General features: G+C 65.7%; 51 protein-coding genes and 1 pseudogene (1 of these 52 only partly in view). 32 read left to right on the top strand and 20 right to left on the bottom strand.

What is annotated here, in order from left to right:
• From HZB49_RS16390 to HZB49_RS16370, 5 genes are all read left to right on the top strand, one after another.
• Nucleotides 1-1,084, top strand: the 3' portion of a protein-coding gene (locus HZB49_RS16390; protein ID WP_291613147.1) for a DegT/DnrJ/EryC1/StrS family aminotransferase. It extends 62 nt beyond the left edge of the window; the window shows 1,084 of its 1,146 coding nt (coding positions 63-1,146); the start codon falls outside the window, past its left edge; its stop codon occupies nucleotides 1,082-1,084.
• 135 nt (nucleotides 1,085-1,219) lie between these two features.
• On the top strand, nucleotides 1,220-2,743 hold the full coding sequence (gene murJ, locus HZB49_RS16385; protein ID WP_291613145.1) for a murein biosynthesis integral membrane protein MurJ: 1,524 nt from the start codon (nucleotides 1,220-1,222) through the stop codon (nucleotides 2,741-2,743).
• A 171-nt stretch (nucleotides 2,744-2,914) separates the two neighbouring features.
• Nucleotides 2,915-3,772, top strand: a complete 858-nt coding sequence (locus tag HZB49_RS16380; protein WP_291613143.1) for an outer membrane beta-barrel protein — start codon at nucleotides 2,915-2,917, stop codon at nucleotides 3,770-3,772.
• Nucleotides 3,773-3,960: 188 nt separating this feature from the next.
• Nucleotides 3,961-6,273, top strand: a complete 2,313-nt coding sequence (locus HZB49_RS16375) for a xanthine dehydrogenase family protein molybdopterin-binding subunit (RefSeq protein ID WP_291613141.1) — start codon at nucleotides 3,961-3,963, stop codon at nucleotides 6,271-6,273.
• A 97-nt stretch (nucleotides 6,274-6,370) separates the two neighbouring features.
• Entirely contained in the window at nucleotides 6,371-6,814 is a 444-nt protein-coding gene (locus HZB49_RS16370) for a cytochrome c (protein ID WP_291613139.1), read from the top strand.
• Nucleotides 6,815-6,895: 81 nt separating this feature from the next.
• On the opposite strand, the gene HZB49_RS16365 is transcribed toward HZB49_RS16370, so the two are convergent.
• Nucleotides 6,896-7,315 carry a CHRD domain-containing protein gene (locus HZB49_RS16365; RefSeq protein ID WP_291613138.1) on the bottom strand — a complete coding sequence of 140 codons (420 nt, stop codon included), beginning with the start codon at nucleotides 7,313-7,315 and terminating at the stop codon, nucleotides 6,896-6,898.
• A 150-nt stretch (nucleotides 7,316-7,465) separates the two neighbouring features.
• Here HZB49_RS16365 and HZB49_RS16360 point away from each other — a divergent pair, with 150 nt between their 5' ends.
• Nucleotides 7,466-8,404 (top strand): cytochrome c, encoded by a 939-nt coding sequence (locus HZB49_RS16360; protein ID WP_291613137.1) that lies wholly within the window; start codon nucleotides 7,466-7,468, stop codon nucleotides 8,402-8,404.
• A 14-nt stretch (nucleotides 8,405-8,418) separates the two neighbouring features.
• On the opposite strand, the gene HZB49_RS16355 is transcribed toward HZB49_RS16360, so the two are convergent.
• From HZB49_RS16355 to HZB49_RS16345, 3 genes are all read right to left on the bottom strand, one after another.
• Nucleotides 8,419-9,330 (bottom strand): DnaJ domain-containing protein, encoded by a 912-nt coding sequence (locus HZB49_RS16355; RefSeq protein WP_291613135.1) that lies wholly within the window; start codon nucleotides 9,328-9,330, stop codon nucleotides 8,419-8,421.
• Between the two features lie 153 nt (nucleotides 9,331-9,483).
• Nucleotides 9,484-9,855, bottom strand: a complete 372-nt coding sequence (locus HZB49_RS16350; protein WP_291613133.1) for a hypothetical protein — start codon at nucleotides 9,853-9,855, stop codon at nucleotides 9,484-9,486.
• Nucleotides 9,856-9,996: 141 nt separating this feature from the next.
• Nucleotides 9,997-10,242: an Lrp/AsnC ligand binding domain-containing protein gene (locus HZB49_RS16345; protein ID WP_291613131.1), complete on the bottom strand. Its 246-nt coding sequence runs from the start codon at nucleotides 10,240-10,242 to the stop codon at nucleotides 9,997-9,999.
• Nucleotides 10,243-10,381: 139 nt separating this feature from the next.
• Here HZB49_RS16345 and thiD point away from each other — a divergent pair, with 139 nt between their 5' ends.
• The 4 genes from thiD to HZB49_RS16325 all read left to right on the top strand — a co-directional run bounded on the left by thiD (nucleotide 10,382) and on the right by HZB49_RS16325 (nucleotide 14,304).
• The gene (thiD, locus tag HZB49_RS16340) at nucleotides 10,382-11,182 is read left to right on the top strand and encodes a bifunctional hydroxymethylpyrimidine kinase/phosphomethylpyrimidine kinase (RefSeq protein ID WP_291613129.1); all 801 of its coding nucleotides are present in this window, start codon (nucleotides 10,382-10,384) and stop codon (nucleotides 11,180-11,182) included.
• A gap of 212 nt (nucleotides 11,183-11,394) precedes the next feature.
• Nucleotides 11,395-12,207, top strand: coding sequence for a UDP-2,3-diacylglucosamine diphosphatase (locus HZB49_RS16335; protein ID WP_291613127.1), 813 nt, complete (start codon nucleotides 11,395-11,397; stop codon nucleotides 12,205-12,207).
• Nucleotides 12,207-13,262 (top strand): glycosyltransferase family 1 protein, encoded by a 1,056-nt coding sequence (locus HZB49_RS16330; protein ID WP_291613339.1) that lies wholly within the window; start codon nucleotides 12,207-12,209, stop codon nucleotides 13,260-13,262. Before HZB49_RS16335 ends, HZB49_RS16330 begins: the two co-directional genes overlap by 1 nt.
• 52 nt (nucleotides 13,263-13,314) lie before the next feature.
• The gene (locus HZB49_RS16325) at nucleotides 13,315-14,304 is read left to right on the top strand and encodes a threonine/serine dehydratase (RefSeq protein WP_291613125.1); all 990 of its coding nucleotides are present in this window, start codon (nucleotides 13,315-13,317) and stop codon (nucleotides 14,302-14,304) included.
• Nucleotides 14,305-14,381: 77 nt separating this feature from the next.
• Here the strand turns inward: HZB49_RS16325 and HZB49_RS16320 are convergent, their stop codons facing one another.
• Nucleotides 14,382-16,208, bottom strand: a complete 1,827-nt coding sequence (locus HZB49_RS16320) for a caspase family protein (RefSeq protein WP_291613123.1) — start codon at nucleotides 16,206-16,208, stop codon at nucleotides 14,382-14,384.
• 154 nt (nucleotides 16,209-16,362) lie between these two features.
• Nucleotides 16,363-17,556 carry a hypothetical protein gene (locus tag HZB49_RS16315; protein WP_291613121.1) on the bottom strand — a complete coding sequence of 398 codons (1,194 nt, stop codon included), beginning with the start codon at nucleotides 17,554-17,556 and terminating at the stop codon, nucleotides 16,363-16,365.
• A 79-nt stretch (nucleotides 17,557-17,635) separates the two neighbouring features.
• Between HZB49_RS16315 and HZB49_RS16310 the strand changes: the two genes are divergently transcribed.
• Entirely contained in the window at nucleotides 17,636-18,835 is a 1,200-nt protein-coding gene (locus HZB49_RS16310; RefSeq protein WP_291613119.1) for an MFS transporter, read from the top strand.
• On the opposite strand, the gene dgcA is transcribed toward HZB49_RS16310, so the two are convergent.
• The gene (gene dgcA / locus HZB49_RS16305) at nucleotides 18,805-19,800 is read right to left on the bottom strand and encodes an N-acetyl-D-Glu racemase DgcA (RefSeq protein ID WP_291613116.1); all 996 of its coding nucleotides are present in this window, start codon (nucleotides 19,798-19,800) and stop codon (nucleotides 18,805-18,807) included. The two genes, HZB49_RS16310 and dgcA, sit on opposite strands and share 31 nt — an antisense overlap.
• A 143-nt stretch (nucleotides 19,801-19,943) precedes the next feature.
• On the opposite strand from dgcA, the gene HZB49_RS16300 reads away from it, so the two are divergent.
• From HZB49_RS16300 to HZB49_RS16290, 3 genes are read left to right on the top strand one after another with little or no spacing between them, the layout of a single operon-like run.
• Nucleotides 19,944-21,080, top strand: a complete 1,137-nt coding sequence (locus tag HZB49_RS16300; protein ID WP_291613114.1) for an ABC transporter permease — start codon at nucleotides 19,944-19,946, stop codon at nucleotides 21,078-21,080.
• Nucleotides 21,081-21,082: 2 nt separating this feature from the next.
• Nucleotides 21,083-21,856 carry an ABC transporter ATP-binding protein gene (locus tag HZB49_RS16295; protein WP_291613112.1) on the top strand — a complete coding sequence of 258 codons (774 nt, stop codon included), beginning with the start codon at nucleotides 21,083-21,085 and terminating at the stop codon, nucleotides 21,854-21,856.
• Between the two features lie 12 nt (nucleotides 21,857-21,868).
• Complete coding sequence (locus HZB49_RS16290; RefSeq protein WP_291613110.1) at nucleotides 21,869-22,753, top strand: MlaD family protein; 885 nt, start codon at nucleotides 21,869-21,871, stop codon at nucleotides 22,751-22,753.
• A 97-nt stretch (nucleotides 22,754-22,850) separates the two neighbouring features.
• Here the strand turns inward: HZB49_RS16290 and HZB49_RS16285 are convergent, their stop codons facing one another.
• Nucleotides 22,851-23,357: a DUF892 family protein gene (locus HZB49_RS16285; protein WP_291613107.1), complete on the bottom strand. Its 507-nt coding sequence runs from the start codon at nucleotides 23,355-23,357 to the stop codon at nucleotides 22,851-22,853.
• A 369-nt stretch (nucleotides 23,358-23,726) separates the two neighbouring features.
• On the opposite strand from HZB49_RS16285, the gene HZB49_RS16280 reads away from it, so the two are divergent.
• The 4 genes from HZB49_RS16280 to HZB49_RS16265 all read left to right on the top strand — a co-directional run bounded on the left by HZB49_RS16280 (nucleotide 23,727) and on the right by HZB49_RS16265 (nucleotide 25,514).
• A complete protein-coding gene (locus HZB49_RS16280; RefSeq protein ID WP_291613105.1) occupies nucleotides 23,727-24,182 on the top strand; it encodes an Hsp20 family protein in 456 nt (151 codons plus the stop codon).
• A gap of 98 nt (nucleotides 24,183-24,280) precedes the next feature.
• Nucleotides 24,281-24,601 (top strand): hypothetical protein, encoded by a 321-nt coding sequence (locus HZB49_RS16275; protein WP_291613104.1) that lies wholly within the window; start codon nucleotides 24,281-24,283, stop codon nucleotides 24,599-24,601.
• Nucleotides 24,602-24,678: 77 nt separating this feature from the next.
• Nucleotides 24,679-24,882 (top strand): CsbD family protein, encoded by a 204-nt coding sequence (locus tag HZB49_RS16270; RefSeq protein ID WP_291613101.1) that lies wholly within the window; start codon nucleotides 24,679-24,681, stop codon nucleotides 24,880-24,882.
• A 197-nt stretch (nucleotides 24,883-25,079) separates the two neighbouring features.
• Nucleotides 25,080-25,514, top strand: a complete 435-nt coding sequence (locus tag HZB49_RS16265) for a hypothetical protein (RefSeq protein WP_291613100.1) — start codon at nucleotides 25,080-25,082, stop codon at nucleotides 25,512-25,514.
• Between the two features lie 468 nt (nucleotides 25,515-25,982).
• Here HZB49_RS16265 and HZB49_RS16260 read toward each other — a convergent pair whose 3' ends face one another.
• Nucleotides 25,983-31,373, bottom strand: coding sequence for a methyl-accepting chemotaxis protein (locus tag HZB49_RS16260; RefSeq protein ID WP_291613336.1), 5,391 nt, complete (start codon nucleotides 31,371-31,373; stop codon nucleotides 25,983-25,985).
• 391 nt (nucleotides 31,374-31,764) lie between these two features.
• Here HZB49_RS16260 and HZB49_RS16255 point away from each other — a divergent pair, with 391 nt between their 5' ends.
• On the top strand, nucleotides 31,765-32,157 hold the full coding sequence (locus tag HZB49_RS16255; RefSeq protein WP_291613098.1) for an Hpt domain-containing protein: 393 nt from the start codon (nucleotides 31,765-31,767) through the stop codon (nucleotides 32,155-32,157).
• A gap of 125 nt (nucleotides 32,158-32,282) precedes the next feature.
• Nucleotides 32,283-32,603 carry a 2Fe-2S iron-sulfur cluster-binding protein gene (locus HZB49_RS16250; protein WP_291613096.1) on the top strand — a complete coding sequence of 107 codons (321 nt, stop codon included), beginning with the start codon at nucleotides 32,283-32,285 and terminating at the stop codon, nucleotides 32,601-32,603.
• A gap of 18 nt (nucleotides 32,604-32,621) precedes the next feature.
• On the opposite strand, the gene HZB49_RS16245 is transcribed toward HZB49_RS16250, so the two are convergent.
• Nucleotides 32,622-33,731, bottom strand: coding sequence for a CocE/NonD family hydrolase (locus HZB49_RS16245; protein ID WP_291613095.1), 1,110 nt, complete (start codon nucleotides 33,729-33,731; stop codon nucleotides 32,622-32,624).
• Nucleotides 33,728-34,183: a thioesterase family protein gene (locus tag HZB49_RS16240; protein ID WP_291613093.1), complete on the bottom strand. Its 456-nt coding sequence runs from the start codon at nucleotides 34,181-34,183 to the stop codon at nucleotides 33,728-33,730. The genes HZB49_RS16245 and HZB49_RS16240 overlap by 4 nt, the downstream gene beginning before the upstream one ends.
• Before the next feature lie 179 nt (nucleotides 34,184-34,362).
• Between HZB49_RS16240 and HZB49_RS16235 the strand changes: the two genes are divergently transcribed.
• From HZB49_RS16235 to HZB49_RS16225, 3 genes are all read left to right on the top strand, one after another.
• Entirely contained in the window at nucleotides 34,363-35,391 is a 1,029-nt protein-coding gene (locus tag HZB49_RS16235; RefSeq protein ID WP_291613091.1) for an NAD(P)/FAD-dependent oxidoreductase, read from the top strand.
• A 122-nt stretch (nucleotides 35,392-35,513) separates the two neighbouring features.
• The gene (locus HZB49_RS16230; protein ID WP_291613088.1) at nucleotides 35,514-36,161 is read left to right on the top strand and encodes a DUF2147 domain-containing protein; all 648 of its coding nucleotides are present in this window, start codon (nucleotides 35,514-35,516) and stop codon (nucleotides 36,159-36,161) included.
• A gap of 36 nt (nucleotides 36,162-36,197) precedes the next feature.
• Complete coding sequence (locus HZB49_RS16225) at nucleotides 36,198-37,352, top strand: acyl-CoA dehydrogenase family protein (RefSeq protein WP_291613086.1); 1,155 nt, start codon at nucleotides 36,198-36,200, stop codon at nucleotides 37,350-37,352.
• 109 nt (nucleotides 37,353-37,461) lie between these two features.
• Here HZB49_RS16225 and HZB49_RS16220 read toward each other — a convergent pair whose 3' ends face one another.
• The 5 genes from HZB49_RS16220 to HZB49_RS16205 all read right to left on the bottom strand — a co-directional run bounded on the left by HZB49_RS16220 (nucleotide 37,462) and on the right by HZB49_RS16205 (nucleotide 42,233).
• Nucleotides 37,462-37,980, bottom strand: coding sequence for a hypothetical protein (locus HZB49_RS16220; RefSeq protein WP_291613085.1), 519 nt, complete (start codon nucleotides 37,978-37,980; stop codon nucleotides 37,462-37,464).
• Nucleotides 37,964-38,203, bottom strand: a complete 240-nt coding sequence (locus tag HZB49_RS30065; protein ID WP_365858119.1) for a DUF4160 domain-containing protein — start codon at nucleotides 38,201-38,203, stop codon at nucleotides 37,964-37,966. The genes HZB49_RS16220 and HZB49_RS30065 overlap by 17 nt, the downstream gene beginning before the upstream one ends.
• Nucleotides 38,204-38,323: 120 nt before the next feature.
• On the bottom strand, nucleotides 38,324-40,273 hold the full coding sequence (locus HZB49_RS16215; RefSeq protein ID WP_291613083.1) for a hypothetical protein: 1,950 nt from the start codon (nucleotides 40,271-40,273) through the stop codon (nucleotides 38,324-38,326).
• An 89-nt stretch (nucleotides 40,274-40,362) separates the two neighbouring features.
• Complete coding sequence (locus HZB49_RS16210; protein WP_291613081.1) at nucleotides 40,363-41,439, bottom strand: YbhN family protein; 1,077 nt, start codon at nucleotides 41,437-41,439, stop codon at nucleotides 40,363-40,365.
• Nucleotides 41,440-41,798: 359 nt separating this feature from the next.
• Nucleotides 41,799-42,233, bottom strand: a complete 435-nt coding sequence (locus HZB49_RS16205; RefSeq protein WP_291613079.1) for a hypothetical protein — start codon at nucleotides 42,231-42,233, stop codon at nucleotides 41,799-41,801.
• 62 nt (nucleotides 42,234-42,295) lie between these two features.
• Between HZB49_RS16205 and HZB49_RS16200 the strand changes: the two genes are divergently transcribed.
• Both HZB49_RS16200 and HZB49_RS16195 read left to right on the top strand, forming a co-directional pair.
• Nucleotides 42,296-42,904 (top strand): hypothetical protein, encoded by a 609-nt coding sequence (locus HZB49_RS16200; protein ID WP_291613077.1) that lies wholly within the window; start codon nucleotides 42,296-42,298, stop codon nucleotides 42,902-42,904.
• Between the two features lie 105 nt (nucleotides 42,905-43,009).
• Entirely contained in the window at nucleotides 43,010-43,576 is a 567-nt protein-coding gene (locus HZB49_RS16195; protein WP_291613334.1) for a YdcF family protein, read from the top strand.
• A 77-nt stretch (nucleotides 43,577-43,653) separates the two neighbouring features.
• Here HZB49_RS16195 and HZB49_RS16190 read toward each other — a convergent pair whose 3' ends face one another.
• Entirely contained in the window at nucleotides 43,654-45,000 is a 1,347-nt protein-coding gene (locus HZB49_RS16190; RefSeq protein WP_291613074.1) for a PLP-dependent aminotransferase family protein, read from the bottom strand.
• 177 nt (nucleotides 45,001-45,177) lie between these two features.
• On the opposite strand from HZB49_RS16190, the gene HZB49_RS16185 reads away from it, so the two are divergent.
• A complete protein-coding gene (locus HZB49_RS16185; protein ID WP_291613073.1) occupies nucleotides 45,178-45,411 on the top strand; it encodes a DUF1127 domain-containing protein in 234 nt (77 codons plus the stop codon).
• A 194-nt stretch (nucleotides 45,412-45,605) separates the two neighbouring features.
• On the opposite strand, the gene HZB49_RS16180 is transcribed toward HZB49_RS16185, so the two are convergent.
• Both HZB49_RS16180 and HZB49_RS16175 read right to left on the bottom strand, forming a co-directional pair.
• The gene (locus HZB49_RS16180; protein ID WP_291613071.1) at nucleotides 45,606-46,031 is read right to left on the bottom strand and encodes a universal stress protein; all 426 of its coding nucleotides are present in this window, start codon (nucleotides 46,029-46,031) and stop codon (nucleotides 45,606-45,608) included.
• 50 nt (nucleotides 46,032-46,081) lie between these two features.
• Complete coding sequence (locus tag HZB49_RS16175) at nucleotides 46,082-46,624, bottom strand: histidine phosphatase family protein (protein ID WP_291613069.1); 543 nt, start codon at nucleotides 46,622-46,624, stop codon at nucleotides 46,082-46,084.
• Between the two features lie 98 nt (nucleotides 46,625-46,722).
• On the opposite strand from HZB49_RS16175, the gene HZB49_RS16170 reads away from it, so the two are divergent.
• From HZB49_RS16170 to HZB49_RS16150, 5 genes are all read left to right on the top strand, one after another.
• The gene (locus HZB49_RS16170; RefSeq protein ID WP_291613067.1) at nucleotides 46,723-48,195 is read left to right on the top strand and encodes an FAD-binding oxidoreductase; all 1,473 of its coding nucleotides are present in this window, start codon (nucleotides 46,723-46,725) and stop codon (nucleotides 48,193-48,195) included.
• An 84-nt stretch (nucleotides 48,196-48,279) separates the two neighbouring features.
• A complete protein-coding gene (gene msrB / locus HZB49_RS16165; RefSeq protein WP_291613065.1) occupies nucleotides 48,280-48,780 on the top strand; it encodes a peptide-methionine (R)-S-oxide reductase MsrB in 501 nt (166 codons plus the stop codon).
• A 180-nt stretch (nucleotides 48,781-48,960) separates the two neighbouring features.
• A complete protein-coding gene (locus HZB49_RS16160) occupies nucleotides 48,961-50,766 on the top strand; it encodes a flagellar hook-basal body complex protein (protein WP_291613064.1) in 1,806 nt (601 codons plus the stop codon).
• A 34-nt stretch (nucleotides 50,767-50,800) separates the two neighbouring features.
• Complete coding sequence (gene flgK / locus HZB49_RS16155) at nucleotides 50,801-52,675, top strand: flagellar hook-associated protein FlgK (protein ID WP_291613063.1); 1,875 nt, start codon at nucleotides 50,801-50,803, stop codon at nucleotides 52,673-52,675.
• 7 nt (nucleotides 52,676-52,682) lie between these two features.
• Nucleotides 52,683-54,563, top strand: a complete 1,881-nt coding sequence (locus tag HZB49_RS16150) for a flagellar protein (RefSeq protein WP_291613062.1) — start codon at nucleotides 52,683-52,685, stop codon at nucleotides 54,561-54,563.
• Nucleotides 54,564-54,637: 74 nt separating this feature from the next.
• On the opposite strand, the gene flbT is transcribed toward HZB49_RS16150, so the two are convergent.
• Nucleotides 54,638-55,069 (bottom strand): flagellar biosynthesis repressor FlbT, encoded by a 432-nt coding sequence (flbT, locus tag HZB49_RS16145; protein WP_291613059.1) that lies wholly within the window; start codon nucleotides 55,067-55,069, stop codon nucleotides 54,638-54,640.
• 346 nt (nucleotides 55,070-55,415) lie between these two features.
• Between flbT and HZB49_RS16140 the strand changes: the two are divergent.
• A pseudogene (locus HZB49_RS16140) lies at nucleotides 55,416-55,800 on the top strand (flagellar protein); the annotation flags it as partial.

Below are 55,800 nucleotides of genomic sequence, written 5' to 3'. Positions count from 1 at the left end.
GCTCGGCAAGTCGATCGACGAGGCGGTCGGCCGCGTGCTCGCCCATTGCCAGTTCGTCAACGGCCCGGAAGTCACCGCGCTGGAGCAGGCGCTGGCACAGTTCTCCGGCGCACGGCATGTGGTGAGCTGCGCCAGCGGCACCGATGCGCTGCTGATGGTGCTGATGGCGGAGAATGTCGGCCGCGGCGACGCCGTGCTGTGTCCCTCCTTCACCTTTTGCGCGACCGGCGAGGCGGTGGCGCTGACCGGCGCCACGCCCGTGTTCGTCGACGTGGACGAAGCGACCTTCAACATGGACGCCGCCTCGCTGAAGCGCGGCATCGTCACTGCGCGCAAGCTCGGCCTGAAGCCCCGCGCGATCATCCCGGTCGACCTGTTCGGGCAGAGCGCCGATCACGATGCGATCGCGGCGGTGGCCGAGGCCGAAGGCCTGTTCGTGCTCGATGACGCGGCGCAAGGCTTTGGCGCCAGCTACAATGGCCGCCGCCTCGGTACGTTCGGCCGCGCCACCGCGACCAGCTTCTTTCCCGCAAAGCCGCTCGGCTGTTACGGCGACGGCGGCGCCATCTTCACTGACGATGCCGCGCTCGCCGAGCGACTGCGCAGCATCCGCGTGCACGGGCAGGGCGCCGACAAGTATGACAATGTCCGCCTCGGACTCACCGGACGGCTCGACACCGTGCAGGCGGCAGTGCTGCTGGAGAAGCTGAAAATCTTCGACGGCGAGATCGCCGCGCGCAATGAAGCCGCCGAGCGCTATTCGCGCGGGCTCGGCAATGTCGTGACGGTGCCGCTTCTCGCCGCCGGTTGCACCTCGGTTTGGGCGCAGTACACCATTCGCCTGCCGAAAGGCGTCGACCGCGACGGCTTTGCGGCGGCGCTGAAGGCCAAGGGCGTGCCGACGGCGATCTACTATCCGAAGTCGATGCACCAGCAGACCGCGTACAGGGATTTCCCCGTCGCGGAGGGGGGGCTTTCGGCCAGCGAGCGGCTGTCGGCCGACGTCATCAGCCTGCCGATGCACGCCTATCTGGACGCGCCGGCGCAGGAGCGCGTCATCGCCGCTGTGCGCAGCGCGCTGTGAGGCCGCTGTGATCCGCCTCTTTCAAGGCGTTTTGAAGCGAAGTCGGAACCGGTTCGCCTAGGGAAAACGCGTCAAAGCAAGATTCGCAATTCGGCTCTGATGCAATCGGAACCGAATTTGCTATAGAGACGGTGGATGCTCGGACGTATTTTCACCGTCGGCGGCTACACGCTGCTCTCCCGGCTGACCGGATTCGCGCGCGACATCATGCTCGCGGCGATTCTCGGCGCGGGTCCCGTGGCCGATGCGTTTTTCGTCGCGTTGCGGCTGCCCAACCATTTTCGCGCGATCTTCGCCGAGGGCGCCTTCAACGCCGCCTTCGTGCCGGCCTATGCCCATGTGCACGGCCAGAGCGAGACGAGCGCGAAAATCTTCGCCAGCCGCATCTTCACCCTGCTGTTCGCGGCGCAGGTGATCCTGCTGGTCGCGGCCTGGCTGTTCATGCCGCAGGTGATCGCGATCCTCGCGCCGGGATTCTCGAACGACCCCGAGCGCGGCCGGCTCGCGATCGATCTGACGCGGATCACCTTCCCCTACCTGCTGCTGGTCACGCTGGTGACGCTCTACGGCGGCATGCTCAACGTGATGCAGCGCTTTGCCAGCGCGGCGGCCGCGCCGATCTTCCTCAATCTGTCGATGATGCTGACGCTGGCGCTGGCGGCATTCTTCCCGGGCGCGGGATATGCTGCGGCCTGGGGCGTGCTGATCGCCGGCATCCTGGAATTCTTCCTGCTCGCGGGCGATGCCTGGCGCAGCGGCATCCTGCCGCGCTTCGCGTGGCCGAAGCTGGACGACGACATCCGCGCCTTCTTCCGCGCGCTCGGGCCCGCCACCATCGGCTCGATGGGAACGCAGGTCGCGCTGTTCGCCGACACCATCATCGCGACGTTTCTGGCCGCCGGCGCGCTGTCGGCGCTCTACTACGCCGACCGTCTCAATCAGCTGCCGATCGGCGTGATCGGCATTGCGGTAGGCACGGTGCTGTTGCCGGAAATGTCGCGGCGCCTGACCGCAGGCGATTTCGAAGGTGCCGCTGTCTCGCAGCGGAAAGCCTTCGATTTCACGCTGCTGCTGTCGGTGCCGTTCGTCGCCGCCTTTCTCGCGGTTCCCGACGTCATCATGCGGGCGATGTTCGCGCGCGGCGCCTTCACCAAGGGCGACGCTGCGGCGGCCGGCGCCACGCTTGCGGCCTATGCCATCGGGCTCGTCCCCTTCGTGCTGATCCGCAGCGCCGTTGCGACCTTCTACGCGCGCAAGGACACCGCCACGCCCGTGAAGGCCGCGCTAACCGGGGTTGCCGTCAACGTGGCGCTGAAGGTCGCTCTCGTCGGATCGCTGGCGCAGATCGGGCTTGCGCTGGCGACCGCGGTCGGCGCCTGGATCAACTTGCTGCTGGTGATCGGCTTTGCGGTGCGGGCGGGCTACCTCGCGCTCGATCGCGCGCTGTTGCAGTCCTTTGCAAAGTTCGCCGTTGCCGGTGCCGTTCTCGGCGCGGCGCTGTGGTTCGCGGCACGATTCGCCGCAACCGGCCTTGCCCAGATCAGCACCTTCCGCGACGAGATCGCGCTTGGCATTCTTGTCGTGGTCGGCACCGTCGTCTATGCGGCTTCGGTCATTGCGTTGTTCGGGCGCCGCTGGTTGATTTCGCTGCTGCGCTAAACGGCTTTATTTTCAATTGTTTGCGCTCGGAAATGCGCTGCCCCGTCGCACTGATGCGTGCATGCAACATCTGCGTGCAAACTGTGCAGGCTGGCTAGAATCGGCGATCGCGGTCGGGGGTTCCGGCGTATGCTGGCGCCAGACATTTTCCATTCTTTGGAGGGGACCGCGATGAAGGTTTCGGCGTTGAAGATTTTGGCGACGGCCGCATTCGCCGCCATCGCGGTTTCACCGGCACTTGCCGCCGACATGCCCGTCAAGGCCCGGCCGGCGATCGTCGAGGTCTGGACCTGGGACAAGTGGTATGTCGGTCTCAACGGCGGATACAGCTGGGGCCGTTCGGACACGTCCGGCACGTTCTACAACAACAATACCGGCGCTCAGCTCAGCCCGACCCAGTACACCAGGTTCGATCTGAATGGCGGCGTCTTCGGCGGCCAGATCGGCAAGAACTGGCAGAACGGCAAGTGGGTCTTTGGTATCGAGGCTGACGGTCAATGGAGCGGCGAGAGGGGCAGCGCGCTCTTTACCTGCGTCACGCCGAACGCCGCCTTTGGTGGTAACGTCTGCAACCCGAATACTGCAAACATCAACACCTTGGGTCTTTCACCAACGACGACCTTCAACCAGGAGATCGCTTGGTTCGCGACGTTCCGTGGCCGCGTGGGCGGTCTCATCACGCCGACCGCGCTGCTCTACGTCACGGGTGGCGCTGCGGTCGCTGGCATCAAGACCAGCGGCGTGCTGACGGGGGTCACAACTCTCGGTGCATTGACGTCTGTTGCGTGGGGCAACGACAGCACCAATTGGGGCTGGGTGGTCGGCGCCGGCCTCGAGGCGCGCTTGGGCGGCAACTGGACCGGCAAGATCGAGGGCCTCTATATGGATCTCGGTAGTGTCTCCGGTGCCCCGGTCCTCCTTCCCAGCACCCCGCCGCTCCGTTTCGGCTACAGCTCTCATGTCACCGACGTGGTGGTCCGGGCTGGCGTGAACTATCACTTCGGCGGCCCGGTGGTCGCGAAGTACTGATATCAGACGATGGTCTAACTCCCGACCCTAGGAAGCCCCGGCCTGGTCCGGGGCTTTTCTTTTGCCGGCATGGCTTCTCGCTGAAATGGCTTCTCGCTGCAATGCGACAAGCCGGCTGGCGCGTTTGCGCCTCGGAGCGAACCGCTGCAATATGCCGGCGGGAATCTGCGACTGCAACCGGAGACAAGATGGCTGCTCCAATCAAATTCGGCGTCGGACAGAGCGTCCGCCGCAAGGAAGACGACGCGCTAATCCGCGGCAAGGGCCGCTACACCGACGACGTGGCGCCGCAGCCGGCGCTGCATGCCCTGATGCTGCGCTCGCCGCATGCGCATGCGAAATACACCATCAATGCAACCAGGGCCCGCAGTCTGCCGGGCGTGTCGCTGATCCTGACCGCTGAGGACGTCAAGGATCTTGGCGACCTGCCGTGCCTGTTCAATCTCGAGACCGACCCCTTCACCGGCACGCCCTATCCGATCCTGCCGAAGGACGAGGTGCGTCACGTCGGCGATGCCGTCGCCTTCGTGGTTGCCGACACCCTTGATCACGCCCGCGATGCCATCGAGGCAATCGAACTGAACTGGTCGCCGCTACCTGCCGTGGTCGGCCTTGCCAATGCGGTCAAGAAGGGCGCGCCGCAGGTCTGGCCGGAAAAACCCGGCAACGTGCTGTTCGACGTTTCGATCGGCGACAAGAAGTCGGCGGAAGCCGCCTTCGCCAAGGCGCATGCGGTCGCCGAAGTGCGCATCGTGAACCCGCGGGTCATCACCAATTTCATGGAGACGCGCGCCGCCGTCTGTGAGTACGACGCCAAACGCGATCACATGACGCTTACCGTCGGCAGCCAGGGCAGCCACCGCTTGCGCGATATCCTGTGCCAGTTCGTGCTGAAGATTCCCGTCGAGAAGATGCGGGTGATCTGCCCCGACGTCGGCGGCGGTTTCGGCACCAAGCTGTTCCCGTACCGGGAATATGCGCTGATGGCGGTGGCCGCGCGCAGGCTGAAGAAGGCGATCAAGTGGACCGCCGACCGTTCCGATCACTTCATGGGCGACGCGCAGGGCCGCGACAACGTCACGGTGGCGCGGATGGCGCTCGCCGAGGACGGCAAGTTCCTCGGCATGGACGTCGACCTGATGGGCGACATGGGCGCGTATCTGTCGACCTTCGGGCCCTACATCCCGCATGGTGGCGCCGGCATGTTGCCGGGCCTCTATGACATCCAGGCCTTCCACTGCCGCGTCCGCACCGTGTTCACCAACACCGTGCCGGTCGACGCCTATCGCGGCGCCGGCCGCCCGGAGGCCGCTTACGTCGTCGAGCGCCTCGCGGACGCCGCCGCGCGAAAGCTCGGCATGACGCCGGATGCGATCCGTCGGAAGAATTTCATCTCGCCGAAGGCGATGCCGTACACGACCGCGACCGGCAAGGTCTACGACTCCGGCGACTTCACCGCGCACATGAAGCGCGCGATGGAGATCGCGGGCTGGAAGGAGTTTCCCAAGCGCGCCAAGGCAGCGAAGAAGCAGGGCCTGGTGCGCGGCATTGGCCTGGCGAGCTATGTCGAGGTTTGCGGCAGCATGGGCGCCGAGGAGACCGCCAAGGTCGCGCTCGACCCCAATGGCGACGTCACCATCCTGATCGGCACGCAGTCGAGCGGGCAGGGGCACCAGACCGCTTATGCACAGCTCGTCGCCGAGCAGTTTGGTCTCGCGCCGGAACGGGTGCACATCTTCCAGGGCGATACCGACCAGATCCCAACCGGGCAGGGTACCGGCGGCTCGTCATCGATTCCGTCCGGCGGCGTCTGCGTCGAGCGCGCCACGCGCGACCTCGGCAACAAGCTGAAGGAGATCGCAGCGCAAGCGCTGGAAGCCGGCGTCGGCGATCTCGAGATCAATGGCGGCACCGTGCGCGTCGCCGGCACCGACCGCTCGATCAGCTTTGCTGATCTGGCGAAACGGCCGGGCGTCGATCCCTCCAAGCTCAACGCCAGCTCGAGCTTCACCAGCGCCGACGGCACCTATCCCAACGGCACGCATCTCGCCGAAGTCGAGATTGATCCCGCGACCGGCATCATCAAGATCGTCAACTATGTGATCGTCGACGATTTCGGCGTGACGCTCAATCCGCTGATGCTGGCCGGACAGGTCCATGGCGGCGCGATGCAGGGCATCGGCCAGGCGCTGATGGAGCAGGCGGTCTACAGCGACAAGGACGGCCAGCTCGTCACCGGCACCTTCATGGATTATGCGCTGCCGCGCGCGTCCGACGGTCCCTCGTTCGTGTTCGAGACCCACAACGTGCCCTGCACGACCAATCCGCTCGGCGTGAAGGGCGCGGGCGAGGCGGGCGCGATCGGGTCGTGTCCGGCGGTGGTCAATGCAATCGTCGAGGGATTGTGGCGGGAATACAAGATCGACCACATCGACATGCCCGCCACCGCCGAGCGGGTCTGGATCGCCATCCGCGAGGCGCAGCGCCGGCACCGGCTCTGACCGCCGGTCCACGGGAATATGTTGCACCTCTGGGGGTTCGACACGTTGATACCGTGTCGAACCCCGTCTCAAGGATTTTCAACGTGAGGAGTTCTCGATGAAACGTGTTCTATTGGCCGCGGCAGTGTTGGCAGTGGGCGCAACCACAGTTGTTGCGCAGCAGGAAGTCGCCATCCAGCAACAGAACCTGATGAAGGCGCAGGCCAGAAGCATGTACGGGGTCCTCGGCAAGATGGTGAAGGGCGATACGCCGTTCGACAAGGCGGCGGCCGATGGGGCGCTGAAGGCGCTGGCGGACGACGTCGCCAAGATACCGACCGTTTTCGCGACAAATCCGAAAGAGGGTGTCAAGGACGCAACGTTCGGCGCGTCGCAGAAAATCTGGCAGAACAAGGCTGATTTCGACGCGAAAGTGCCGGCTGTCACCAAGGCGATTGGCGATGCCAAAGTCACCGATGCCGCCAGCCTAAAGGTGGCTTTCGACGCCGTTCAGGCAAAATGTGACAGCTGCCACGACACTTATCGCGTCAAGTTGAAGTAGGCGTTCCGGGCTCGCGAATTCGCGCAGTAGCGCCCTAGGAAAAACGGGCGGACGCCTGGTTGCGTCCGCCCGTTCTTGTCTCTACTTCGTGACCTGCCCGCGAATTTCGCCGCCGGGGTTCGCTGCCGTGTGGATGTTGATGTAGTACTTGCCGGCGACGAGATCGGCGGCCTGGGCGTCGGTCAGCGTGGCGCTGCCCGAGACCGGGCTGGTGCCGGCATTGGGGATGGCAACCGCAACGCCCGCGTTCTTGCCGGCTTCTGCAGGCCCATGGAAGTGCGCCATCGTGGCCGGTCCGGACAGGCCGGTATAGGTCAGCTTCCAAGTCAGCTTCTTGGAGGCCGGATCGTAGTCGAGTTCGGCGGTGCCGGTGGCTGCGCTGCTGTTGGGGGGCACCTGGGACTTGCCGTCCAGTGTCACCTTCATCTTGTCGGCGAGGGCCGGTCCCGCAAGGGCAACCGCTGCACCGAACGCAAGCGTGGCAAGCGTGGTCTTGGTCATGGGTTCTCTCCCTGTTGTTTCAGCATCAAAACAACGTATTCGCGGGTTTATTCCCGAATGGGCTTCGGTGTTGTGAAATTTCGAGCGAGCGTATGATCGCGAAAATCACCATACTAGGGTGCAACCGGCTAATCGATAACGGGTAGGTGAATGCTGAAGCGTGTTCTTATTGGCTTGATGGCGATCGCCGCAGTCGGTTTTGGCGTCTTCTGGTGGCTCACCATTCCGGCACATGTCGCGGCGGTTGCAATGCCTGCCTACCAGGCGAACGTCGCCAACGGGCAGACGATGTTCAATGCCGGCGGATGTTCCTCATGTCATGCGGTGCCGGACCAGCCTGATCGCTTGAAGCTCGGCGGCGGACTCGCAATCCCGTCACCGTTCGGCACATTCTATGCGCCCAACGTTTCCCCCGATCCCAACGATGGCATAGGGCGATGGAGCGAAGCGGATTTCGTCACCGCTGTCGCGAAGGGTACGTCGCCTTCAGGCGCGCACTATTACCCTGCATTCCCATACACGTCCTATCAGCGCGCGAAGATCGAGGACGTTCGCGATCTCTTCGCCTATCTCAAGACGCTTCCTGCCGTTCAGGGCCGCGCACGCGACCACGATATGCCGTTTCCGTTCAACATCCGCCGCGCTCTTGGGATATGGAAGCTGCTGTTCCTTGACGGCAAACCGTTCACTCCTGATCCCTCGCAGTCGGCATCATGGAATCGCGGTGCCTATCTCGTGAATGGATTCGGCCATTGCGCCGAATGCCACAGTCCGCGGAATTTCCTCGGCGGCATCATCGCTGCGCAGCGCTTTGCCGGCGGGCCGAACCCGGAAGGCGAGGGCTGGGTACCGAACATCACGCAGAAGGGCAGCCTCGCCGAGTGGAGCGTGAAGGATATCGCCTATTTCCTCAAGACCGGCGAACTGCCGGAGGGCGACAAGGCTTCCGGTTCAATGGGGCGCGTGATCAGGAATACGTCGCAGCTGTCTCCGCAAGATCAGCACGCAATGGCCGAATATCTGAAATCGCTGCCGCCGGTCGAAGGCCCGCCGCGTCCCAAGCGGAAAATAGAGCAAGATGGCAAGTAACACTCTGCGAGGATTCAGGGGGTAAAGACTGCCGTCATGCGCCAGCCCGGCGGCTGCCTCTGGCCGATCCTGATCGATGCCGGCGGCTTTTTGGGTATCGCCGCCGCGGCCTTTTCCTTGTCCGTCCTGGCCAAACGCTTGGCCTGTGACATATCGGCAAAGGCGCGCTCGAAGTTGCGCATGCGGTAGAAAACGATGCCTCGATCGATATAAGCGGCGGCAAACCCGGGATCCTGCGCGATCGCCAGGTTGAAGTGCGCCAGCGCGCCGCCGAGGTCGCCGCCGCGATAGGCATAGATGCCGCGGTCGCGCAGCGTCCTGGCGTCGGCCGGGGGCAGCACAGGTGAAGACGCAAGTGCAGGCAGGGCGATCAGGGCGAGCGGCGGATTGATCGCATTTGCGGCGCTTGCGATCGCGCCTGTCGTGGTGGGTTCGCCGGCGCCGGCGCCGCTGTCGCGTTTGTCGGCCGCCATCTCTCGAATGCTCGCGGGCGGCGGCGGGGCCGAGGCGACATCGACCGGGGGGTTCTCGGCGGTTCTTGCCGCGCCCTCCGTCATTGCCGACGTCTTCGAGACGTGACTGAACACGGTATAGCCGCCGATCAGCACGGCAGCGATGAAGGTGGCCGCCATCGTGTTGGTAGCGCCGCGGTGAATCTTCTCGTAGACGGCCACGCGCGCAGGCGGCGCCGGTGGCGGGGCGGGCGGACGCGTCGCGATCGCCAGCAACTGATCGTAGGTCGCACGCTGCTCGGCATCGCTGAGGATGTTGTGCGCGCGGATCAGCTGCCTGAAGCGCAGCGCCGCATCCGGATTGTCAGGATTGGTGTCGGGATGGGTCGCTTTCGCGGCCCGCCGAAAAGCGACTCGCAAGCCCTCCGCATCATCGTTCGGAAGGGCTCCGAGCAAATCGTAGAGCGTCCCCATGGTGGTACTCGCAACTAATTCCCCCTCAGGACTTCCACCGCCACGGAGTTCCTGATCGACGACTCTCCCTAGATAACGGAAAACATCGGGGCTTCCCCATGATCGACATATGGCAAAACCGTGCCTGTGCCGGGGTGCATTTAAGTCACAATGTTACCGGCTGGTGGCCAGCGAAGGCGCTGGCCGGCCCTCGCAGGCGCCGGAAGCCTGCAATTCATGCATGCGCTCGCGCTCGGTCTTCTCGGCATGCCGGATACATCGCCGCTCGTAGGCGAGCTTGAGCCGGGCGAATTCCGCTGGATCGACGGTCCGCAGGCTTGTATTCCTGAACGTGCAATCGGGCGCGGGGCGCGGCTGGCAATAGGCCGGCTGGGGCCGTACCAGCGCGGCATTTGCCTCCTGCTGGCCGTGCTGCTGAGCGCAGCCGGCGACCGCGCCGGCCGCCACGATCAGCGCGGCGAGGCGCGCGCCCGGCTTTCCGCGCGCCACGGTCCGGTTCGTGAGGACTGATCCAGAATGGGACATGTTGGCTTCCCGGAGCATCGCCGTCGTCCGCGCATACCGCGGCTACGGCGCCTGGCCCCCCAGCCAAACGTCGACACGATGAACGCAAAACTTGAATCGAATCTAAACCGGGCGGAATGACGGCCCCGGGGCGCCCCTGTCCTAGCGGGAGCCGAATGCCTTGAAGGTGATGATGGTGTGGGTGTCCTGGATGCCCGGCAGCACCTGTACCTTCTCGTTGATGAAGTGGCCGATGTCGGTGTCCTTGTCGACGTAGAACTTCACCAGCAGGTCGTAGTCGCCCGCGGTGGAATAGATTTCGGACGCGATCTCGGCTTCCGCCAGCGCATTGGCCACCGTGTAGGACTGGCCGAGCTTGCATTTGATCTGGACGAAAAAGGGCACCATCGCCGAGGTCTCCGAAGGGGGGCAGGCCCGGCCAATAGGCCAAATCCGCGCCGGCATTGCAAGCCGGCTTGCTGACCACAGGCCGCCGCGTTAGGACAGTTTTCATGGCCCCGTTCCAACCAGAAGCGCAGGCCCGGCGATGACCACGCCGATCGCGCTCACCATTGCCGGTTCGGATTCCTCCGGCGGCGCCGGGATCCAGGCCGATCTGAAGACCTTTGCAGCGCTCGGCGTGTACGGCGCCTCCGTCATCACGGCGCTGACCGCGCAGAATACGCAAGGCGTCACCGCCATCCATCAGGTGCCGGCGGAGTTCGTCACCGCCGAGATCGACGCCGTCTTTTCCGATCTCGCGGTGGGTGCCGTGAAAATCGGCATGGTGGCGGAGCTTGCGGTGATCGGCGCGGTCGCGGCCGGCCTGGCAAAATGGCAGCCGAAGCACCTCGTGCTCGATCCGGTGATGGTCGCAACGTCGGGCGATCGTCTGCTGAAGGCGGATGCGGTCGAGGCGCTTCGCACGAAACTCATCCCGCTTGCCTCGCTGATCACGCCGAACCTGCCGGAGGCGGCGGCGCTGCTCGACGAGCCGGTCGCGACGTCAGAGAGCGACGTTGCCGGCCAGGGCAAGAAGTTGCTCGCGCTCGGTCCACGCGCCGTGCTGATCAAGGGCGGCCACGGGCAGGGCGCGGAGAGCATCGACTATTTCGTAACGAGCGCAGGAACGATCCCGCTGCCGGCGCCGCGCGTCGCGACGAAGAACACGCACGGCACCGGCTGCTCGCTGTCGTCGGCGATCGCGGCCGGCATCGCCAAGGGCGAGGACATGGCGACCGCCGTGCGCAACGCCAAGGCGTGGGTCACGGCTGCAATTGCCGCGGCGGACCGCTTCAGCGTCGGTCACGGCCACGGGCCGGTGCATCATTTTCACAGGTTCTACTGAACGTCGTTTGGCGATCGCTGGAACCCGGCGCCGTTAACCATTTCCTTTGGGCAACACTCGCTGTCATTCGCCGAGAGACGACTCCCATGTCGCCTGCTTGTCGCATCGCGCTGTTATTCGGCCACTCAGGGGACGAGCGACTGATTCTCATTGAGGCTCTAGGCCGCGCGGACCGTCATCGACCTGTCATGCGGATCTGTTAGGGCACGTCCATGGGAAGTAACTCCTCGAGTGATGAGAGCCCTGAACGGCGCTTCCGCACTCTGTTTATCTCCGATGTCCATCTCGGAGCCCGCGGCTCGCAAGCCGACCGATTGCTGGATTTCCTTCGCAGCCACGACGCCGACACCATCTATCTCGTCGGCGACATCGTCGACGGCTGGGCGCTGAAGTCGGGCTGGTACTGGCCGCAATCGCACAACGACTTCGTGCAGAAGCTGCTGCGCAAGGCGCGCAAGGGCGCCAAGGTCATCTACGTGCCGGGCAATCACGACGAGTTCCTGCGCAACTATTACGGCACGCATTTCGGCGGCATCGACGTGGTGGAAAACATCATCCACGCCGGCGCCGACGGCAAGCGCTACCTCGTGATCCACGGCGACATCTTCGACCTCGTGGTGCAGAACGCGCGCTGGCTCGCCCATCTCGGCGACAAGGCCTACGACTTCGCGATCCAGATGAATCGCCTGGTCAACTTCTTCCGCCGCATGTTCGGCGTGCCCTACTGGTCGCTGTCGCAATGGGCGAAGCTGAAGGTCAAGAACGCCGTCAACTATATCGGCGCGTTCGAGAAGACGCTGGCGGGCGAAGCGCGCCGCCACGGCGCAGACGGCGTGATCTGCGGCCACATTCACTACGCCACCATCCGCGACGAGCACGGCATTCGCTACATGAATTGCGGCGACTGGGTGGAGAGCTGCACGGCGCTGGTCGAGCACGAGGACGGCACCTTCGAGATCATCACCTGGGCCGATCCGGTGCGCCACGCAACTCCGGTTCCCCGCGTCGCGGCGCGCGCGGCGTGATGAAGATTCTGGTCGCAACCGATGCGTGGCATCCCCAGGTCAACGGGGTGGTCCGGACGCTCGCCATGATGGCGGAATCCGCACAGGGGCTGGGGGTCGCGATCGATTTCCTGACCCCGGAATCCTTCCGCACCTTCGCGCTGCCGACCTATCGCGACCTGCGGCTGGCATTGCCGCGGCCGTCCAGGGTTGCCGAACTGATCGAGCGTGCGGCACCCGACAGCATTCACATCGCGACCGAAGGCCCGGTCGGCTTCATGGTCCGCCGCCATTGCCTCAAGCACGGCCTTCCGTTCACGACGGGCTTCCATACCCGCTTTCCCGATTATGTTTCCGCACGTTCCCCGATTCCCGAGAAATGGGTCTGGAGCGTGCTGCGCGCCTTCCACCGGCCGAGCCAGGCGGTGATGGCGGCAACGCCGGCGCTTGCAAGCGAATTGCGCGCGCTCGGCTTCCGCAATGTGGTGCTGTGGTCGCGCGGCGTCGATACAAGACTGTTCCATCCGCGCGACATCGACATCTGCCTGCCGGCGCCGGTATTCCTCTGCGTCGGCCGCGTCGCGGTGGAGAAGAATCTCGAAGCATTTCTCGATCTCGATCTGCCCGGCACCAAGGTCATCGTCGGCGACGGTCCGGCGCGATCGAAACTGGAGCGCAGGTATCCGCAGGCGATTTTCCTCGGCGCGCGCCATGGCGAGGAACTCGCCGAGATATATGCGGCCTGCGATGCGTTCGTGTTCCCGAGCAAGACGGACACTTTCGGACTCGTGCTGCTGGAGGCGCTTGCCAGCGGCTTGCCGATCGCGGCATTTCCAGTGAAGGGGCCGCGTGACGTCATCGGCTCCGCCGCGGTCGGAGTGCTCAGCGACGACCTGCGCTCGGCCTGTCTCGAGGCGCTGAGCATCCCGCGCGAAGCTTGCGTGAAATTTGCCGCCGCGCATAGCTGGGAAGCTTCTGCCCGCGTCTTCATCGAGCATGCGCAACGGGTTTGCTTCGACGATACCGAGACGGTGCCGGCCGAATTCGGGACGGAAGACCCGCATTTCGTGACCTGATTGCCGCTGATCCGGCTTGTCCGCGATGCGGACGGCGCGATAAGCTGCGCGCATGACCGAACAAAGTCCGAGCCTGCCCGTCAGCGCCGCCGATATCGAGGCGGCCGCCAAGGTGGTCGCGCCATTCGCGGTGCGCACGCCGCTGTTGTCCTTCCCCGTGCTCGACGAACGCGCCGGAACGAAGGTGTTCCTGAAGCCGGAGATGCTGCAGCGGACCGGCTCTTTCAAGTTCCGCGGCGCCTTCAACAAGCTCGCCTCGATCCCGCAGGCCAATCGCGGTGGCGGCGTCGTGGCGTTCTCCTCCGGCAATCACGCCCAGGGCGTGGCGGCGGCGGCGAAGATCCTCAACATGCAGGCGACCATCGTGATGCCGGCGGATGCACCGCTGTCCAAGCGCGAGCGCACGAAATCCTACGGCGCCGAGGTCGTGCTGTACGACCGCGACAGGGAAGACCGCGAGGCGATCGCGGGCGGCATTGCGAGCAAGCGCGGCGCCACGCTGGTGCGCCCCTATGACGACCCGTTTGTTATCGCGGGCCAGGGCACCGCCGGCCGCGAGATCGCCGAGGACATGGCCGCGCGCGGGCTCGTTCCCGACATCGTGGTCGCGCCGGCCTCCGGCGGCGGCTTGATCGCGGGCGTCGCCACCGCCGTGAAATCGCGTTTTCCGGATGCGGAGATCGTCGTCGCCGAGCCCAAGGGCTATGACGACCACGCGCTGTCGCTGAAGGCCGGCCATCGCGAGCCGCATCCCGCGGCCGCGCGCACCATTTGCGATGCGCTGATGGCGGCGATGCCGGGCGAACTGACGTTCTCCATCAACAGCAAGCTGTTGGCGCGCGGTGTTTCGGCCTCGGACGAGGAAGTCGCCGCGGCGGTCGCCTTTGCCTATCGCGAGCTGAAGCTCGTGGTCGAGCCGGGCGGTGCCGTTGGCCTGGCCGCGCTGCTCGCCGGCCGCATCGATGCCAGGGGCAAGAACGTCGTCATCGTTCTCTCCGGCGGCAATGTCGATGCCGACCTGTTTGCAAGGCTCGTCGCTTAAGCGAGATCCCCAAAAATAGAGCGGGGCAGAGCATCGCTGCTCTGCCCCGATCTCGTTGATTGGCGAGTGCGGTTCGATCAGAAGCCGCGGCGCATCTGGTTGCCGCCCATGGCCATGCGGGAGCCACCGTTGTTGGCGCCGAAGGTCATCGTGCGGGGCTGCGCATTGCCCTGGTTCAGCTTGGTTCCCATGGACGGGTTGTTGTTGAGCTTCATCGCCGGGCCGTTGTTCAACTGCGGGTGCTGGTTCGACGGCAGGGTGGTGACGCGGTTGACGGGCATGCTCGTCTTGACGTCGACCCTGGTGGTCTGACCGGAGCCGGTCTGGCCGCCATTGTTCACCGGCAGCGTGCCGATCTTGCCGCCATTGATGCCGGTGTTGGCGGGGCCGTTGTTGCCGTTGTTGCCGTTGTTCACCGGCAGCGTACCGATCCTGCCGCCGTTGACGCCGGTGTTCGCGGGGCCGTTGTTGCTGTTGCCGCCGTTGTTGACGGGCAGCGTGACGATCTTGCCGCCGCCGGTATTGCCGTTGCCGGCGTTACCGTTGTTGCCGCCCGGCGCAGGCAGGGTCACGATCTTGCCGCCATTGGTGCCGGTGTTGCCATTGTTGCCCGGCAGGTTGATGCCGAGACCGCCGACCTTCTGGCCGTTGTTCTGGCCGTTGACGTCACCGATCTTGATGCCTTCCTTCGGCAGGCCGAAATTGACCGGCTGCTTCAGTTGCGGCGCAAGCTGCGGCGATACGATCAGCTTCGTGGCCTGCATCAGCGGAACGACCTTCGGAGCGTTCTGCAGGTTCAGCGCCACCTTCGCATACGGGCTGTCACCGAAATTGTCGGCAAACGTCTTGTAGGCGAACGGCGAGTTGGCGATCACGGCCTTGTGCCAGGCCTGCGCCACCACGAGGTTGCGCAGCAGCCAGCGGATGCGGTCGCACAGCGGGTCGTGCGGATACATCGCGATGAACTGTTCGTAGTAGTGCGGCTGGCCTTCCGAGAGCACGAAATCATAGGCCTGCTGCACCGAACGGCTCGGCAGGTTGGAAGCGGCAGCCACGACCGGGCCGCGGGCGGGCGCACGGGTCGCCGCCACGGCGGTGTCGCCGAAGAAGTAGAAGTCCGAGGTCAGCGACGAGCTTTCCCACGGGATCTGTTTGCCCGCGGTCGAGCCGGCCACGTCCAGGCGAACGCGCTTGAACAGCTGCTCGATCGGCAGGTTCGGCTCGTTCGCACGATTGAGGAACGCCTGGAGATACGGGCTGTGCTCGCCGGAACCGTCGAGCGCTTCGGTGCCCGGCGCGGTCGAGTAACCGACGATCGAGCCGTTCGGCGCGTCGACGATGGCCAGACCCCGGCCGGCGTCGTTGACGCCCGGGAACGGATTGTTGCGGCAGGCGTCGAGCAGCACGATGCGCAGCCGGCTCGGGATCGAATCCAGCGTCGCCATCAGGTCGACCAGGCGCAGCGAGTTGCTGGTCAGGTCGTTCGGCGTGGAGACGTTGGCGTCGACCGGGACGAGGTAGTTCTCGCCGGCGAGCTGCACGCCGTGGCCGGCGTAGTAGACCATGGCCACCGAGTTGGGACCGCGGGCGGCGACCTTGGACGAGAAATCCTGCACGACGCGGATCATGTCGTTCTGCGTCAGGTCGATCGCCGAGGTGACCTCGAAGCCGGCCTTGTTCAGGAACTGCGCCATGGCGGTGGCGTCGTTGTCGGGGTTGGCAAGCTGCGGCGCGTTCTTGTAGTTCGCGTTGCCGATCACGAGCGCGACGCGCTGCTCCGGCCCGCGCAGCAATGACGCCGAGGTGCCTTCGGGAGCGGTTTGGGCAAAGGAACCGGTCACGGAAAAGCCGAACAGGCTTCCCAGGAGGCCGGCATACATCAGCAGTGACTTCAAACGGGACATGACGTCCTCCTCAATCGAATCTCGATGCGAGATTGGTTGCGGTGACGCTACGACCCGGTTCAAGCGGAGTGCGTGAGCTGCATCACGAAGGAACTGGCGCGGAAATGAACGCCGGATAAACGCGATAAATACAGTTAATTGCGGGAAAATCCGGTTATGAGAAAAACGCGATCTTTTCAGCCTGACTCATGCGGCGGATTGGCGCGAGGGGATCGTTGGCGGGCCGGTTCGGCTTGCTGAGAATACCGCTGGCGATCACGGCCGAGCCGATCGAGACGTCGGCCTCACCAATTTGTGTAGATGCCGTGACAGCGTCCGTTGCAGTGGCAACGGCAGCCGGCGGCTCCGGCTGAACCGCGGGTGCGACAACCGGCTCCACGCTCGCAGCGATGGCTTCGTCCGCAACGGCGGCGGGCTCCACGGCCTGCGGCTCCGCCATCGCCGTTTCCGCGATTGCGGTCTCGTCGTCCATCGGTGCGGACATTTCGGCCGCGATCAGATCGAGTACCGCTTCGTCATGAGCGTCGGCGGTGGCTTCATCGACGGCTTCGATCGCGCCGACGACGGCGGCGATGGGTGAAGTTGCCTCTGCGACCGGCTCGACAATGGCCGCCGCGGTGGCTTCGGCAATTTCAGGGACGGGTGCCTCGGCAATTTCAGCGACAGCCGTTTCCGCCACGGTCTCAGCGACAGCGGCGCTCGCAGCCTCGGGCTCGGAAGCTTCCTCGGCCGGTGCGGGGAAGGGCACGACATTGGCGTCACCGGCATTGGCGTCCTGGGCATCCCGCCGTGCCTCGACCGGCGCAGCCTCGTCGCGGGAATATTCGCCGATGCGCGCCTCGATGGCCGCAAAGGCCTGGTCGATCGCCGCGCGCGCTTCGGCCACGGAAATCTGGCCGGTGCTGCTCTCGATGGCGGCGACCTGGGAATCCAGGATGTCGCAGATCCGCCCGTCGGCACCCGTTTCGCGCCAGCGCCACGAGATCTCGCGGATGATCCGCACGCCCCTGGCGATGGGCGCCATGCGTTCGTCGAGGGCAAGCCCGTCGATCCCGGCACTGGCGGAGGCCTGTGCCTCGGTGACGGCCGCGCGGATCGCCGCCAGCGCTTCGGTCAGGTCGGCGTCCGCGGTGGCTTGTTTCTGCGCGGCGAGGCTGTCCTCGATGCGGGCGACGGCATCGAGCACGAGGCGGGTGTCGGCGTTGCGGTTGCGCTTGGCGTATTCGCCGAGAAACCAGCGGCCGCGCGAGGTCTCCATGAAGGCTTCATGGATCGCGGCATAATCCTCCTCGCTCGGCTGCGTGGCGCGCGCCGAAATCGGTGAGAGGGCAAATGCTTCGTCAGCCATGTTAAACTCGGCGCGCAAATCACTGCGCGGTTTGCCATATAACGAACAACATGAACGCACGCGAATCGCAACTGACTTGATGTCCACCCAAGCACAAATCCCCATCGCGGGGCACGCTGATTCGCGGCGATTCGCGCTTGCGCTGGCGGCGTTCTACGCCTCGCTGTTCGGCCTCGTGGGAACGCATCTGCCGTTCTTCCCGGTCTGGCTGAAGGCGGTCGGGATCGACGCGGCCTGGATCGGTATCATCACCGCGCTGCCGGCGATCTCCCGCTTCACGGCGCTGCCTTTCGTCACCAGCCTTGCCGAGCGGCGGCAGGCGGTACGCCGGGCCATCACGGTCACGGCCTTTGCGACGGCGATCGGCCTGCTGGTGATCGGCACGCAGCATCAGGCGCCGGTCCTCTTCGTGATCTATGCCGTCACCTGCTGCGTCTGGACGCCGATGACGCCGCTCACCGATGCCTACGCGCTGCGCGGAGTGCGGCGCTACGGCCTCAATTACGGGCCGCTGCGGCTGTGGGGCTCGGCGGCCTTCGTGGCCGGCGCGCTCGCCTGCGGGCTGCTCGTCGAGGTCGTCGCGGCCAGACACCTGATCTGGGTGATCGCCGCGGTCGCGGTCGTGAGCGCGCTGGTCAGCCTCGGCCTCAAGCCGCTCGATGCGCCGAAGGCGCCTGCGGCCGAAGTCCATGGCGACAGCCGGCTGCTGCGCGATGCAGGCTTCCTTGCGATCATCGCGAGCTCGGCGCTGGTGCAGGGCAGCCACGCCGCCTACTACACTTTCGCGTCGATCGCCTGGCAGCAGGCGGGCTATGGCGGACTGACCATTGCGGGCTTGTGGGTGCTCGGCGTGATCGCGGAGATCGTGCTGTTCTATTTCTCGCCGCGCTTTCGGATGCCGTTCGCGCTGCTGATCGTGATCGCAGCGCTCAGTGCGGCCCTGCGCTGGGCGATCATGGCGCAATCGCCGCCGATTGCGATCCTCGCCGTGGTGCAGCTCGCGCACGGCCTGAGCTTCGGCCTGACGCAGGTCGGCACCATGGGCCTGATCGCTCAGCGCGTGCCCGGCCATGTGATGGCGCGCGGGCAGGGCTATCTGGTTGCCTGCGCCGGCATTGTCACCAGCACGACGGCGATCGCCTCGGGCGCGGTTTATTCGCAGTTCGGCGAAAGCGTCTACTACCTGATGACGGCGATGGCGCTTGCCGCCGCGCTGATCATGTGGCTGTCGCGCCACCGCCTCGCGTCTCAGCCCCACAGCGCGGCCTCCGGCGGATAGACGAGGCTGCCGTCGTAGCGCAGGCCGTCGTGCCGGTCGCGTGCCAGCAACAACGGACCGTCGAGGTCGACGATGCGCGCATACGGCGTCAGCAGCATCGCGGGCGCCATCGCCAGCGACGTTCCGACCATGGAGCCGACCATGATCTCCAGGCCGATCGCACGGGCGGCGTCCGCCATCGCCAGCGCCTCCGTCAGGCCGCCGGCCTTGTCGAGCTTGATGTTGACGGCGTCGTAACGCCCGCGCAGCCCCTCGAGCGAGGCGCGGTCGTGCGCACTTTCGTCGGCGCAGACCGTGACCGGCCGCTCGATCCGCGCAAGCGCCTCATCCTTTCCGGCGGGCAGCGGCTGCTCGACCAGCGTTACGCCGGCATCAGCGCAGGCAGCCAGATGAGCGGCGAGGTCGTCGTGGTGCCAGGCCTCGTTGGCATCGACGATCAGCTCCGATTGCGGTGCGGCCCTGCGCACGGCCAGGATGCGCGCGCCATCGCCGTCGCCGCCGAGCTTGATTTTCAGCACCGGCCGGTGCGCGGCCTTGGCCGCGGCCTCCGCCATCGCCTCCGGTGTGCCGAGCGAGATGGTGTAGGCGGTGGTGCAGGCCCCGGGCGCGGGCCGGCCCAGCAGGTCCCAGGCCCGCATCCCGGCCGCCTTGGCCTCGAAGTCGATCAGGGCACAGTCCAGCGCGTTGCGGGCGGCGCCCGGCGGCATGGCCGCCGGCAGGCCCCGCCGGTCCAGCCCGCGGGCAAGCGGCTCCCGCATCGCCGTCAGCGCGGCCAGCGTGGCCTCCGGCGTCTCGTTGTAGTGGAGGTAGGGGACGCATTCGCCGCGGCCGGAAAAGCCGCCCCGGCTGACCTCTGCCACGACCGTCACCGCCTCGGTCTTGGCACCTCGGCTGATGGTGAAACTGCCGGCGATGGGCCAGCGTTCAATTCTCGCGGCCAGATTTGGGGTTTGGCTGGAAGTCATTTTAAAGTCTGACGATTCTGAACCGTGCGCCGGCTGGCCGTAACCGATAATGGCTGGTACATGACAGATTCGACAAGGCGAGGGGCGGCATGCCGCTTGGCCCTGCGGGCAACCCGCGGGGCGGCGGCGCCGGAGATGGCAGCGTGAACGGCGACCCGACACTGGAGCGGATTGCACGGGGCAACGGGCTGGCGCTTTGCGCGGCCGGTCCCTGGATCGCCCGCCATGCCGCCATCCTGGAAGAGATCGTCACCGACGCCGAGAAGCTCGGCGGCAGCCGGCCCAACATCTTCATCGACGTCTCGCAGGTCTCCCGGCTCGACACCTTCGGCGCCTGGCTGATCGAGCGGCTGCGCCGCAGCCTCACCACAAGGGGCGGCGTCGAGGCGCAGATCGCGGGCCTGTCGGCGAACTATTCCAGCCTCGTCAACGAAGTGCGCCGCGTGAAAGCCGTGCCGCCGGCCGACAGCGAGCCGGTGACCATTTCCGGCATGCTGGACGGGGTCGGCCGCAGCGTGGCCGGGATCGGCGCCACCTTCGTCGACCTGATCGACATGCTGGGCGCCGTGCTCGCCGCCGCCGGCAACGTCTTCATTCATCCGCGCAGCTTCAGGCTAACCTCCACCATCCACCATCTGGAGCAGGTGTGCTGGCGCGCGGTGCCGATCATCGTGCTGATCACCTTCCTGATCGGCTGCATCATCTCGCAGCAGGGCATTTTCCATTTCCGGCAGTTCGGCGCCGATATCTTCGTGGTCGACATGCTCGGCGTGCTGGTGCTGCGCGAGATCGGCGTGCTGCTGGTGGCGATCATGGTCGCCGGCCGGTCGGGCAGCGCCTACACTGCCGAGCTCGGCTCGATGAAGATGCGCGAGGAGATCGACGCGCTGCGCACCATGGGCTTCGATCCGATCGAGGTGCTGATCCTGCCGCGCATGCTGGCGCTGGTGCTGGCGCTGCCGATCCTCGCCTTCCTCGGCGCGATGGCCGCGCTCTATGGCGGCGGGCTCGTCGCCTGGCTCTATGGCGGCGTCGATCCCGAAGCCTTCCTGCTGCGCCTGCGCGACGCCATCTCGATCAATCATTTCGTGGTCGGCCTCATCAAGGCGCCGGTCATGGCCGCGGTCATCGGCATCGTCGCCTGCGTCGAGGGGCTCGCCGTGCAGGGCAGCGCGGAATCGCTCGGCCAGCACACCACGTCGTCGGTGGTGAAGGGCATCTTCTTCGTGATCGTGATGGACGGCGTGTTCGCGATCTTCTTCGCTGCGATCGGGATTTGACGATGGCACTCGCACCCCAATCCGATGCCATCATCCGGGTCCGCGACATCACCGTGCAGTTCGGCAACACGCGGATCCTCGACGGGCTCAACCTCGACGTCAAACGCGGCGAGATCCTCGGCTTCGTCGGCCCTTCCGGCGCGGGCAAATCGGTACTGACCCGCACCATCATCGGCCTGGTGCCGAAAGTCGCAGGCCGTATCGAGGTGTTCGGCGTCGATCTGGACGCGGCCGACGCCAACCAGCGCCGCGCGGTGGAGCGCCGCTGGGGCATCCTGTTTCAACAGGGCGCGCTGTTCTCCTCGCTCACGGTGCGGCAGAACATCCAGTTCCCGGTGCGCGAATATCTCGACGTATCGCAGCAGCTGCTCGACGAGATCATGGTGGCGAAGCTCGTGATGGTTGGCCTCAGGCCCGAAGTCGCCGACCGCTACCCTTCCGAACTTTCCGGCGGCATGGTCAAGCGCGTGGCGCTGGCGCGTGCGCTGGCGCTCGATCCGGAACTTGTGTTCCTCGACGAGCCGACCTCGGGGCTCGACCCGATCGGCGCCGGCGATTTCGACGACCTGGTCCGCACCCTGCAGCGCACTTTGGGCCTGACCGTTTTCATGGTAACCCACGACCTCGACAGCCTCTACACGGCGTGCGACCGCATCGCGGTTCTGGGCAACGGCAAGATCGTTGCTGCAGGATCGATCGCGGACATGAAGGCCTCGCAACAGCCCTGGCTGAAGCAGTATTTCAACGGCAAGCGCGCCCGCGCCGTGGTGGTCTAGGAGCAGCATTCGATGGAAACCCGGGCGAACTACGTCCTGATCGGCGCCTTCACGCTGGCGGTGATCGCGGCTGCGTTCGGCTTCGTGCTCTGGTTCCAGAGCCTGCACACCACCAAAGCGAGGAGCCCGCTGCGAGTCGTGTTCGAGGGTCCGGCCTCAGGCCTGCGCAATGGCGGCAGCGTCAATTTCAACGGTATCCGGATAGGGGAAGTGATCTCGGTGAAGCTCGACAATCCGCGTCGCGTTGTCGCGCTGGCCATGGTCGAGAACAAGGCCCCGATCCGCAAGGACACCATGGTCGGCCTCGAGTTCCAGGGCCTGACGGGCGTCGCCGCGATCTCGCTCAAGGGCGGCGAGGAAACGGCACCCGCGGTGCCGCTGGACGAGGACGGCGTGCCGGTGCTGACGGCCGACCCCAACGCATTGCAGGACGTCACCGAGGCGATCCGCGCCACCCTGCAGAACGTCAACCGCCTGGTCGCCGACAACCAGCAGTCGGTGAAGAACTCGCTGCATAATCTGGAAACCTTCACCGGCGCGCTGGCGCGCAATTCCGAAAAGATCGACAACGTGATGGCCCGCGTCGACGGCGTGATGGGCAAGGCCGACAGCCTGATGCTCGGGCTGAACTCGATCGGCGGCGGCGCCACCGGCGGCGAGCTGGCGGCGATGGTGAAGGCGATCAAGGATCTCGCCGAAGATTTCGACAAGCGCTCCGGCGCGCTGATGGCCGACGGCCGCCGCACCCTCGGCGACATCAGCCGCGCCGTGAACAATTTCGACCGCAACCCGAGCCGCGTCATTTTCGGCGGCGGCAGCGCCGCGCCGGAGCAACAGCAGACGCCGCCGCGGGCCGCGCCCACCGCCGGCACCCAGCCGCCGCGGCGCGCGCAGTAGGTACTGCTGTCATGCCCCGCGCATGCGGGGCATCCAGTACGCCGGGCTGTGGAAGCGAGGGCGCAAGCTTCATTTGGGCCCTCGCTTCGGGGGACGGTCAGGCTGCTTCCGCAGTTTCCGCATGAAGATTGACTTCGGTCTCTGCGATTTGCGTGAGGGTGGAATCGGTGTTCTTTTCCTCCTTCAGCGTCGCATCCAGGAGCTTCACGGCATCCCTGTAACCCAGTTCGTCGGCCCAGCACTTCAACGTGCCATAGCGCGAAATCTCGTAGTGCTCGACGGCCTGCGCCGCGGCGAGCAGCCCGGCGTCGAGTGCCGGCATCCCCTTGTATTCCGACATGACTTCCTTGCCCTCTTCGAGGATTCCCATAATGGCATCGCACGTCTTGCCCTTCGGGCTTTCGTCGATAGAGGCGAACACCTGTTCGAGACGGTCGATCTGGCCCTCGGTCTCGACCTGATGCTTTTCGAGCGCGGCGCGAAGCCTGGCGGACTGGGCGGCCTTGGCCATCTTGGGCAACGACGACAGGATCTTCTTTTCGGCGAAGTAGATGTCCTTCAGCGTGTCGAGAAACAGGTCTTTCAGTTCTTTTTCTTTTGCCATTGCGGCCTCCGGTTCGGGGTGATTACGCAGCTAGAACAGCCGCCGGAACTGCTCGTTCCAGAATCAGGAAAAGAAAGTCCCGTGTAATGCTGAGCTGTCATTGCAACCGGCGCGCAGGCAGTCGCGCCGTTGGAATTGGACCCTCCGTCTGGCTGCTATCGGCAAACCATTGTCATGCTGCGGCGCAACGAAGGGTCCGGGAAAAGCAAAAAATTTTTCGATCACCCCTTGAAACCAAAACCGGCTTTTCCAGATTTTTCTTCGCCACCGCCGAGGTGGCGCCGGACGCCTGATGGGTCCGGCCGTGAGACGGGCACCGGTCGTGTCCGGTGCCGCTCGTAACCAACTTGCTCCGTGGAGGATTTGGCTATGCGCAACTACGACTTTGCTCCCTTCTGGCGTTCGACCATCGGCTTCGACCGCCTGTTCGACCTCGTCGAGACCGCCCAGCGGGCCGGCGAGGACAACTATCCCCCCTACAACATCGAACGGCTTGCGGAAGACCGCTACCAGATCGCGCTCGCGGTCGCAGGCTTTGCGCCCGACGAGATTTCGGTCACTGCCGAGCAAAACGTCGTCACCATCGAAGGCGGCAAGAATGACAAGGCCGAGCGTGAATACATCTATCGCGGCATCTCGGCGCGTCCGTTCAGGCGCCAGTTCAATCTCGCCGACTATGTGCAGGTGAAGAACGCGGCCTTCGACAACGGCTTGCTGAAGATCGAACTGGTCAGGGAAGTGCCGGAGGCGATGAAGCCGCGGCGCATTCCGATCGGAGGAGCGCCTGCCGGCAAAGTCCAGCAGATCGAGGCGAAGGCGGCGTAACCGCATGAAGCGGTTTCCGCCTCAACGCCTGCAGCTTCCCGCCCGCCTGTCGCGGGCGGGAAGGGCAATGCTTGTTCATCAAGATACGGGGAAGACCGATGATCGATCATGCCGACAATGTGGTTGATTTGAATGCCATCCTGCATCCTGCTTCCGTCTACGACCATCCGCGCGACGTGGTGGCGGACGCCAGGCTCTCGATTTCGGAGAAGCGTGCCATCCTGGCGTCGTGGGCGTCCGACGCCGCCGCCGTGATGTCCAATCCGGCGCTGCGCGAGATCCCGGGATCGAAGCGCATCGTGACCGTGGACGAGGTGCTCGACGCACTCGCTGCGCTCGACGGCGGCCCGCCGCACGGACCGCCTGGCGGCCGGCCAAATCGCCTGAAGTCCATTTCGCGAATTGCGATGGCGGCGTGACTGCGGCCGATTGACCGCGGTGGAACGTTGCCTCGCTTCGCCGGTTGCACCTGCTGATCTCAACAGGGAGAGCAGCAATGGACTGGAACCGCGTCGAGGGAAACTGGAAGCAGGTCAAGGGCAAGGTCAAGGAGCAGTGGGGCAAGCTGACCGATGACGATCTCGATGTCATCGACGGCAAGCAGGAACAGCTCGAAGGCCGCCTGCAGCAGCGCTACGGCTACGCCAAGGACCAGGCGCAGAAGGAAGTGAACGCCTGGTTCGGCCGCCAGAAATGGTGACCGTTCCGCCGAAGAAAAGCCCCGGTTCGCCGGGGCTTTTCGTTTGTGCCATCCAACACTGCCGCGGTTCCAGATAGCGGCAAATCGCCCCCTATTAATATTACCCCTTAACCGAACATTAAGGATAGATTTGCGGCTGCGAAGGCTGCGGCCTAGCGTGCGACAAGTATTGTAGAGTCAACGAGTTGGTGCGTGCCATGACGCTCAAAATGTTCGGAATTGTTGCCTCGCTGAGCGCCGCTGCGCTCGCGCTTTCAGCGGGCGAGACGTTCGCCAAGGGCAAGGGCGCACCGGCTGCCGTGCCCTTCGTGACGCCCGGTGTCCCGCTCGGCGCAAAACCGTTCGCCCATCATCATCGCCGCGGCTTCGCCGGCGGCCTCTGGCCGGCAGGCGGCTACTACTATGGCGGCGCGCCCTATGGCGAGCCGCTGGCGGCTTCGTCGCTGCCGCTGCCGACCGACATCAATTACAACTACACCTACAAGCAGGACGTGCCGTGGGACTCGGTGCATCGCTTCCCGCCGATGGTCGCACCGGCGGACCGGCCCTATGTGTCGAGTTGTTCGACCGAAGTGGTGACGGTGCCCGGCCGCAGCGGCGAGCAGACGGTCAACGTGATGCGGTGTTATTGACCGCGGCGTCGATTGCCGACGACGGCATTTCCAAGCACGACGAAGCCCCGCCACCGCGGGGCTTTTGTTTTGCAACGTTGCCGTAGGATGGGTTGAGCCTCTTCGCGAAACCCATCGTTCTCGCCGTGCCGTTGATGGGTTTCGCTTGCGCTCAACCCATCCTACGAACTCACCCGCGGCCCATCCTCCGAGACGCCGCTTCGCGGCTCCTCAGGATGAGGTCCTTGGTTGTGGCTCCATCGTCATTGCGAGCGAAGCGAAGCAATCCATGTCGCCGCGAGCGGAGGCGTGGATTGCCTCCGCCTTCGCGCTGAGGGCGCTTCAGCGGACTTGAACCCGGCGTAGCTTGCCAGCAAGCCTAGACGGGTCGTCGTTGTCGCTCCTTACAATGACGCCGATGCAAGCTGCGCGCAAAAAAAAACGGAGGCCGCGAGGCCTCCGTTTTTCATTCGGTATTGGTCGTTCGCCTTACCCCAGCCGGCCCGCGGCGTGGGCGAGCAGGGTATAGACCAGGCCGGTCTCCGAAGTGAGGTGGGCGCGCAGCGCCTGCGGGCCGCGCTCGTCGCGGGCGACTTCGTCGAGCAGCCGCTCGAACTCGGCGATGTAGCGGTCGACCGTCTGCTTGAAGCCGCGGTCGGCGCGGTACTTGCGGGCGACCTCGTCGAACGCCTTCTGGCCGGCCGGCGTGTACAGGCGCTTGGAGAACGCCTTGCTCTCGCCGCGCTGGTAGCGGTCCCACATCTCGGCGGCGAGGTTGCGGTCCATCAGCCGGCCGATGTCGAGCGACAGCGACTCCAGCGGATTGGCCGGACCTTGCGTGCGGCCGCGCTGCGGCTGCTGCTGGCCGCCGCCATCGGTGCGGCTCAGCAGGCCGGAAAGCCAGCCGTCACCGCCTTCGGCGTTGGCGGGCGAGACCGGCGGCGCCTCGGTGCGGCGCGCTGTCTGCTGCATGCCGAGATCCGGCGGAGGAAGCGTGGAGGCACTGCCGCGGCCGCCACCGCCGACGGCGGCGGTTGCCATCACGGGCTCGTCCTGGCGCACGCTGGCGCGGCCCTGCGTCACCACGTCGAGGCCGCGGCCGTGATGGGCCACGATGCGGTTCAGTTCCGCGAGCGCCTCGATCTGGTCGACGATCACCTTGCGCATCTGCGCGGTGCTCTCGGCGGCCTCCTGCGGCATTTCCAGCACGCCGCGGCGCAGCTCGTTGCGGGTGGCCTCGAGCTCGTTGTGCATCTCGGCGGCCATCTGCTTCATCGCGGTTACCATCGTCGAGAACTTCTCGGTCGACTCCTTGAACATGGCGTCGGTCTCGTGCGCGCTCTGCTGATAGAGCTCGCTCATGGCATCGAGCGTATGCTGGCGCTCGTTCTCGGCGGCGGCACGCACCGCCTCGAACTGGCGGCTGATCGCCGCCGAACCTGCGCCGGCGGTTTCCGCCACCACGCGCGCGATATCGCGGGCGCGCTCTTCCGCGGCGGCGAGCGATTCATCGAGCAGGCTCGTGAAGCGCGACAGCCGCTGGTCGAGGTCGGCGGTGCGCAGGTCGATGGTGGTGACCAGCGATTCCAGCGTCGACTTGCGTTCGGCGACCGAGGTGGAGGTCGAGCGGTTGGCCTGCTCGACGACGGCGGCCGCTTCCACCAGGGCCCTGCCGTGGCTGTCGAACTGGCTCGACAGCGAGTTGAGGTCGGCCAGCGCCTTGGCGGTCTTGTCGTTGAACACCGAGAGCTGGTCTTCCAGCGTCTGCGTCGCCACGCCGTTGCGCGTGGTGACGTCGTTCATCGCGGAGACGAAGTCGGCCACGCGGGTGACCAGCGCGCGCTCCAGCGAGTTGAGGTTGTCCTGGGCGCCGGTGAGCACTTCCTGCAGCAGGATGTTGCCCTCGCGCAGCCGCTCGAACAGCGCGACCGTGTCGGTGCGCAGGATCTTGCTGGTCTCCTGCATCTCGGTGACGGCCGCAATCGAGACCTGGCGCGACTGGTCGATCGCCGCACGCGAGGCCTGCTCCAGCTCCTTCAGCGACTTGCCGACGGCGCCGGTGGCGAGCTCGCCGGCCGAGGTGATCGAGCGGGCTACGTCGGAGCCGTGCGCGCTCATGTTCTGCGAGAACGCCTGGCCGCGGGTCTCGATCGCTTTCAGCGAGTCCGCGGTGACGCGGTCGATCTCGGTCGAGAGCTGGTGCGTCCTGGCGGTGAGCGCCTCGACCAGCGCGCCGCGGCGGCTGTCGATCATCTGCGACAGGCGGTCCGAGGTCTGCGTCACATAGGTGACGATCTCGTCGGTCTTGCCGGTCATGGTCGAGCCGAAGCCCGAGGAGGCGGCGAGCACCGAGCGCTCGACGTCCGCGGAGGTCGACTTGATCTTGGCGGCGATTTCGTTCGACGCCGCGACCAGCACGTTCTGCGCGTTGGCGGCGCTGGCCTGGATCGCGCCCTGGGCGGTGCTGGCCGCGCTCTGGATGGTGTCGCTGGAGTTGGCGGCAACGGCCGCGAGCGAGCGCTCGATCTCGGCGGAGATCGACCGGATGTTGCCGGCGTGCTCGGCCGAAGTCGAAGCAAACAGTCCCTGCGCCTCGCGGGCATTGCCGAGGAGCGCGGCTGCGGTGTCGCTGCCGACGGCGGTGAGCGTGCGCTCGACGTCCGCCGCAAGCGACTTGACGTGCTTGGCTGCTTCCGCCGAGGCATTGACCAGGGTGTTCTGTGCCTCGCGGGCACCGGCGGTGACGGATTCCGCGGTGGCGTTGCCGGCCGTCGTCAGTGCGCGCTGCATGTCTGCGGCGAGCGTCTGCACGTGCTCGGCTGCACGCTCGGATGCGTTGATGAGAGCATCCTGCGCCGCGCGGGCGCCGGCGGTGACGGTCTCGGCGGTGGAGCTGCCGGCCGCCGTCAGCGTGCGCTGTACGTCCGCGGAAAGCGACTTGACCTGCTCGGCGGCCGCCGTAGACGCCGTGACGAGGGTGTTTTGCGCCTCGCGTGCGCCGGCTGTGATGGCTTCCGCCGTGGAAGCGCCGGCCATCGAGAGTGAGCGCTGCACATCGGCGGAGAGCGACTTGACCTGGCTCGCCGCGTCGGCCGACGCGCTGACCAGGGTGTTCTGGGCCTCACGGGCACCGGTGGTGATCGCCTCGGCGGTCGAGGTACCGGCCATCGAGAGTGTGCGCTGCACGTCGGCGGAGAGCGCCTTGACCTGGTTGGCGGCTTCGGTCGACGCGTTGACCAGCGTGCTCTGCGCCTCGCGGGCGCCCGACAGCACGGAGGCGGCAGTGGCGCTGCCGGCGGCCGAGAGCGTGCGCTCGACGTCGGCGGCAAGCGACTTGATCTGGGAGGCCGCTTCCGAAGACGAAGAGACCAGCGTGCTCTGTGCCTCGCGCGCGGAGGTGAGGATGGAGCCCGCAGCAGCCGTACCGACCGCGGTCAGCGCGGCCTCGACTTCCGACGAGGTCAGCTTGAGCTGGGCGCCAACGTCGGAGGAGACGCCGAGCAGCGCCTGCTGCGCGGCGCGCGCGCCGGTCTGGATGGTTTCAGATGTGTTGACCACGAGGTTGGTCAGCGAGCGCTCGGCATCCTCGACATGCGACTTGATGCCGGAGGAGAGCATTTCGGCGCGCGACATCAGGTCGTCGCTGGCCTGGCGGCCCGAGCTTTCGATGCGGCCGGCGACCGCCTCGACACGCGAGCCGAGCAGGTCTTCGAACTGCGCGACGCGGGTGTCGATGTCGGTGGCGATGAGGCCGACGCGGGTCTCGATGCCCTGATGGATTTCCTGGAATCGCGCCGAGATGGTGTCGGTCAGGTGTGCGCTGCGGCCGTTGATGGTGTCGGTGACGGCCGAGATGCGCTGGTCGACCGCCTGCACCGCCTGCAGCGTGCCCTGGGTGAGCGAGGAGGAGAGGTGGGAGAGCCGCGAGTCGATCGAATGGATCGTCTGCGCCGCGCCGTCCGTCAGCGTGGTGGCCAGCGAGGCGAGGCGGCCGTCGATGGTCTCGGTCACGGATTTCGCGCGGCTGTCGAAATTCACCTCGAGCGACTTCAGGCGGCTGTCGATCGACTCGTCGAACGACTTGATCTTGCCGTCGAGCGAGGTGTCGAGGGTGGCGACGCGGTTGCCGAGCGTGGTCTCGAACTGCAGCAGGCGCTGGTCGAGCGAGGCGGTGATCTCGCCGCCGTTGGAGGTGAGGCGGGTGTCGAAGTTGTCGACGTAGGTCTTCAAATTGTCGGAGATCTCGGCCGTGCGCTGGCCGAGGCGCTCGACGATGTCGCCGCCAAACGTCTTAACGGTGCGGTCGAACTCGGAGATGTGGCGGGTGATCAGCGCGCCGAGCGTGCCGCTGTCGCGGGCGAATTTCTCCGCGAGCTCCGCGCCCTGGTTCTTCACGAGATCGTCGAACGCGCTCATCTGCAGCGACAGCGTGTCGTGCGCGGTCTCGGTCTGGCTCACCACCTTGGCGACCAGCGAGTTGACGGTGACGTCGAGCGCGTCGCTCGCCTTGTCGCCGGAGGTGAGGATGCGGGTGGCGAGCTTGTTGCCGGCCTCGTCGATCTTGTTGACGAGGTCGCCCGAGCGCAGCTCTAGCTCGAGCAGCAGCGAGTCGGAGGAATTCTTCAGGGAGTCGTGGACCTGTTCGGTGCGGTCGGAGATGCCGTCGACGATGGTCGAGGAACGCTGCTCGAATTCCGCGGTGATGCGGTCGATGCGCTCGTTGAGCATCTCGTGGACGCGGTCGGAGAGATCGACGAACTCGTCGTGGACGTGGCCGGTCTTGAAGTTGAGGCTGGTGGTCAGCCGCTCGGAAGCGTCGAGCACGGCGCGCGTGGTTTCGGCGGAAGCTTCCTCGAGGCGGTCGAGCAGGTCGCCGCCGCGCTCGCCGAGCGCGAGGATCATGTTGTCGCCGGCATGCGACAGTGCGCTCGTGATGTGGGCGCCGCGCTCTTCCAGCGCGCCGGTGATGCTCTTGGCGACTTCGTCGACGCGCGAGGCGATGGCGTCGGAGATCAACGCGATGTCGTGACGCAAATCGATCTGCACGCCGGAAATGGCGCTGCGCACCTGCTCGGCCTGGCCGACCAGGTTGTCGCGCTGATGGGCGATGTCCTGCAGCAGCGCGCGGATGCGCACTTCGTTGTCGGAATAGGCGCGCTCCAGCGCTGCGACTTCGTTGGCGACCAGCGTTTCGAGTTCGCCGGCGCGCGCAATCGCACGCTCGATGCCGTCGCCCATGGCGGCGACCTCGCGGCGGATCGCCTGGCCCACGGTGACCATGGAATCGCTCGCCGCACCTTCCGGCTCGGAGAAGCGGATGGCGACCTGCGCCATCGCCTGCGCGATCATGCGCATTTCCTGGCCGCGCCAGGCGAGGCTGGCGAGGAAGTAGAACAGGAGCACCGGCGCGAAGAACAGCGCGGCGAGGCCGCCGAGCACCAGCACGCCGCCGCTCTGGCCGATCGCCGCCTGCAGCGAGCCGAGGAAGGAGACGGTGAGCAGCGCGCAGCCGGCGATCCAGATGCCGGCGAAAATCGTCGCAAGCGTGTAGACGTTGCGGGCAGGGCGGCCCTTCTGCAGCGATTGCAGCAACTGGCCGATGGTCTCGCGGTCGTCATTGGCGGCGCGGCGCGACGTGCGCGGCTCCTCGATCGGATCGAACATCGGACGATCGGCGGCGCTGGCGCGGGGCTCGAAATCGGGCTCGGAATAGGACGGCGCGGCGGCGGACATCGCCGGCGGGGGCGGCGGCATATCGAGATCGGTGGGCTGCGCGCTCCGGCTCGTGACCGGATTGGGCTCGCTGATGTTGAGGGCCTCCTGAATGGCAGAAAGCGCGACTTCGGTGGGGTCTTTCGCCTTTTTCGGGGTGTTCGCCATGGTCAGCCTGAGCCCTCTTACAATACGCATCCGGTGCGCCTGCAATCGTCCCCTCGCAGGGGCGCGACCGGAAAACATGCCCGTTGAGCGGAGCCAAGCCGCGCAAACTGCGCGCACTTTTCCGCTTCATCCGCCAAACATCCTATTGGTTGAGCGATGCGAATGAAATGGCCGCGATTAAGACAATCTTAATCATCGTTAACAGGTAAGTGGCGTAAGATATTAATAGTCCTCAGAATTCTTGCGGGAACCCGGCGAATGCGGCGGCGAACAGGCCAAAACAGGGCGGATTTGCGGCAGGTCCACCAAACGTTCCGTTAACCAATTTCGTGATTGGCTGACGACCGTGCCCGCAAGCCAGCCCAAGCTGCGGCGAGAAGTGGGTCAAGCCATGCCGCTCCACCTCGAACGGATCAACTGGATGTCTTCGCCGCCGCTCGCACCCGATGACGGCCCGATCGACTTCGAGCATCTTGCGCGCATGACGCTGGGCGATCCGGCGCTGGAATGCGAAGTGCTGACGATGTTCGCGGCGCAATCGGCGAAATTGCTCGACCAGCTCGCGCCACTGCCGCCGGGGGCGGGCGCGCTGGCGCATACGCTCAAGGGTTCGGCCCGGGCGATCGGCGCATTTGCGGTGGCGGAAGCCGCCGCCCGGCTCGAGGCGGCGCTCGGCGGGACCGGGGATGCTGGGCCCGGAGAAGCAAGGGCCGCGCTGGACGGGCTCAACGATGCCGTGGCCGCGGCGCAGGGCGCCATCGAGGCCTTCCTCAGCCGGGGTTGAACCGGGCAATTACCCAGCCGAATTCGAACGGTCTGTCCTGCGGTCAGGCGCTGGCATTGCCGGGATTGACCCGTTATAGGACTGCCGGGACCCCTCCATCCGCACTTGCCTCAGCATGAGAAACCATGGCCAAAATCCACTATGTCGACCACACCGGCACAACCCGGACCGTTGAAGTTGAGAACGGCGCGACCGTGATGGAAGGCGCGATCCGCAACGCCATTCCGGGCATCGAGGCCGAGTGCGGCGGCGCCTGCGCCTGCGCGACCTGCCACGTCTATGTCGACGAAGCCTGGCGCGAGAAGACCGGCTCGCCCTCGCCGATGGAAGAGGACATGCTGGATTTCGGCTTCGACGTGCGGCCGAATTCGCGTCTGTCCTGCCAGATCAAGGTGACGGACGAACTCGACGGCCTCATCGTCTCGACGCCCGAGCGGCAGGCCTAGAACGCCACGACATTTCGGCTAGCGCGCGCTGTCCGCCAGCGCGTCATCGACGGCATAGACCGTGCAGTCCGGCGCGTAGTTGCTGCAGGTCTCCAGCACCTTCGCCCGCGCTTCATCCGCCGATCGCAGCCCGGATCGGGAGGCCCACGATCCCTTCGGCGACACCGCAAAGGCCTTGTGCGGCCCGGCGGACAGGTAATTCGCAAATCCTGCGCGGCCATCGGCACCGAGGCGCGGCGGAGACGGCAGCTGTGCCGGCGCCGGCGGCGGCAGCAATTCGCGACGGCCGAGATTGCGCTCGCGCAGGAAATCATCGACCAGTGGAGTCCAGGTCGGAATCCCCCGCGAAAACAGGTAATGCCCGTCGTCGCCGAAGGCGGGCAGGCTGATCAGTTGCGCGCGGCCGCCGCCTGCGGTGAACGCGTCATGCATGCGCCGCACGAGCTCGGGACCGAAGTAACTGTCATCGGCGGCGTAGAGCCACAGCGTCGGCGTTCGTGCGCTGGCGCCGAGGGTCTTGTAGGCGTTGACCAGCGCGCTCTCGCTGGCGGCCGCCTGGATGTTGCTGCCGTCAGCCTTTCGCCAGCGCCGGCCGCCGGCGAAATTGATCACCGCCGCAAGTCCCGGCGGCGGATCGGCAGCGAGCGCAACGCTGGCCAATCCGCCGGCCGACGTGCCGACCGCGATCATGCCCTGCGTCGTGACGCCGGCACGGCCTTTCATCGCCGCGATCGCCGCACGCAGGTCGGTGGACGTTGCCTGGAACGAATTCGAATAGCGTTCCGGGCTGCAGCAGGTCCGCTCGGCGTAGACGCCGCCCGATTCGCCGTAGCCCCGCCGCATCACCACCAGCGCCGCAAAGCCGCGGCGGGCGAATTCGATCGCTTGCCGGTACAACCCGTAGGGCGACATTTTGGGTCGTTCCTGCGGATCCGGCGGCGAGCCGTGGCTGATCAGCGCCAGCGGATATGGCCCGACGCCCGCGGGGCGGATCAGCAGCGCCTCGAGGCCGCCTGGGCCGGCGGCAGCAAGCGGGATGCGGAGGTCTTCGCGGATGTAGTCCTGAGCGGCGGCGGGCCACGTGGCGGCGAGGGCGAGAGCGAGGGCAAGCCACGCCGCGCGCTTCATTGTCCGTCGTATCCCCGCCTGAACCAGCGCCGGAAATTCGCTCTGATCTCGTCGGTTAGGGCTACAGGCTTGCGCGTCACCTGATCGACCAGCACGTTGACCGCTCGGCCTGAGGCCACGCACTTGCCTTCCGAAAACACCACCTGGTCGAAGCTCACGGAGGTGCGTCCGATCTTCGCAACGCCCAATCCGAGATCGATCTTTCCGGGCCAGTGCAACTCGGCGCGGAAGTTGATGTCGAGCCGCACCATGACCCAGCCATAGCCCTCGGGCGACAGCCCGTTGGCAACGTCCTTCATCAGCAGGACCCGGCTGGTCTCGAAATAGCTGGCATAGCTCGCATTGTTGACGTGCTGGTTCGGATCGAGGTCGGCAAAGCGGACATTGTCCGACAGCCGGTAGGGAAAATCCTCCAGCAACGGCTCGGCCTCGGCACGGATGGGGGCGTTCACGGCTTCAAGTTCTCCGAAAATCTCAACTCCCATTCAACCCGGATGTTGTGCCACCGCAAGGGGTTACCTTGCAGGGCTCATATTATCGCTTTCCTGTTCCCCCGGCGTTGGCTAGGAAGACAGCGCCCCCATCGCCGTCCAGGCCTCAGTTCCTGCGGTCCAACCGAAAAAGTAACGACATGAGCGAAGTGATCAAAACCGATGTGCTGATTATTGGCGCGGGTCCGTGCGGCCTGTTCGCCGTGTTCGAACTGGGCCTCCTGGACATGAAGACGCATCTGGTCGACATCCTCGACAAGATCGGCGGGCAATGCGCCGAGCTCTATCCGGAAAAGCCGATCTACGACATTCCCGGCATTCCCATGGTGACCGGCCAGGGCATCACCGACGCGCTGATGGAGCAGATCAAGCCGTTCCATCCGACCTTCCACCTCAACGAGATGGTGGAGACGATTGAGAAGATTGGCGATCCGCTGTTCCGCGTGAAGACCGACGCCGGCAAGGAGTTCGAGGCGAAGGTCGTGGTGATCTCCGCGGGCGGCGGCTCGTTCCAGCCGAAGCGGCCGCCGGTGCCGGGCATCGAGGCCTATGAGGGCACTTCGGTGTTCTACGCCGTGCGCAAGATGGAGCAGTTCCGCGACAAGAACGTGCTGATCGTCGGCGGCGGCGATTCTGCGCTCGACTGGACGCTCAATTTGCATCCGGTGGCAAAGCGCATCACGCTGTTGCATCGTCGCGACGATTTCCGCGCCGCCCCCCACAGCGTCGAACAGATGCGTGCGCTGGTGGCCTCCGGGAAGATGGATCTCAGGATCGGCCAGGTCACCGGCCTCGAAGGCGCGAACGGTCAGCTCGCCGGCGCCAATGTGAAGGGCAACGACAATGCCATGAGCAAGGTCGATTGCGATACCATGCTGCCGTTCTTCGGACTGACCATGAAGCTCGGTCCGGTGGCGAACTGGGGCGTCGCGCTCGACAACAATCTGATCCCGGTCGATACCGCCGCATTCGAGACCAACATCCCCGGCGTGTTCGCCATCGGCGACATCAACACCTATCCGGGCAAGCTGAAGCTGATTCTTTCCGGCTTCCACGAGGGCGCGCTGATGGCGCAGAAGGCGCACCGCTACGTCTATCCGGACAAGCGGCTGGTGTTCCAGTACACGACCTCATCGTCGAGCCTGCAGAAGAAGCTCGGAGTCAACTGATTCAAGCGGGAATGTGGCCGCGGGCCTCGCGGGAACGTGCCCGCGGCCTGCCATGCGCCACTGGCACCATCCGCGAAATGGCCTTAGTCTGCGGCCATTGAATTTGTCGATTGATCAAGGTGATGACGATGCGGAATGCCCGTTCCCTGCTGCTTTCGATCGCGACCGGTCTCACATTGACGCTGTCAGCCGGCGCGGCGCTGGCCCAGACGGCAAGTCCGCCGTCGCGCACCGCGGAGCCTTCGGCCGCCGGGCTGTGGCAGAAGATCGAGAAAGGCAAGACGGTCGGCATGTTCCTCGTGATCGAGCGCAACGGCCTGTTCGAAGGCGTGATCGCCAAGATGTTCCCGCAGCCCGGCGATGCCCCCAACCCGGTCTGCTCGAAGTGCACCGACGATCGCAAGGACATGCCGTGGCTCGGCATCCCCTTCATCCGCGACATGAAGCGCAACGGGCTGGTCTATGAAAACGGCAACGTGCTCGATCCGCGCGACGGCCAGGTCTACAAGGCCAAGATGACGGTCAGCCCCGACGGCCAGACGCTGACCATGCGCGGCTTTGTCGGCATCGCGCTGTTCGGCATGGACGAGGTCTGGACGCGGCTGCCGGACAAGGAAATGGCGAATCTCGATCCCGAGATCATCCAGAAATATCTGCCGCCGGCACAGGCGGCCGCGCTGTTGAAGCAGGCGCCGAAGAAGGGACCAGCGCCCGGTGGCGCGATGGCGCCGGCCCGTCCGCCCGCAGGCGCGATGGCGCCGGCGCGGTGACGTTGCCTCGCTCGCGCGTCGTGGCCCGCTGATTCCATGTCCAACGTTCTCGCCGCCATTGCCGAGCTCGCGCCCGGCATCCGCGCGCGTGCCGATGAAATCGAAAAGGCGCGCCGCCTGCCGGCCGATCTTGCGCGATCGCTGGCGCGCACTGGTGCGTTCCGCATGCTGGTGCCGCGCGACGTCGGCGGGCTGGAGCTTGCGCCCGGTGCCGCGCTGCGCGCCATCGAAGCCGCCGGCGCGGCCGATGCGTCGGCCGGCTGGTGCGTGATGATCGGCGCCACCACGGGCCTGAACGCGGCGTATCTGCCGCTCGAGACCGCGCGCGAAATCTTCGGCCCGCCGGACACCATTGCCGGCGGCGTGTTCGCGCCGATGGGCAAGGCGGTGCGCGACGGCGACGACTATGTGCTCGAGGGACGCTGGCAGTGGGCGTCGGGCTCGGCCAACTGCGACTGGCTGCTTGCCGGCGCCATCGTGTTCGAGAACGGTGCGCCGAAAAAACTGCCCGGCGGGATGGTCGACGACCGCAAGCTGATCTTTCCGGCGTCGGCCGCAACGCTGAACGACACCTGGCATGTCACGGGCCTGTGCGGCACCGGCTCGGGCGAGATGGCCGTCTCGGGCCTCCGCGTGCCGGCACGGCGTGCGACGTCCTATGTGGAAAGCGGGCCGCGGGCCACCGGCGCGCTCTATGCGTTTCCCGTGTTCGGCCTGCTCGCGCTCGGCATTGCCGCGGTGGCGCTCGGCAACGCCCGCTCGGCGATCGACGATCTGATCGGACTCGCCGGCGGCAAGCAGCCGCAGGGCTCGCGGCGCACGCTCGCCGAACGCGGCTCGGCGCAGACGGCGCTCGCCACGGCGGAAGCGGACTGGCGTTCGGCGCGCGCCTTCTTCTACGAAACCGTCGATGCGGCCTGGCAGGTCGCGCAGGCCACCGGGCAGGTGGATGTGCGGCAGCGCGCGCTGCTGCGGCTCGCGGCCACCAACGCCACGCGCAAGTCGGCCGACGTCACGCGCGCCATGTACGATCTCGCCGGCGGATCGTCGGTGTTCCTGTCGTCGCCCTTGCAGCGCCGCTTTCGCGACGCCCACGTCGCCACCCAGCACCTGATGGTCTCGCCGCCGACCTATGAGCTCACCGGCCGCGTGCTGATGGGACTGCCGATCGACCCGGCGACGCCGCTGTGAGGCGTCAAGCGGTGAAACCAAGATTTCCCGGCAGGTGAGCAAGCTTCCGAGCTTGACGATCTGCGACCCACAAAGGGCTCAAACCAGCCTCTTGCCCGGTCTTGAACAGTCAGCGGGGCGACATCTGGGACGGGGGCGTGATTGCTGAGCCGCGAATTTCTTGACGGCGTGCAATCAATCCAAAACAAGCCATGACAACGATACGCGGAATTGGCTCGCTTCCAGAGAGATAGTTTTCGATTTGTCGACGACTTCTTCCCAAGAGGACCGCCACCTCGTTGTGAGTGAGTCCGTACGTCGACAAGAAGTTTGCAAAGTCTTGCGGCGTCATCATCTCTTCGGCCAGCTCTTCAACGCTGTCGGCGGCCATGTCGATTTCGTCGGAATCTCCCCATGCGAGAATTCTTCCATCTTCGACCAGATGCACCGTCTTGAACAATTCTCGATCGCTACGAAGAGGACGATAGTGCTTCAGCAAGTTGACCATCGGCGACAGGTCAACCACGTCTGTACGTCCGGTTCGAATGCCGGCAGACCAAACCACTCGAACAACGAGATGATCGACTACGCTCACCTCGGCAATCTTCGGCATCGGGATGGTTAGTGAGAGGCTAGTCGTCGCGTTCATTGAACTCATCCCATTTTTCCAAGAGGAACGCTTCGTTGGATGTCACCCAACCCAGTATCTCTCGGAGATCCGCGGCTGGAGCCCATCCCCGTCTGACTTCACGCGTCTTGATGGCCACGATGACCTCCCAACCGGGACCAAGGGCGTGCAGGTGCGGAGGCGGATGCTCGTTGCGCGCATGGACGTAGAGGTTGCAGTTCGTCAGTCGGTGGACACGGGGCATAGGACCGAGCATCCACTATTTCAAAGTTAGGTCAAAGGACCCCCACACGCAATGGGATATGTGAAATTATTGCACACAAGCCAAAAAGCTGTTAATAATTAATAGTTTAGTGCCGCGAAATTAGCGCCCCTCTACCGGCGTCATCGGCCGCGAGACCACATCCGGCGCGCCCGCATCGAGCTGCAGCACGGCGGCGGCGGCTGGCACGGCGGCATCGGCCATCACGGCGTGGCCCTCAGCGCTCGGATGTACCGCGCCGCCATAGACCGCCGACAGCACGCCCCAGGTGGCGTCGTGAATGTCGGAGGGCTGCATCGAGGCGGGCAGCCCTTGCGGATACGTCATCGCGGCGAAGTAGCTGTCATTGGCGTCGCGGACCCAGCGGGCGCGCGGCAGGTAGGCGCGATATTCGCTCGGGCTGCGGCCGCACACCATCGGCTGGCCGGCGGCGACGACGAGATCGGTATTGAAGCTCTCGCCGTTGGCGGCAAAGCATTCGCGGTCGAATTCCGGATCGGTTTGCGCGCGCGCGCAGAAGCCGTGCCCGGCGAACGCGGACTGATGGGCGTCGACGAAGGTCATGCGATCGGCTTGCGGATTGCGGCAGAGGATGCCGGCCTCGCACCGTGCCATTGCCTTCAGCTGCGGCAGGAACTCGTTCTGGACGAACGCCGAGACGGTAGCGAGCCGCCGCGGCTCGGCGTTGAACGAGGGATGGATTTCAAATCCGGCACGGCCGCCGGGGCAGGGCCCGCCGCTCTCGGTGAGAGTCGGGTTGGCGTAGGAAGTATAGACCACGCGCGAGAGGTCGCCGACCAGCGGCCGCAGCGCCTCGCGCATCTTGGCGAAACCCTGCGGCAGGTCGCGCGCCAGCACGCTGCGGGAATCGTCCACCGTCGCCATGACGCCGCTGCGGCGGAACAGCACGCGCTCGGTCGGATAGTCGACGATCACGTCGGCGACGAGACCGGAGAAATAGATGTCGTTGGCGCCGATCGACAGCAGCACGAGGTCGAGCGTGCGCTCGGGCTGGCGGCGTTTGGCAGCGGTCAGCGCCTCGCGCAATTCGGCGATCTGGCTGTTCACCGTGCCCTGGCAGGTGCTGTTGGATTTCGACGGCGGGCATTCGCGAAAACGCTGCGAGCCGAACAGGCCGTCGGCGATGGTAGCGCCCGTGCAGGCGAGCGGCAGGTAGGTCACCGCGATGTGCGGATATTGCACGGCAAGCTGCAGCGCGGTGCGGGTCTGGTAGCTGTAGAGCGAGCGGTGGCAGGCCGGGTTGAACCAGTGGGCGCCCTGGCGTTGCCACACCTGCAAGGAGTCCGGCGCCTCGCAGGCGCGGCCGCCCCTGTAGCCGGCGCGGCTCGGCCGGTAGTACTGCGAGGTGGCGGAGGAGAGATAATAGCGGAAGCAGAAGCCCTCGTCGGCGAGCGCGATCGGCCGGTCCGGGTTGCCCTCGCCGGAGGCGATGCTGTCGCCGAGACCGGCGATGAAGATATCGCGCACCGCGATCTCGGTCGTGACGCGCTGGGTGCCTTCGGCACTGGCGACGTCCACCAGCGCCGCCGTGGTGCGCCCGTAGCGGACGCGCAGATTGACCGGTTCGGCGCAATCGAAGGTCGAGGATTGCGGCCCGTCGCCGTCGTCGAAGGTCCAGGCGCAGGTGGCGCCGACCGGCACCTGCCCGGCGAGGCGGACGGTGACGGGATGATCGACCGGCGTGAGATAGCTTTCCTTGACGTTGTCGCGGGTGCAGGGCTCGCTGACGCGCCCGGTGACGTCGATGCAGAGCCGGCCGACGGTGTTGCGCGCCCAGCCGCGGCCGTCGCTCTGCACGCTCAGCGCCTGCTCGGCCGCGAGCACGCTGCGGCCGCGGCCGGCGTCGGCCTGCAGCAGGAAATCGCGCTCCTCGCGGAACAGGCGGAAGCGGTTGCGGACCTCCCAGGAAATCTGCATCGGGATCTGCATCGGGCCGGCGGTCTGCGCCTCGGCCCGCGCGACCGGCAGCGCGACGGACAGGTTCATGAACAGCGCCGCTAGGGCGAGGGTGTGCAGGAGAATTCGGGCCATGGCGCGTTGAACGTTAGCGGTAAGGCGGAAATAAGAGAACAGCCCCTGCGGCTAAAACCCCAAAGGCGGCTGTTCCGATAAATTCGCTGTTACTTCCGGCCCATTGCTTCCCGGCCCTGCACCGGCTGCCGCACGGCGGCCGCGGCTGCGGCCGCCGCGCAGGCCTCACTTAGCCGTCGCCGCTCCTGCCAGGGCTGCAAGATGTTGAGCCAGAATTCGCGCAGACCCATGATGGAAATCGAGATGCCGAAGGGGATCAGGAAGTAGAGGATGCGGAACACCACCAGCGTCGCCAGCAGCTGCTCCTTGCCAAACGCCGGCAGCGCCAGCAGCATCGCCGCGTCGAACACGCCGATGCTGCCGGGGGCGTGGCTGGCGAAACCGAGCAGCGTCGCCAGGATGAACACCACCGCCAGCGAGACGAAGTCGATGTGGGGCTGCATCGGCATCAGCAGGTACATCGCCAGCGCGCAGAAACCGAGATCGATCACGCCGATCAGGATCTGCAGCAAGGTGAGCCGCGCCGATGGCAGCACCACCTTCCATCCGTTCTGGCCGAGCTGGCGCCGCGTCTTGCCGCTCTTCAGCCAGACCAGATAGGCCGCGATGCCGGCAAGGCAGCCGATTCCGATCAGGCGGTTCATCTCATCCGGCAGCAGGTCCATCGTGGACGCCGCCGAGGGGTGCCAGCTCATGCCGATGCCGAGCACGAACAGATTGCCGAGCCAGAAGGTGAGGCCGGAGAGAAAGCAGATCTTGGCGACGTCGATCGCGGTCAGCCCGTAGTCGGAATAGATGCGGAAGCGGATGGCGCCGCCGGTGAAGACGGTGGCGCCGATGTTGTGGCCGATGGTGTAGCTCGTGAAGCTGGAGAGCGCGGCGATGCGGTAGGGTACGTGATTGCGGCCGATCGTGCGCAGCGCGAAGAAATCGTAGAAGGTCAGCGTGCAGAAGGCGCCGACGACGCACAGCGCGGCGAGCGCGATGCGATGCGGCGCGATCTCGGTCAGCGCCACCAGCAGGACGGCGGAGTCGACCCCCTTCAGCGTGCGCACCAGATGCGTGATCGCGAGCACGATGATGAGAAGGCTCGCAGCGATGCCGAGCCGCTTCCAGCCGATCTTTTCCTTGAAGCCACGCCTGAGCGCGGTCAGCAGCCGATACATTCATCCTCCCGGCGGGGACGGCAATCCAGGAGCCCGTCATGCGATGACGGGCGACGGTCACTCGCACCGTCTGCGCAGACCCATAAGGCAAAACCGGCGCCTTGTGCAGTCCTTGACAAGGCAGCCTTTCAGCCTTCGTGCGCGGTCATTGTCATACTACGTACATAAGCCTTAAGGCAGGAAAGTCGAATCGGGTCGTTGACGCGGGTCAACCACTTCGTACGGCCCGGGATCGCCGAAGTTTCCCGCCATATTCATCCCGCGTTCAGAAATATCTCCGCGTCCCCCGGCTGTACGGCGAACCGGCATTCATCGGATTGATCGATGAGCACCGCGCGGAATTTTCCGCGGCGTTCTTGCTATGCCTTGCGCAGCGCAAAATAGGCGCCGCAGAACGCCACCACGGCGCCGAGCACCAGCGCGGCGAGGCCGGCGAGCACGCCGGACACCGTCGGCAGCGGGCTCGGCGCGGAGGCGGCCTGGCCGGCGCCGGCCAGCACCAGGACGCCGATCGCGATCAGGAACTGGCGCATGCGCTGCGGGATCTGGCCGGACACCGCGCTGTCCATCAGCGTCGCGGTAAAGTAGCCGCCCGAGAATCCGGCCGACGCGATCAGCCACCAGGCAATCGCCCCGCCCGCCGGCATGAAATCCCGGGTGTCACTTCGCCACAGGCCGCCGAGATCGAGTCCGTAGCGCGCGCCCAGCATGTGGACCGCCAGCGCCAGCAGCACCCCGGTGATCATCGCGCCCCCCAGGATCAGGCGGCGCGGAAAATAATTCGTTTCGGCCATACCGTGTTTGTAGGATAAGCGGGGCGCGCCGCGCAAGCCGCGCGCACTGCCGAGGGACCGCATTGCCGACCGACCTGAAAGAGCCTGATGACGACGAGGGCGATCATCGCCCCGGCCTTCGCTACGCCTACAAGGCGTCGCTGATCGGATCGGCGCATCTGTTCGAGCTGGCCGACGGGGGACTGTCCTGGAAGATTTCGGGACGTTCCGGCGTGTGGGCCTATGGCGATATCGCGAGCGTGAACCTGTCGTTCCGGCCGACATCGATGCAGGCGCACAGATTCCGCGCCGACATCAGGCACAAGGGCGGCGGGCGCGTCAGGATCGTCTCGACGAACTGGCAGACGGTGTCGCTGATGACGCCGCAGGACAACGGCTACCGCGCCTTCATCGAAGCCCTGCATGCGCGCATGGCGGCCGCGGCAAGCACGGCGCAGCTGACGGGCGGGCTGCCGTCCGGCATCTATGCCGCGGCGCTGCTGTTCGTTGGACTGCTGGCGGTCGCGATGGTCGGACTTCTGATCCGCGCCCTGATGACGGGCGAACATGCCGGCGCAATATTCCTCGTCGGCTTTGCGCTGCTGTTCAACTGGCAGATCGGCGGCTTCATCCGGCGCAACCGGCCGATCTCCTACACGTTCGATCGGCTGCCGCAGGCGCTGTTGCCCTGAACGCGGTAATCAGGCGACATCAAACGTGACTTCGCCGATCCCGCGATCCACGGCATCGTGCCTCGGGGGAGTGGCCGTGACGTGACGGATAATCGCAGCGATCGCATGCCCGACGCGGCCGAGGTCGCCGCGATCAACGCAACGCATTTTGCCGACACAGGGCTTTCGCCCGCCGATCTCCTGTTCGTGTTCGGCACCCGTGAGGATGCGGAGCTGCGCGCCGAGACCGGGTTTGCGCTGTGGCGCGACGGGCTTTGCCGTTGGGCCATCGTCAGCGGCGGCGTGACGCCGGGCGCGGAGGCTTCCGAATGCGAGATCATCAAGGCCGAGATGGTCGCGCGCGGCATGCCGGCGGAAAAAATTCTCGAGGAGCATCGCGCGATGAACACCGGCGAGAACGTCATCTTCTCGCTGCCGGTGATCGATGCAGCGCTGGGGCTGCACAACATCCGCAGCGTCATTTGCCTGGGCAATAGCTGGACGGCGCGGCGTTATGCCATGACGCTGCACCGGCACTGGCCGGAGGTTGCGAAGATGCTGGTGACGATCGACTCTTTCGCCACGCCGCGCGCGCTCTGGCACACCGACCCGGAATTCCGCCGCCGCGTGCTGCGCGAATGGGACAAGATCGGACCTTACATGGCGCGCGGGTTCATCGCGCAATGGCCGTGAGCGCGGTCGTCTTGCTTTGACGCGTTTTCTTCACGCGAACCGGTATCCGCTTCGCCTGAAAACGCTCTCGCCGCGCGTCATTCCGTCGAGTCGAAATCGTCCTGCTGGGTACGCAGGATGTCGGCGAGCGTGCGCAGCGCGAAGTCGAGTTGCTCGATCGAAGGCGCGGCGAGCGCCAGCCGCACCGCATTGGGCGCATGGCCAGGCGTGATCGCAAAGGTCGTCGACGGCGTCAGCGCGATGTCGCGGCGCGCGGCGGCGGCGACGAAGGTCTGCGAGCGCCAGTGCGGCGGCAGCGACAGCCAGAGGTGATAGGACTTCCTGTCCGCCTGGATCTCGAAACCGGCGAGGCGCTCGGCCGCCATCTGCTGGCGGCGCTGCGCGTCGGCGCGCTTGAGGCGGATCAGCTCGGCCGCGGTGCCGTCGCCCATCAGCCGCTGTCCGGCCGCGAATGCATAGCCCGACGCGGTCCAGCCGCCGGAGCGGATCGAATTCAGGATGTTCTCGCGCAAACGAGGGGGCGCGACGATGAAGCCGAGCGCGAGCCCCGGCGCCACCTTCTTCGACAGCGAGTCCAGCACCACGCAGCGGTCCGGCGCCATCGCCGCCAGCGGCGGCTCGTCGGAGAGGAAGCCGTAGACGCTGTCCTCGATCACGGTGAGGTCGAGCTTCTCGACGACGCGCAAGAGATCGGCGCGGCGCGCAGCCGGCATGGTCATGCCGAGCGGGTTCTGGATGGTCGGCTGGATGTAGAGCGCGGAAAGCTGCCCCTCGCGATGCGCCTTCTGCACGGCGTCGGGCCGCACGCCCTGTGCGTCCATCGCCAGCGGCACCAGGGTGATGCCGAGCCGGGCGGCAATACCCTTGATGAAGGGGTAGGTCAGCGCCTCGACGCCGCAGCGGCCGCCCGCCGGCACCAGCGCGGAGAGCACCGAAGCAATGCACTGACGTCCGTTGGCGGTAAAGGCAAATTGCTCCGAGTTGGGAGTCCAGCCGGGACGGGCCATGAAATGGGCCGCGATCGTCCGCGTGGCCTGGGTGCCGCCGCTGGAGCCCTGGCGCTGCGCGATGTCGAGTGCCTCGGACCGCTCGAGGCCGGCGAGGCTCTTGGCGATCATCGCCGCCTGCGTCGGCAGCATCGGATAATTGATTTCCATGTCGATCTTCGCGCCGCGCGGCTCGAGCGGGACGGGTGCAAGCGGCTGGCGCGATTCGCCGGAAACAAAGGTGCCGCGGCCGACTTCGCCGACCACGAGGCCGCGGCGTAACAATTCCGTGTAGACGCGGCTGGCCGTGGAAGCGGCGATCTTGCGCTCATAGGCGAACGTCCGCTGCGGCGGCAGGCGATCGCCCGGTTTGAGGGCGCCGCCCGCGATATCGGCAGCGACCGCATCGGCAAGCCGGATGTATTCAAATCTCGACATTATTGCACCGAGAGCAATGTTTTCCTTGCACCGATACAATTACGGGATCATCTAGGGTTCATCAAGCCCGAGATTGCACCGAGGAGGCGAGAGCAATCCGAGAACAAGGCGCGAGCGCTCTTCCGGCGTCCGCGTCAACGGCGGTGCTTGGCCGCTGCACCATGACTGGAGACTGAAATGACCACGATCTACACGACTGCACCAACCGCTCCCGCAACCGCCTTCGGCGGTTTCACCCGCGCGCTCGGCAACTTGGCCAATGGCCTCGCCGCGTATTGGGTACGCCGGGAAGCGATCAAAGCGCTGCGGGCGATGAACGATCGTGAGCTGCGCGACATCGGCATCCACCGCAGTCATATCGACGAGGCGGTGTGGGGCCGTCCCGATCCGGAGTTCGGCCGCCGCGGCTAAGCAGGCGTATTCAGCTGGCGCGCATTCAAGCGGCGCGGTGCTGGTCTGACCTACTTTGCATGGGGTTGTTTTCGCGTTTTTGCGGCAGACCCAAGAGCATGATCCGGAAAAGTGTGAAGCGGTTTTCCGAAAAGTTCATGCTCAAACACAACAACCTAAAGCGCGATGATGATTCATCCCAATCCCATCGCGCTTTAGTGCCTGACCACCAGCACCGAGCATTTGGCGTAACGCACGACATGGCCGGCGTTCGAGCCGAGGAAATAGGTTCGCATCGCCGGCCGGTGCGAAGTCATCACGATCAGGTCGGCCTTCATGCCGGCGGCTTCTTCCAGGATTTCGTGATAGATGCCGCCCTGCCGCACCACATAGGAAATGCGCGACGGCTCGATGCCGGATTCGCGCGCGACGATGGAAAGCGCCTCTTCCGAGGTCTGGCGCTGCTGGGTGTCGAAATCGGCCGGCACATATTCCGCCAGCATCACCGGCGTCATCGGCAGCACGTTGAGCAGCCGCACCGAGCCGTTCATCGCCTGCGACAGCGTCGCGGCGGTCGCGATCGCGGGTCTCGCCAGATCCGTGTCGGCCAGATCGATCGGCACGAGAATGGACTTGAACATCTGCGCCTCCACCTTTGTCGTTCAGCCTGTCGCGGCTTTGCGGGCCGCCGTCAATCCTTCGACATCTGCCTCAGCAATTTCGGACTGACGAACAGCGCGAGCGTGCCGCGGCGGAATGCCACGTCGGTCCAGTCATCGGTGTCGAAGTCGAGGATGGCCAGGCCCGAAGTCGGCAGATTGTCTTCCAGCGCCTTCCTGGCCGCCTTGTCGCCGTGGCCTGCGAGCATCAGCGCCAGCTCATGCATGCCGGGATTGTGGCCGACCAGCAGCAGCCGTTTCGGGTCGCCTGCCGATGCCATCCGCACGATCTGCAGCAGCTGCGCCGGTTCGGCGCCGTAGAGCTCGTCGAGCGTCTCCACGTCCGGGGCCGGCACGCGGTCCTTCATCGCCTCCCAAACGAGATCCCAGGTCTGTTGCGCGCGCACGGCGCTCGACACCAGCACGAGGTTCGGGAACGGCGGGTTGCGGCCGATCCAGTGGCCGATCTCGCCGGCATCGCTGCGTCCGCGATCGTCGAGACGGCGGTCATGGTCCTGCCCGGAAGGCGAGTCAGTCTCGGTCTTGGCATGACGCAACAGCATCAAACGGCGCATGGGCGAGGATCTCGATTCGGCCTGGTTCCGCGGATTAACTACAAGCCAGCCTTCAGGACAAGGTGACAAGCGCCGCATCGTCGGTCTAAGAAAACGCCATGAGCGGGACTTCCACAAGTATGACGAACGGAAATGACGCCGCAGCGCAGCAGCCGCGCTCGCGGCTGTCGTTCGACCTGGACGTCGACATCGCCATCGTCGGCGCGGGCCTGGCGGGGCTCACGGTGGCGCTGGAAGCAGCCCGGCTCGGCGCCAGCATCGCCGTGCTGGAGGGGCGCCATGTCGGCTGGGGCGCATCCGGCCATCATCTCGGCACGGTGATGCCCGGATTCGGCCTGCCTGTGTCCGATCTGGTCGACCGGGTCGGGCTGGAGGATGCAAGGGAGCTCTGGGCGCTGTCGAAGGAAGGCGTCGATCACGTCCGCACCACCGCGACGGAAGAGGCGATGCCCGGCATCGCCTTCAGCGAAGGCGCGCTCGAAGTCAGCAATGTCGATGCCGGCGAGGCACTGATCAGCCGGCTGCAGGTGCTGTCCTCCGATTTCGATACCGAGGTGGAGGGCTGGCAGGTCGATCGCGTGCGCAGCGAGCTGCGCACGGACCGTTACTTCCACGGCATCCATTATCCGAAGGCGTTCCAGATCGACTCCCGAAAATATGTCCACGGCCTGGCCGCGCTGGCGCGGCGCGCCGGGGCGCGCATCTTCGAGGACACGCCGGTGGTCAGCATCGATCCTTCCGGCATCCGCAAGCGCATCGTGACGCCGTCGGCGCGGCTGCGCGCCTCGCACATCGTGCTGTGCGGCAACGTGCATCTCGGCGCGCCGCTGCGGCGGCTGTCGGAAACGCTGCTGCCGGTGTGGCGCTATGCGGCGGTGAGCGAGCCGCTCGGCGAGCGCCTCGGCGAGGTGATCGCCTTCCGGGGATCGGTGATGGACTCCGACGGCATCGACCAGTTTCGCATCGTCGACGGCGACCGCCTGATGTGGGCGAGCCCCGAGACCACCTGGGACGCGCGGCCGAAACGCTTTGCTTCCGCCATCCAGCGCCGCATCAACACGGTGTTTCCGCGGCTCGGCAGGGTCGCGATCGCGGACGTGTTCGGCGGCGCGGTCGGATTGACCGTGCATGGCATGCCGCAGGTCGGGCAGTTGCGCAAAGGCCTGTGGGTGGCGAGCGGCTTTGGCCGGCAGGGCCTCGGCACCTCGGCGATGGCGGGGCTTCTGGTCGCGCGCAGCATCCTGTGGGGCGACGAGCGCTGGCGGCTGTTCTCGCCGTTCGAGCTGGTGTGGGCCGGCGGGCCGACCGGCCGGGTTGCCGGACATCTGATCGGCAAATGGACGCGGGGCAGTTCCGCCGCTGCCGGCGTGCTGGCGCGCTACCGGGAGCGGGCGCGGCTGAAGGAACGCCAGCGCGAGGCGCGACTGGCCGAGGCCAATCGCCAGGCCGGAACGCGCGCTCCCCCGCGCCGCCGTCCGCCGCCCGGCCAGCCTCGTCCGGCGCGGCCGCAGGCGCCGCCGCCCGAACCTGCCGCCACAACCGAGGGCGAGGGCGGTCCGTCCTCGCATTAATGTGAGGCCGGGGGGCTGCGATCCGTGTAACTTCAGGGTCCTGCGCGCCGTATCTCGGGGCAAACCTGCCCATACGGAGAAACCATGATGGACCGCCGCATCTTGCTTGCTTCAGTTGCCGGCCTGCTCGGCCTCGTCACCTTCCGCTGGCTGCGCACCGAGCCGGCCCACGCCGCCGAGAAATTCGAGGTCGAGAAGACCGACGCCGAATGGCGCGCGCAGCTGACGCCGCAGCAATACGAGATCCTGCGCAAGCACGGCACCGAGCGTCCGGGATCGAGTCCGCTGCTGAAGGAGCATCGCAAGGGCATCTTCGCCTGCGCCGGCTGCGACCTGCCGCTGTTCTCTTCCGACACCAAGTTCGACAGCGGCACCGGCTGGCCCAGCTTCTGGCAGCCGCTGGACAACGCGCTCGGGCGCACCGAGGACCGCTCCTACGGCATGACCCGCATCGAGGTGCATTGCCGCCGCTGCGGCGGCCATCTCGGCCATGTCTTCGACGATGGCCCGAAGCCGACCGGGTTGCGCTATTGCATCGACGGTTTCGGCCTCGTCTTCAAGTCGGCGTCGGCGTCGGCGTCCTGAGGCGAAACCCGGTCGAGGGCGGCAATTGTTGCCCGGCCCCGGCAATTTAGGCCCTGGTCCTGCGACCGGGGCTTTTCATTCAACCATATGATCTGACTACGTTTTCCACTTTGGCACGCCGCTTGCGACGGCTGATCCGAATGCGGCCCCGCCGCGCGGAACGAATGTGGAGAACATGTCATGGGTATCTTCGGCGCACTTACGACGTCGGTGGGCGGCCTGCGCGCCAACTCCTACGCACTTGAAAACGTCTCGGGCAACATCGCCAACTCGCAGACGACGGCGTTCAAGCGCATCGATACCTCATTCCTCGACTTGATCCCGCAGACGGCGCTCACCGCCCAGCTCGCCGGCGGCGTGACGACACAATCGCGCTCGACCAACTCGGTGCAGGGCGACGTGCAATCGGCGCAGGTCGCGACCTTCATGGCCATCAACGGTAACGGCTTCTTTGCGGTGCAGAAGCCCTCGAACTTCACCGACGGCACGCCGGTGTTCGACGGCGTCGACCGCTACACCCGTCGCGGCGACTTCCAGCTCGACAAGAGCGGTTATCTCGTCAATGGCGCCGGCTACTATCTCGAGGGCGTGCCGATCGATCCGACCACCGGCAACCCGACCGGCAGCTCGCCGCAGGTGCTGAAATTCCAGAACGACTTCCTGCCCGCGCAGGAAACCACCAAGATCGACTATCGCGCCAACCTCGCCAGCTACCCGCTGACCACCAAGCACGACACCTCCGTGCCCGGCTCCGAATTGCTGGCGCCGGCCTCGTACAGCGCCGGCTATAACCCGGTGGTGCTGGGCACGCCGGCTGCGCCCTACACCGACGCCTCGACTTCAGGCACCGTGCAGAACAACAAGGACACGCCTTCGGTCGCGAATACCGGTGCCACGTTGCTCAACGGCGCAGTAGGCACCGATTCGATTTCCGCCAACTTCCTTGCCGGCGACACCATCACGGTGAACGGCACTGTCGTCACCTTCGTGGCGGCGGGCGCCGTCGGCAACCAGCTCAACATCACCGACAACATCACCACGCTGCTCGCCAAGATCGACTCCATCACCGGCACCGCGATTCCCTCGACGATCACCGGCGGTTCGATCACGCTGCATTCCGGCACCACTTCCGATCTCACGGTGACGACCTCGAACACGACGGCCTTTGCCGCCCTCGGCTTTACCGGCACCGCGACCGCAACGCGCGGCGGCGGCGGCACGGTGGGCACAGGTCAGGTGATCGGCAACGACAACTCCACCTTCCTCGACGAGTCCGTCTCGGGCGGCGCGGTCACGTCCTATGACGTCTCGGGCGCGCCGGTGAACCTGCAGTTCCGCTGGGCCAAGATCGACAGCGCCTCTCTCGGCGCCGGCCACACCGACACCTGGAACCTGTTCTATCAGGTCAATGCGAACGCGACCGGCACCAACGTCGCCTGGCAGAACGTCAACCAGAATTTCACGTTCTCGGCGAGCGGCCAGATGTCGCCGGCGATCGCCTCGGTCACGCTCAACAACGTCGTCGTCAACGGCGTGGCGCTCGGCAGTCCCGTGATCAGTTTCGGCACCGGCGGCGTGACGCAATTCGCCGACGCCAACGGCAACGTGCAGGTCAACCAGATCCAGCAGGACGGCTTCCCGGCCGGTCAGCTGCAGTCCGTCGGCGTTTCGACCAACGGCCGCATCGTCGGCAACTATTCCAACGGCCGCAACCTCGACCTCGCGCTGATCTCGATCGCAAGCTTCAACGGCACCAACTTCCTCAAGCGCGTCAACGGCGGCGCGTTCGAGGCGACCGACGAATCCGGCCAGGCGCTGTTCGGCAAGTCCGGAACCATCGTGGGCTCGTCGCTGGAGAGCTCCAACACCGACATCGCCGACGAGTTCACCAAGCTGATCGTGACCCAGCAGGCCTATTCGGCGAACACCAAGGTCATCACCACCGCCAACTCGATGGTGCAGGATCTCCTCAACGTCATGCGGTAGTGCGCGAGATCGGGATCGGGACGGGTAGTCAGTCATGGGTCTAAGCCAAGCCCTTTCCACCGCAATGTCGGGCCTGCGCGCGACGCAGAACTCGCTCGCGCTGGTCTCATCCAACGTCGCCAACGCGGAGACGCCCGGCTACGTCAAGAAGACCGTCAACCAGGTTACCGGATCTACCGGCGACTATGGCTCGAGCGTCCTCATCAACGGCGTCAACCGCCAGCTCGACCAGTACCTGCAGAGCCAGGTGCGCACGGAATCGTCGGGCGCCGCCTATGCCGACATCCGCTCGTCGTTTCTTTCCAACCTGCAGGGCGTCTACGGCAACCCCGCCCAGAGCGGCACGATCGAGGACGCGTTCAACAGCTTCCTCACCGCGCTGCAGGGCCTTTCCACCAGCCCGGACTCGCAATCGGCGCGTATCGGCGCCGTCAACGCCGCGGCGTCGCTGGCCCAGGAGCTCAACTCGACCACGGCGGGCATCCAGAGCCTGCGCGCCAACGCCGAGACCGGCATCAACGAGTCCGTCATCACGGCCAACAATGCGATGAAGCAGATCGCGGCGATCAACAATCAGCTGCAGGCCAGCGGCAAGACCGATGCCTCGACGGCCGCGCTGCTCGACCAGCGCGATCAATATATCGACCAGCTCTCGGAGCTGATGGACATCCGCGTCGTCACCAACAACCTCAACCAGGTGACGGTGTTCACCAATTCCGGCGTGCAGCTGGTCGGCACCGAAGCGGCGACCCTGAAGTTCAATCCACAGGGCACGATGACGCCTACTACCCTGTACAGCAACGATCCGACCAAGAGCACCGTCGGCTCGCTGACCATCAGCTTCCCGCATGGCGGCGACTACGACCTGGTGTCGACCAAATCGATCCGCTCGGGCAAGATCGCGGCCTATCTCGAGCTGCGTGACGACACCCTGGTGAAGGCGCAGACCCAGATCGACCAGTTTGCGGCCGCCATGTCGAGCGCAGTGTCGGACAAGACCACCGATGGCGTGCCGGCGACTTCGGGCGCGGCAGCCGGCTACGACCTCGACCTCACGGGATTGCAGACCGGCAACGTCATTCACGTCACCTACAGGGACAACACGACCAACACGACGCACAATCTGTCGATCGTGCGCGTCGACGATCCGAGCGTGCTGCCGCTCTCCAACAGCGCGACGCTCGATCCCAACGACGAGGTGCTCGGCATCGACTTCTCGGCCGGCATGGCGTCCGTCGTTTCCCAGCTAAACGCCGCCCTTGCCGGCTCCGACCTGCAGTTCGCCAACCCGTCCGGCTCGACGCTGCGCGTGCTGGACGATGGTGCGCCGAACCGTTCGGACATACTTGCCGCCTCGGTCACCGCCACGATGCAGTCGCTGACGTCGGGCAACGCCGAGTTGCCGTTGTTCACCGACAACGGCAAGCCCTACTCGGGCGCGATCGGTGCGGCCGGCTCGCAGATGACCGGCCTTGCCGGCCGCATCAGCGTCAACACCGTGCTGCTCGGCGATCCCTCGCGTATGGTGGTCTATTCGACCAGCCCGCTGACTCCTGCCGGCGACAACGTCCGCGCCAATTTCGTGCTCAACCAGCTGTCGTCGGGCACGTTCCGCTACACGCCGCAGACCGGCATTGGCACGACGAGCACACCGTTCACGGGCACGCTGACAAATTTCGTGCGGCAGATCCTCAGCCAGCAGGGCGAGGCGGCCACCGCCGCCAAGCAGCTCGCCGACGGCCAGGACGTCGTGCTCAACACGCTGAAGGAGAAGGTGACGTCAATTTCCGGCGTCAACATCGACGACGAGATGGCCCATCTGCTGGCGCTGCAGAATGCCTATTCCGCCAACGCGCGCGTGATGTCGTCCATCAAGCAGATGTACGACACGCTGATCCAGGCGATGTGAGGAGTTCATGGCTATCGACGGCGTTAACGGCAAGACCGCCTATATCGGATCGGCGATTGTCACTCTCCGCAATCAGCTCAATGATCTGACGACGCAACTCGCCAGCGGCCGGGTCGCCACCACCTATGCCGGGCAGGGGCCGGACCGCGGCTTTGCGCTGAGCCTGCGCTCCCAGGTCGCGAGCATCGACGCGTTTTCGGACACCGCAACCAACGTCAACACCCGGCTCTCCGTCGTCAATCTGGCACTGCAGGGCATGATCGACATCGGGCATAGCGTGAAAGCCGCGGCCGCCTCGTCGACCATCGTGCTCAACAACAACGGTCAGAGCTCGGGCCAGATCACGGCGCAGGCGGCGTTCGCCAACGCGGTGTCGCTGCTCAACAGCCAGTCCGGCGACCGCTACCTGTTTTCCGGGCGCGCCTCGGATACCGCGGCGACCGTGTCGGCGGACGTGATGATCAACGGCAACGGCGCGCAGGCCGGGCTGAAGCAGTTGATCGACGAGCGCCGCCAGGCCGACCAGGGCGTCGGCAATATGGGGCGCCTCACCGTTGCATCGCCGCCGCTGACGACGACCGTCACTGCGATCTCGGAAGACGGCTCGCCATTCGGCTTCAAGCTCGGCGCAATTACCTCGTCGCTGACGGGTGCGACGGTGGCGCAGCCGGGGGGCGTGCCGCCTTCGGCGTCGGTCGACCTCGGCGCGGTCAACCCGAACGACGGCGACAAGATCACCTTCAATCTCAATCTGCCCGACGGCACCAGCGAGCAGATCACGCTGACCGCGACCACCACCTCGCCGACACCGGCCGGCTCGTTCCTGATCGGCGTCGATACGGCGGCGACGACGACAAACCTTCAGGCAGCACTGAATAGTTCGATCCAGAAGCTCGGCGACACCGCGCTGGTCGCGGCGTCCGCGATCGCCGCGTCCAACAACTTCTTCAACCCGTCGGCGTCGATCGGCGGCATTTCCGTCAACAACCAGGACGTCGTGCCGGCGCCGATCACCGGCAACACGGCGCTGTCGGGCGTTGCCGGAACCGACTCGCTGACGACGAGCTTCGCGGCCGGCGACACCATTACCGTCAACGGTACCGCGATCACCTTCGTGGCGTCGGGCGCCACCGGCAACCAGCTCAACGTTACCGACAGCGTGCAGGCGCTGCTGGCGAAGATCGACTCGATCACGGGCACCAAGAACGCGTCGACCGTAGGCAACGGCGCGATCACGCTGCATGGCGCCGACGGCCAGAGCCTGTCGGTGACCAGCTCGAATGCGGCGGCGTTTGCCGCGCTCGGGTTCGGTCCCGCAGTCAGCGCCAATCCGGCGCCGCTGCGCGTCAACGGACCGCCGTTCAACACCTCGACGGCACTGATCGGCGGCACTGCGGCAAACACGGTGTCCTGGTACACCGGCGAGAACGGTCCGGATCCGGCGCGCGGCACTGCGGTCGCGCGTGTCGACCAATCGATCAACGTTCAATACGGCGCGCGTGCCAACGAGCAGGCGCTGCGTTACCAGTTGCAGATGATCGCGGTCTACTCCGCGGTTACGACCAATACCGCCAATTCGAACGCCGGCGCGCAGGTCAACGCGCTGCAACAGCGCATTTCATCGAACCTGGCGCCGCAGACCGGCCAGCAGTCGATCCAGGACATGCAGGCCGAATTCGCCGGTGTGCAGAGCGCCGTCAAGTCCGCAACCGATCGACAGACCCAGCTCAAGGGCATGGCGCAGACGATGCTGGACTCCATCGAAGGCATCAACCAGGACGAGGTCGCAACCAAAATCCTCGCACTGCAGACCGCTCTGCAGGCGTCGTATCAGACCACGTCGCTGCTGTACCAGACGTCGCTGACCAAGTACCTGCCGATCGGATAGCTTCCCGGGAAATCACCCGCCAACAAAAAGGCCCGCGCGGAGCGGGCCTTTTCGTTTCGCGGGGTTGCGGAGGTCTACGCGGACTTGCGTTCGGTCGCGGCATCCTGGCCCTGCAGGTTGCGCGCGCTCTCGAGCAGTTGCTCTTCGTGCGCGATCAGCTTCTTCGCTTCCTTCAGCGCATGATAGAGATCGCCATTGAGGATGTGGTTGTTGATGCCTTCGATGAAGGGCCAGGCGCTGGGCATCGCGGAGATGATATCGCGCACCAGGCTGAAATAGGTCGGGTGATGCGCCATCGGGTCCGGCGACAGGTACATGAGCTGAACCGCAAGATAGACCAGCTTGGCCGGCGTGTTGGCGGTGTCGGGCGTGAGAATGTCCTTCTCGCGCAGGATCGGAATCCGGTCGCCGTCGATCAGGAGGCGCGCGCGCTGATCGCTGTTGGTGACGACACAGGCACCGATGATGATTCGTTCGTGTGGCTTCAGTTCGACTTTCAAGGCCATGCCTGATTCTCCTTTGCCGCGTTTTTCGCGTGAGAAATGTCGGCTTCCGGCGCGCGACGGCGCGGACTGCGGCCGATACGGCAGTAATCCTTTCCGATCATGGTTAACCAATCGTGAACGGCCGGGACTGCGAATGGCGGTTTGACGGCCGATTTTACCGGGTTCCTCCGTAGAACTTCGGAGAGACCCGGCTCGTTACAGTAAATGTCGCCTTAACCCCTCTCGGGTCAGCGTCATCCGCAAAATTCATGTTTTCTTAGAACCTTGGTTTCAGAGTGGGGCGTCGCTCGATCGAAAGGTCGGGTTCTCGCTTGTTCCTGTTGTTTCAGACCAGAAAGGTATGAAAATGTCCGGTATCGTCCTCTCGGCGTCAGTTCGTCAGAACCTCCTCTCACTGCAGTCCACCGCCGACCTGCTCGCAACCACCCAGAACCGCCTGTCGACCGGCAAGAAGGTCAACACGGCTCTCGACAATCCCACCAACTATTTCACCGCCGCCTCACTCGATAACCGCGCCAGCGACATCAACAACCTGCTGGATGGCATCGGCAACGGCGTGCAGGTCCTGCAGGCCGCCAACACCGGCATCACCTCGCTGCAGAAGCTGGTCGACAGCGCCAAGTCGGTCGCCACCCAGGCGCTGCAGGCCACCGTCGGCTACTCCGCCAAGTCCAGCGTGAGCGTCACCATCAACGGCGCCACCGCGGGCAACCTGCTCGGCACCGGCGCCC

The organism is Bradyrhizobium sp., from assembly GCF_016219575.1.
GTDB lineage: Bacteria > Pseudomonadota > Alphaproteobacteria > Rhizobiales > Xanthobacteraceae > Bradyrhizobium.
Note: the sequence above shows the minus strand (reverse complement) of the source record. Positions and strands in the feature narration are given on the sequence as shown.

Bases quoted from the DNA above. Each gene is read 5' to 3' on its own strand.
- murJ (WP_291613145.1), top strand. From the start codon at position 1,220: ATGCTCGGACGTATTTTCACCGTCGGCGGCTACACGCTGCTCTCCCGG.
- HZB49_RS16380 (WP_291613143.1), top strand. From the start codon at position 2,915: ATGAAGGTTTCGGCGTTGAAGATTTTGGCGACGGCCGCATTCGCCGCC.
- HZB49_RS16375 (WP_291613141.1), top strand. From the start codon at position 3,961: ATGGCTGCTCCAATCAAATTCGGCGTCGGACAGAGCGTCCGCCGCAAG.
- HZB49_RS16370 (WP_291613139.1), top strand. From the start codon at position 6,371: ATGAAACGTGTTCTATTGGCCGCGGCAGTGTTGGCAGTGGGCGCAACC.
- HZB49_RS16365 (WP_291613138.1), bottom strand. From the start codon at position 7,315: ATGACCAAGACCACGCTTGCCACGCTTGCGTTCGGTGCAGCGGTTGCC.
- HZB49_RS16360 (WP_291613137.1), top strand. From the start codon at position 7,466: ATGCTGAAGCGTGTTCTTATTGGCTTGATGGCGATCGCCGCAGTCGGT.
- HZB49_RS16355 (WP_291613135.1), bottom strand. From the start codon at position 9,330: ATGGGGACGCTCTACGATTTGCTCGGAGCCCTTCCGAACGATGATGCG.
- HZB49_RS16350 (WP_291613133.1), bottom strand. From the start codon at position 9,855: ATGTCCCATTCTGGATCAGTCCTCACGAACCGGACCGTGGCGCGCGGA.
- HZB49_RS16345 (WP_291613131.1), bottom strand. From the start codon at position 10,242: ATGGTGCCCTTTTTCGTCCAGATCAAATGCAAGCTCGGCCAGTCCTAC.
- thiD (WP_291613129.1), top strand. From the start codon at position 10,382: ATGACCACGCCGATCGCGCTCACCATTGCCGGTTCGGATTCCTCCGGC.
- HZB49_RS16335 (WP_291613127.1), top strand. From the start codon at position 11,395: ATGGGAAGTAACTCCTCGAGTGATGAGAGCCCTGAACGGCGCTTCCGC.
- HZB49_RS16330 (WP_291613339.1), top strand. From the start codon at position 12,207: ATGAAGATTCTGGTCGCAACCGATGCGTGGCATCCCCAGGTCAACGGG.
- HZB49_RS16325 (WP_291613125.1), top strand. From the start codon at position 13,315: ATGACCGAACAAAGTCCGAGCCTGCCCGTCAGCGCCGCCGATATCGAG.
- HZB49_RS16320 (WP_291613123.1), bottom strand. From the start codon at position 16,208: ATGTCCCGTTTGAAGTCACTGCTGATGTATGCCGGCCTCCTGGGAAGC.
- HZB49_RS16315 (WP_291613121.1), bottom strand. From the start codon at position 17,556: ATGGCTGACGAAGCATTTGCCCTCTCACCGATTTCGGCGCGCGCCACG.
- HZB49_RS16310 (WP_291613119.1), top strand. From the start codon at position 17,636: ATGTCCACCCAAGCACAAATCCCCATCGCGGGGCACGCTGATTCGCGG.
- dgcA (WP_291613116.1), bottom strand. From the start codon at position 19,800: ATGACTTCCAGCCAAACCCCAAATCTGGCCGCGAGAATTGAACGCTGG.
- HZB49_RS16295 (WP_291613112.1), top strand. From the start codon at position 21,083: ATGGCACTCGCACCCCAATCCGATGCCATCATCCGGGTCCGCGACATC.
- HZB49_RS16290 (WP_291613110.1), top strand. From the start codon at position 21,869: ATGGAAACCCGGGCGAACTACGTCCTGATCGGCGCCTTCACGCTGGCG.
- HZB49_RS16285 (WP_291613107.1), bottom strand. From the start codon at position 23,357: ATGGCAAAAGAAAAAGAACTGAAAGACCTGTTTCTCGACACGCTGAAG.
- HZB49_RS16280 (WP_291613105.1), top strand. From the start codon at position 23,727: ATGCGCAACTACGACTTTGCTCCCTTCTGGCGTTCGACCATCGGCTTC.
- HZB49_RS16275 (WP_291613104.1), top strand. From the start codon at position 24,281: ATGATCGATCATGCCGACAATGTGGTTGATTTGAATGCCATCCTGCAT.
- HZB49_RS16270 (WP_291613101.1), top strand. From the start codon at position 24,679: ATGGACTGGAACCGCGTCGAGGGAAACTGGAAGCAGGTCAAGGGCAAG.
- HZB49_RS16265 (WP_291613100.1), top strand. From the start codon at position 25,080: ATGACGCTCAAAATGTTCGGAATTGTTGCCTCGCTGAGCGCCGCTGCG.
- HZB49_RS16260 (WP_291613336.1), bottom strand. From the start codon at position 31,373: ATGGCGAACACCCCGAAAAAGGCGAAAGACCCCACCGAAGTCGCGCTT.
- HZB49_RS16255 (WP_291613098.1), top strand. From the start codon at position 31,765: ATGCCGCTCCACCTCGAACGGATCAACTGGATGTCTTCGCCGCCGCTC.
- HZB49_RS16250 (WP_291613096.1), top strand. From the start codon at position 32,283: ATGGCCAAAATCCACTATGTCGACCACACCGGCACAACCCGGACCGTT.
- HZB49_RS16245 (WP_291613095.1), bottom strand. From the start codon at position 33,731: ATGAAGCGCGCGGCGTGGCTTGCCCTCGCTCTCGCCCTCGCCGCCACG.
- HZB49_RS16235 (WP_291613091.1), top strand. From the start codon at position 34,363: ATGAGCGAAGTGATCAAAACCGATGTGCTGATTATTGGCGCGGGTCCG.
- HZB49_RS16230 (WP_291613088.1), top strand. From the start codon at position 35,514: ATGACGATGCGGAATGCCCGTTCCCTGCTGCTTTCGATCGCGACCGGT.
- HZB49_RS16225 (WP_291613086.1), top strand. From the start codon at position 36,198: ATGTCCAACGTTCTCGCCGCCATTGCCGAGCTCGCGCCCGGCATCCGC.
- HZB49_RS16220 (WP_291613085.1), bottom strand. From the start codon at position 37,980: ATGAACGCGACGACTAGCCTCTCACTAACCATCCCGATGCCGAAGATT.
- HZB49_RS30065 (WP_365858119.1), bottom strand. From the start codon at position 38,203: ATGCCCCGTGTCCACCGACTGACGAACTGCAACCTCTACGTCCATGCG.
- HZB49_RS16215 (WP_291613083.1), bottom strand. From the start codon at position 40,273: ATGGCCCGAATTCTCCTGCACACCCTCGCCCTAGCGGCGCTGTTCATG.
- HZB49_RS16210 (WP_291613081.1), bottom strand. From the start codon at position 41,439: ATGTATCGGCTGCTGACCGCGCTCAGGCGTGGCTTCAAGGAAAAGATC.
- HZB49_RS16205 (WP_291613079.1), bottom strand. From the start codon at position 42,233: ATGGCCGAAACGAATTATTTTCCGCGCCGCCTGATCCTGGGGGGCGCG.
- HZB49_RS16195 (WP_291613334.1), top strand. From the start codon at position 43,010: ATGCCCGACGCGGCCGAGGTCGCCGCGATCAACGCAACGCATTTTGCC.
- HZB49_RS16190 (WP_291613074.1), bottom strand. From the start codon at position 45,000: ATGTCGAGATTTGAATACATCCGGCTTGCCGATGCGGTCGCTGCCGAT.
- HZB49_RS16185 (WP_291613073.1), top strand. From the start codon at position 45,178: ATGACCACGATCTACACGACTGCACCAACCGCTCCCGCAACCGCCTTC.
- HZB49_RS16180 (WP_291613071.1), bottom strand. From the start codon at position 46,031: ATGTTCAAGTCCATTCTCGTGCCGATCGATCTGGCCGACACGGATCTG.
- HZB49_RS16175 (WP_291613069.1), bottom strand. From the start codon at position 46,624: ATGCGCCGTTTGATGCTGTTGCGTCATGCCAAGACCGAGACTGACTCG.
- HZB49_RS16170 (WP_291613067.1), top strand. From the start codon at position 46,723: ATGAGCGGGACTTCCACAAGTATGACGAACGGAAATGACGCCGCAGCG.
- msrB (WP_291613065.1), top strand. From the start codon at position 48,280: ATGATGGACCGCCGCATCTTGCTTGCTTCAGTTGCCGGCCTGCTCGGC.
- HZB49_RS16160 (WP_291613064.1), top strand. From the start codon at position 48,961: ATGGGTATCTTCGGCGCACTTACGACGTCGGTGGGCGGCCTGCGCGCC.
- flgK (WP_291613063.1), top strand. From the start codon at position 50,801: ATGGGTCTAAGCCAAGCCCTTTCCACCGCAATGTCGGGCCTGCGCGCG.
- HZB49_RS16150 (WP_291613062.1), top strand. From the start codon at position 52,683: ATGGCTATCGACGGCGTTAACGGCAAGACCGCCTATATCGGATCGGCG.
- flbT (WP_291613059.1), bottom strand. From the start codon at position 55,069: ATGGCCTTGAAAGTCGAACTGAAGCCACACGAACGAATCATCATCGGT.